This is a genomic window from Lactobacillus sp. A27, assembly GCF_016742815.1.
Lineage (GTDB): Bacteria > Bacillota > Bacilli > Lactobacillales > Lactobacillaceae > Lactobacillus > Lactobacillus gallinarum.
Genome location: NZ_JAEHNT010000103.1, coordinates 1,272 through 41,920, shown reverse-complemented (window position 1 = coordinate 41,920; position 40,649 = coordinate 1,272). Strand labels below are relative to the sequence as shown.

Annotated in this window: 43 protein-coding genes and 1 riboswitch; of the genes, 37 read left to right on the top strand and 6 right to left on the bottom strand. The window is 36.4% G+C overall.

What is annotated here, in order from left to right:
- Positions 1-81: 81 nt before the first annotated feature.
- A complete protein-coding gene (gene trhA / locus JEM49_RS09505; RefSeq protein WP_035434335.1) occupies positions 82-741 on the bottom strand; it encodes a PAQR family membrane homeostasis protein TrhA in 660 nt (219 codons plus the stop codon).
- A 137-nt stretch (positions 742-878) separates the two neighbouring features.
- Between trhA and JEM49_RS09500 the strand changes: the two genes are divergently transcribed.
- The 26 genes from JEM49_RS09500 (at position 879) to JEM49_RS09375 (ending at position 24,189) form a co-directional block, all read left to right on the top strand.
- Complete coding sequence (locus JEM49_RS09500; protein WP_087235574.1) at positions 879-1,727, top strand: DegV family protein; 849 nt, start codon at positions 879-881, stop codon at positions 1,725-1,727.
- A 2-nt stretch (positions 1,728-1,729) separates the two neighbouring features.
- Complete coding sequence (locus tag JEM49_RS09495) at positions 1,730-1,960, top strand: YozE family protein (protein ID WP_025005752.1); 231 nt, start codon at positions 1,730-1,732, stop codon at positions 1,958-1,960.
- Between the two features lie 46 nt (positions 1,961-2,006).
- Positions 2,007-3,602 (top strand): cation:proton antiporter, encoded by a 1,596-nt coding sequence (locus tag JEM49_RS09490; RefSeq protein WP_201874792.1) that lies wholly within the window; start codon positions 2,007-2,009, stop codon positions 3,600-3,602.
- Between the two features lie 22 nt (positions 3,603-3,624).
- Entirely contained in the window at positions 3,625-4,476 is an 852-nt protein-coding gene (gene ylqF / locus JEM49_RS09485; protein WP_201874790.1) for a ribosome biogenesis GTPase YlqF, read from the top strand.
- Positions 4,466-5,221 carry a ribonuclease HII gene (locus tag JEM49_RS09480; RefSeq protein WP_098036278.1) on the top strand — a complete coding sequence of 252 codons (756 nt, stop codon included), beginning with the start codon at positions 4,466-4,468 and terminating at the stop codon, positions 5,219-5,221. Before ylqF ends, JEM49_RS09480 begins: the two co-directional genes overlap by 11 nt.
- Positions 5,222-5,280: 59 nt before the next feature.
- Entirely contained in the window at positions 5,281-6,129 is an 849-nt protein-coding gene (gene dprA, locus JEM49_RS09475) for a DNA-processing protein DprA (protein WP_087176178.1), read from the top strand.
- Positions 6,130-6,200: 71 nt separating this feature from the next.
- Entirely contained in the window at positions 6,201-8,315 is a 2,115-nt protein-coding gene (topA, locus tag JEM49_RS09470; protein WP_201874788.1) for a type I DNA topoisomerase, read from the top strand.
- Positions 8,316-8,336: 21 nt separating this feature from the next.
- The gene (trmFO, locus tag JEM49_RS09465; protein WP_025005758.1) at positions 8,337-9,653 is read left to right on the top strand and encodes a methylenetetrahydrofolate--tRNA-(uracil(54)-C(5))-methyltransferase (FADH(2)-oxidizing) TrmFO; all 1,317 of its coding nucleotides are present in this window, start codon (positions 8,337-8,339) and stop codon (positions 9,651-9,653) included.
- Positions 9,653-10,561, top strand: coding sequence for a site-specific tyrosine recombinase/integron integrase (gene xerA, locus JEM49_RS09460; RefSeq protein WP_098043677.1), 909 nt, complete (start codon positions 9,653-9,655; stop codon positions 10,559-10,561). The genes trmFO and xerA overlap by 1 nt, the downstream gene beginning before the upstream one ends.
- A gap of 8 nt (positions 10,562-10,569) precedes the next feature.
- Entirely contained in the window at positions 10,570-11,094 is a 525-nt protein-coding gene (gene hslV / locus JEM49_RS09455) for an HslVU peptidase proteolytic subunit (RefSeq protein ID WP_014918884.1), read from the top strand.
- A 10-nt stretch (positions 11,095-11,104) separates the two neighbouring features.
- Positions 11,105-12,508, top strand: coding sequence for an ATP-dependent protease ATPase subunit HslU (gene hslU / locus JEM49_RS09450; protein ID WP_098043678.1), 1,404 nt, complete (start codon positions 11,105-11,107; stop codon positions 12,506-12,508).
- A gap of 150 nt (positions 12,509-12,658) precedes the next feature.
- Positions 12,659-13,558, top strand: a complete 900-nt coding sequence (locus tag JEM49_RS09445) for an aldose 1-epimerase family protein (RefSeq protein WP_191335526.1) — start codon at positions 12,659-12,661, stop codon at positions 13,556-13,558.
- Positions 13,559-13,791: 233 nt separating this feature from the next.
- Positions 13,792-14,184, top strand: coding sequence for a 3-hydroxyacyl-ACP dehydratase FabZ (gene fabZ / locus JEM49_RS09440; protein WP_162606872.1), 393 nt, complete (start codon positions 13,792-13,794; stop codon positions 14,182-14,184).
- 61 nt (positions 14,185-14,245) lie between these two features.
- Positions 14,246-14,683 carry a MarR family winged helix-turn-helix transcriptional regulator gene (locus JEM49_RS09435; RefSeq protein ID WP_087176172.1) on the top strand — a complete coding sequence of 146 codons (438 nt, stop codon included), beginning with the start codon at positions 14,246-14,248 and terminating at the stop codon, positions 14,681-14,683.
- Positions 14,684-14,698: 15 nt separating this feature from the next.
- Positions 14,699-15,667, top strand: coding sequence for a beta-ketoacyl-ACP synthase III (locus JEM49_RS09430; protein WP_241146309.1), 969 nt, complete (start codon positions 14,699-14,701; stop codon positions 15,665-15,667).
- A gap of 19 nt (positions 15,668-15,686) precedes the next feature.
- A complete protein-coding gene (locus JEM49_RS09425; protein ID WP_087176170.1) occupies positions 15,687-15,932 on the top strand; it encodes an acyl carrier protein in 246 nt (81 codons plus the stop codon).
- Positions 15,932-16,876, top strand: a complete 945-nt coding sequence (locus JEM49_RS09420) for an ACP S-malonyltransferase (protein WP_201874786.1) — start codon at positions 15,932-15,934, stop codon at positions 16,874-16,876. Before JEM49_RS09425 ends, JEM49_RS09420 begins: the two co-directional genes overlap by 1 nt.
- Positions 16,860-17,591: a 3-oxoacyl-ACP reductase family protein gene (locus JEM49_RS09415; RefSeq protein WP_087176168.1), complete on the top strand. Its 732-nt coding sequence runs from the start codon at positions 16,860-16,862 to the stop codon at positions 17,589-17,591. The genes JEM49_RS09420 and JEM49_RS09415 overlap by 17 nt, the downstream gene beginning before the upstream one ends.
- Before the next feature lie 11 nt (positions 17,592-17,602).
- The gene (fabF, locus tag JEM49_RS09410) at positions 17,603-18,838 is read left to right on the top strand and encodes a beta-ketoacyl-ACP synthase II (protein WP_087176167.1); all 1,236 of its coding nucleotides are present in this window, start codon (positions 17,603-17,605) and stop codon (positions 18,836-18,838) included.
- Positions 18,838-19,296: an acetyl-CoA carboxylase biotin carboxyl carrier protein gene (accB, locus tag JEM49_RS09405; protein WP_201874784.1), complete on the top strand. Its 459-nt coding sequence runs from the start codon at positions 18,838-18,840 to the stop codon at positions 19,294-19,296. Before fabF ends, accB begins: the two co-directional genes overlap by 1 nt.
- A gap of 1 nt (position 19,297) precedes the next feature.
- Complete coding sequence (gene fabZ / locus JEM49_RS09400) at positions 19,298-19,729, top strand: 3-hydroxyacyl-ACP dehydratase FabZ (protein ID WP_191335398.1); 432 nt, start codon at positions 19,298-19,300, stop codon at positions 19,727-19,729.
- A gap of 9 nt (positions 19,730-19,738) precedes the next feature.
- Complete coding sequence (accC, locus tag JEM49_RS09395) at positions 19,739-21,124, top strand: acetyl-CoA carboxylase biotin carboxylase subunit (RefSeq protein WP_201874782.1); 1,386 nt, start codon at positions 19,739-19,741, stop codon at positions 21,122-21,124.
- Positions 21,102-21,953, top strand: a complete 852-nt coding sequence (locus JEM49_RS09390; protein WP_087235563.1) for an acetyl-CoA carboxylase carboxyltransferase subunit beta — start codon at positions 21,102-21,104, stop codon at positions 21,951-21,953. The genes accC and JEM49_RS09390 overlap by 23 nt, the downstream gene beginning before the upstream one ends.
- Positions 21,946-22,716, top strand: a complete 771-nt coding sequence (accA, locus tag JEM49_RS09385) for an acetyl-CoA carboxylase carboxyltransferase subunit alpha (protein WP_201874780.1) — start codon at positions 21,946-21,948, stop codon at positions 22,714-22,716. Before JEM49_RS09390 ends, accA begins: the two co-directional genes overlap by 8 nt.
- Before the next feature lie 8 nt (positions 22,717-22,724).
- Positions 22,725-23,483, top strand: coding sequence for an enoyl-ACP reductase FabI (fabI, locus tag JEM49_RS09380; protein WP_201874778.1), 759 nt, complete (start codon positions 22,725-22,727; stop codon positions 23,481-23,483).
- 1 nt (position 23,484) lies between these two features.
- A complete protein-coding gene (locus tag JEM49_RS09375) occupies positions 23,485-24,189 on the top strand; it encodes a biotin--[acetyl-CoA-carboxylase] ligase (RefSeq protein ID WP_087235560.1) in 705 nt (234 codons plus the stop codon).
- Here JEM49_RS09375 and JEM49_RS09370 read toward each other — a convergent pair.
- Entirely contained in the window at positions 24,170-24,982 is an 813-nt protein-coding gene (locus JEM49_RS09370; RefSeq protein ID WP_201874776.1) for a tyrosine-type recombinase/integrase, read from the bottom strand. The genes JEM49_RS09375 and JEM49_RS09370 overlap by 20 nt on opposite strands.
- Positions 24,983-25,153: 171 nt before the next feature.
- Positions 25,154-25,212: riboswitch (Fluoride riboswitch) on the top strand.
- Positions 25,213-25,256: 44 nt separating this feature from the next.
- Here JEM49_RS09370 and JEM49_RS09365 point away from each other — a divergent pair.
- From JEM49_RS09365 to JEM49_RS09355, 3 genes are all read left to right on the top strand, one after another.
- A complete protein-coding gene (locus tag JEM49_RS09365) occupies positions 25,257-25,640 on the top strand; it encodes a fluoride efflux transporter FluC (protein WP_201874774.1) in 384 nt (127 codons plus the stop codon).
- A gap of 1 nt (position 25,641) precedes the next feature.
- The gene (gene crcB, locus JEM49_RS09360; RefSeq protein ID WP_201874772.1) at positions 25,642-26,019 is read left to right on the top strand and encodes a fluoride efflux transporter CrcB; all 378 of its coding nucleotides are present in this window, start codon (positions 25,642-25,644) and stop codon (positions 26,017-26,019) included.
- 112 nt (positions 26,020-26,131) lie between these two features.
- Positions 26,132-26,626 (top strand): pyridoxamine 5'-phosphate oxidase family protein, encoded by a 495-nt coding sequence (locus JEM49_RS09355; protein ID WP_025005767.1) that lies wholly within the window; start codon positions 26,132-26,134, stop codon positions 26,624-26,626.
- Between the two features lie 17 nt (positions 26,627-26,643).
- Here JEM49_RS09355 and JEM49_RS09350 read toward each other — a convergent pair whose 3' ends face one another.
- Positions 26,644-28,116 (bottom strand): APC family permease, encoded by a 1,473-nt coding sequence (locus tag JEM49_RS09350; protein WP_201874770.1) that lies wholly within the window; start codon positions 28,114-28,116, stop codon positions 26,644-26,646.
- Positions 28,117-28,342: 226 nt separating this feature from the next.
- Here JEM49_RS09350 and JEM49_RS09345 point away from each other — a divergent pair, with 226 nt between their 5' ends.
- Together JEM49_RS09345 and JEM49_RS09340 are read left to right on the top strand one after the other, a co-directional pair.
- Positions 28,343-30,439: a putative ornithine decarboxylase gene (locus JEM49_RS09345; protein ID WP_201874768.1), complete on the top strand. Its 2,097-nt coding sequence runs from the start codon at positions 28,343-28,345 to the stop codon at positions 30,437-30,439.
- 15 nt (positions 30,440-30,454) lie between these two features.
- The gene (locus tag JEM49_RS09340) at positions 30,455-31,714 is read left to right on the top strand and encodes a methionine gamma-lyase family protein (protein ID WP_014918875.1); all 1,260 of its coding nucleotides are present in this window, start codon (positions 30,455-30,457) and stop codon (positions 31,712-31,714) included.
- Between the two features lie 64 nt (positions 31,715-31,778).
- On the opposite strand, the gene JEM49_RS09335 is transcribed toward JEM49_RS09340, so the two are convergent.
- Both JEM49_RS09335 and JEM49_RS09330 read right to left on the bottom strand, forming a co-directional pair.
- A complete protein-coding gene (locus JEM49_RS09335; RefSeq protein WP_087176153.1) occupies positions 31,779-32,462 on the bottom strand; it encodes a potassium channel family protein in 684 nt (227 codons plus the stop codon).
- Positions 32,455-33,795 carry a TrkH family potassium uptake protein gene (locus tag JEM49_RS09330; RefSeq protein ID WP_201874766.1) on the bottom strand — a complete coding sequence of 447 codons (1,341 nt, stop codon included), beginning with the start codon at positions 33,793-33,795 and terminating at the stop codon, positions 32,455-32,457. Before JEM49_RS09330 ends, JEM49_RS09335 begins: the two co-directional genes overlap by 8 nt.
- A gap of 96 nt (positions 33,796-33,891) precedes the next feature.
- Between JEM49_RS09330 and recQ the strand changes: the two genes are divergently transcribed.
- A complete protein-coding gene (gene recQ, locus JEM49_RS09325; protein ID WP_201874764.1) occupies positions 33,892-35,664 on the top strand; it encodes a DNA helicase RecQ in 1,773 nt (590 codons plus the stop codon).
- Between the two features lie 92 nt (positions 35,665-35,756).
- A complete protein-coding gene (locus JEM49_RS09320) occupies positions 35,757-36,206 on the top strand; it encodes a flavodoxin family protein (RefSeq protein ID WP_025005773.1) in 450 nt (149 codons plus the stop codon).
- Positions 36,207-36,435: 229 nt separating this feature from the next.
- On the opposite strand, the gene JEM49_RS09315 is transcribed toward JEM49_RS09320, so the two are convergent.
- Positions 36,436-37,068 carry a phosphatase PAP2 family protein gene (locus JEM49_RS09315; RefSeq protein WP_025005774.1) on the bottom strand — a complete coding sequence of 211 codons (633 nt, stop codon included), beginning with the start codon at positions 37,066-37,068 and terminating at the stop codon, positions 36,436-36,438.
- 100 nt (positions 37,069-37,168) lie between these two features.
- On the opposite strand from JEM49_RS09315, the gene JEM49_RS09310 reads away from it, so the two are divergent.
- The 4 genes from JEM49_RS09310 to JEM49_RS09295 all read left to right on the top strand — a co-directional run bounded on the left by JEM49_RS09310 (position 37,169) and on the right by JEM49_RS09295 (position 40,456).
- Positions 37,169-37,783: a sugar O-acetyltransferase gene (locus JEM49_RS09310; protein WP_201874762.1), complete on the top strand. Its 615-nt coding sequence runs from the start codon at positions 37,169-37,171 to the stop codon at positions 37,781-37,783.
- Positions 37,784-37,907: 124 nt separating this feature from the next.
- On the top strand, positions 37,908-39,005 hold the full coding sequence (locus tag JEM49_RS09305; protein ID WP_098043694.1) for a serine hydrolase domain-containing protein: 1,098 nt from the start codon (positions 37,908-37,910) through the stop codon (positions 39,003-39,005).
- Positions 39,006-39,071: 66 nt separating this feature from the next.
- A complete protein-coding gene (locus JEM49_RS09300; RefSeq protein ID WP_191451601.1) occupies positions 39,072-39,899 on the top strand; it encodes a pyridoxamine kinase in 828 nt (275 codons plus the stop codon).
- Positions 39,899-40,456 (top strand): ECF transporter S component, encoded by a 558-nt coding sequence (locus JEM49_RS09295; protein WP_087176709.1) that lies wholly within the window; start codon positions 39,899-39,901, stop codon positions 40,454-40,456. The genes JEM49_RS09300 and JEM49_RS09295 overlap by 1 nt, the downstream gene beginning before the upstream one ends.
- Positions 40,457-40,649: the final 193 nt, after the last annotated feature.

The window sequence follows — 40,649 nt, the reverse complement described above, 5'->3', positions numbered from 1 at the left end:
TAGAAAAAGAACGATGATTTTCGCGAAGAATTTCATCGTTCTTTTTTCATGGCCTAGGATTTAGTTTTTTCCCAGACACTTTTAAACGTAAAGTAAAACGGAAAAATACATTAAAATTGAACCTAACATGACGAATAAATGCCAAACCGTATGGATAAATGGCACATTACGCATACTGAATAAAATCGCTCCGACCGTATAAGCAATACCACCACTGACTAATAGCCAAAAGCCTGTTGGGCTAAGACGCACATACAAGTATGAACCGGATAAAATTACTAACCAGCCCATAGCAACGTAAAGTACGGTGTCGAGAATTACATGCTTTCCCCGGTTGAAAATATAATAGATGATTCCAAAGATCGTTAATCCCCAGATCAAGCCAAATAATGTCCAACCCCATGCACCGCCAATTGCAACTAAAGAGTATGGGGTATATGAACCTGCAATCAAGAGAAAAATTGAAGAATGGTCGAAAATCTGGAAGACATTTTTAGCTCGCGTAAAAACTAAACTATGATATAAAGTTGAAAACAAATATAACAAGACTAGGCATGAACCATAAATAGTAAAAGTTACTATGCGCATGGGACTGCCAGTATGTGCAGCTTTAACAATTAAAACTACTAAGCCTGCAACAGCTAGACCAAAGCCGATGCCATGTGTAATAGCACTAAAAATGTTATCAAGTAAATAGTATCTTTCCGATCTTAATTTTGGCTCCTGCCAAAGTTTTTTCATTTTTGTGATGCAACAATCCAACAATCCAATCATTCCTTTTTTCTTCTGGAAAATTTTTGATATACTAACTATATGTTACTTGCTCATATTTTATCATAAAAATTAAAGTGAGCATCTTAGAATAGGGGTCGAATACATTGTCAAAAATTAAAATTATGACAGATTCCTCAGTTCAATTAACTGAAGAAGAAATAAAAAAATATGATATTACTGTTGTACCTTTGTCAGTAACTATTGATGGTAAGACATATGTTGACGGTGTAGATATTACTAGACGCGACTTTATTGAAAGAATGGATGAAGGCAGTGATGTGCCTAAGACCAGTCAGCCTCCAATTGGTCGCTTTGTAGAAACAATTAAAAAGTTGACTGCTGATGGCAGTGAAGTGTTAGGAATCTTTTTGGCTAAGTCTCTTAGTGGAACAATCGATGCCGCTAAGCAAGCAGCTCAAATGGTTCCTGATGCTAAGGTTGTATGCCATGATTCTGGTTATACAGATCGAAGCGAAGGCTATGAAGTCCTTGCTGCAGCTAAAGATGCTCAAGCAGGCAAGTCTATTGATGAAATCTTGGATCATCTGAAGAAAATGGAAGACAATATGTATTTGGAAATGATGATTCCTGATTTAACCAATATTGTAAAAGGCGGCCGACTTGGAAAATTGGCTAGTCGTGTAGTCAGCATGTTAAATATTAGAATCTTCTTGCAAATGAAGAATGGGAAAGTCTTAGTACCTAAAAAGGGACGGGGCAAGAAATTCACCGAAAAGTTTAATGATATGTTGGTTGACCAATTGAAGGAATTGGGCGATCAGGTTAAGCAAGTAGGTATTTCATATGTTGATACACTAGATGATATGGAAAAATTAGCTGCTCGTTTTAAGGAAGTAAATCCTAATTTAGATATTTTGATTCGAGAAACTAGTCCAATTATTATTACTCATGCAGGTCATGGTGCCTACGCAGTTATGTTTTATACGGAGTAAAAATGGCTTATCGAGAAAGTTTTTATCGTTATTTGATGACGCAGCGTGATGCGGATTCTTCAGATGAAATAGCACAATTTGCGAATAACGCACAGCATGATCTGACTTTTCCTAAGCAGGAACAAGATTATGAAAAATTGTCAGATTATTTAGAACTTAATGCTAGTTATTTACCAAGTATGTCTATTTTTGATCGTGCATATAGAATGTACGAAGACAAAATGATGTATTAAGCCCAAGCCTCTGTTGCCTGGGCTTTTTCATTGGATGAGAAATAAAATGAAAGTAATGATTTTTATTGGGGTGATCGTCTTTGCTGTTGCCATGGCAACGATGATCCAGCAACGATTTTTACAAAAAATATCAGTTAATTATATTGCCCTAGTTATTGGGATGGCGATTGCGTTAGTGCCGCAGCCCAATCTTTTAATTGAAAATTTTAATTCAGAAGTCTTTTTGGGCTTGATTGTCGCACCGCTCTTATTTTTTGAGGGCCAAAGAACCCGGCTATATAGTATTTTACGTAGCTGGCGTGCAATCGTTGGCTTAACGGTAGTAATGATCGTGTTAGCAACAGTTGTAGCAGGATTGGGAGTTTATGCTATAGGACTTTTTCTGCCACTATCATTTATTTTGGCAGCTGTTTCTACACCAACAGATGCAACGGCAACTGAATCAGTCATTCACGGGCTAAAGCTGCCTAAAAAAATTAGTTTTTATCTTAAAGATGAATCTTTATTTAATGATGCGTCCGGTATTATACTGCTCAATATGGCAGTAGATTGGTATATTCATAAGCAGCTTCATGTTGGTGAAGCGATTATTGATTTCCTTTATTCTGCTGGTGGTGGAATTGTGCTAGGAATTTTAATCGCGGCTATTCTAGTCTTTTTGAGGCAAAAGAGCTTCAGATCAAAATACCATTTGGTATCTGATGTAAAGATGCCCATGGAAGTTTTATTCTTTTTGACACCTTTTATTATTTATTTTGTAGCTGAAGAAATTCATGTTTCAGGGATCATAGCTGTGGTAGCTGCAGGTTTACTTCACAACGTAGAATCTGAGCGTAGTCGTTTAACGAATGCATCGATTTTTTACAGTAATCACCAATTTTCACAATTAATAATTGATATTTTAAATGGTGCTGTCTTTTTGCTTTTAGGAATTATTATTATTCGATCAATGCGCGATGATGTTTTCAATCAACAGACGATTGAGGCAATTTTAATTGGTATAATTTTATATGTTGCGAATTTGGCAGTGCGCTTTTTCTATTGTCGATTTTCACCATCAATTAAAGGAAAAGTCAGTTCAAAGGACGCATTAATCTTTAGTTTAGGTGGAATTCATGGTGCAGTGACTTTTGCCTTGGCTTATACTTTAAGTGAAATGAGCGTTAATATTGCTGATTTTCATTTGATTTTAGTTAGTGAAATTGTATTGATTTTATTAAGTTTAATAGTTCCTACAGTTGTGTTTAGATTTATTTTGGAAAAAGATAAGCCTGATTTAGATCAAAGGAAAGAAGTAAATCGTGTACGCAAGGCGATGGTTCATTATGCACTAAAGCAGATGAATCAGATTTATTTGCCTAAAAAGATTCGCAAGCAGCTAGATTTCGATTTGCGAACACAAATGAATCAAACTTCTATTAAGGATTTTATTAGAGAAGTTAAATATACTGTTAAACAAAAAGAATTAACAGATGATCAAAAAGAATTTAGAGCGGAAGTTTATCGCTATGCTTTTAGACAAGAACGTAATTATTTAGGAAAAATTGCACAGCAAGAACAAGAGTATCGGCATGGCTTTTTGGTATTATATCGAGAAATTTTGATTGCGGAAGTAATTTTCTTAGGTGATGAAGAAGAATAATATTAAAGAAAGAAGAGATAATATGGCAACAATTCAATGGTATCCAGGTCACATGAATAAGGCTCGAAATCAGCTCGAAGACAAATTAGGCTTGATCGATGTTTTAGTTGAAGTTCTTGATGCTAGAATTCCCGAATCATCAAGAAATCCAATGATAGAAGAATTAGTAGGCAATAAGCCTCATATTATTATTTTGAATAAAGCAGATTTAGCTGATCCTGCTTTAACTAAAAAGTGGGCCACTAAATTAAGTGGACCAGGTAAATATGTCTTGGCTATTGATTCACTGCATAATACCAATATGCAAAAGTTAATCTCAATGGTTAAAAAAGCTGCTGCAGAAAAGACTAAAAAACTGGAAGCTAGAGGTGCCTCAAATCCTACGATTAGAATAGCTCTTGCAGGTATTCCTAACTGCGGCAAATCGACCATCATTAATCGCTTAGTAGGACGCAATGTGGCTGAAGTAGGTAATAAGCCGGGCGTTACGAAAGGCCAAAGATGGCTAAAGACCAGTAGTAATATTCAAGTTTTGGATACACCGGGTATCTTATGGCCTAAGTTTTCAGACCAAGAAGTTGGTTATAAGTTGGCTGCCTTTGGTGCAATTAAGGATAGCGTATTTCATGCTGATGATGTGGCTTTATATGTACTTGAGAATTTACGCCAGCACTATTTGAAAGATTTGACTAAGTTTTCTAAGTTAAATAGTGCAGATATTGAGAATTTGTCAGATCCGGATATTCTTTTAGCAATGACTGAAAAATATGGTATGCGTGATGATTATGATAGATTTTCACTATTTATGTTGCAGCGATTACGTAAGGGCGCAATTGGAAGAATTACGTTAGATAGGCCAAGCAATGACAATTAAAGAAGTAAAAGAATTATTATCATCAAATGATGTAACTGAGGCTCAATTAGCGGAATTAGAAAAAGATCCTCGGGTGGGCGTACAGAAATTAATAGTTAGTTATCGAAAAAAGCAAGCTAAGTTATTAGCAAAGAAAGAAGCTTTTTTAGAACGCTTTTCATATGAAAAACAATTTTGGCAAAAAGGAGAATTAGTCGCTGGCGTTGATGAAGTTGGTCGTGGACCTTTGGCTGGGCCAGTAGTCACAGCTGCTGTGATTATTGATCATAATTTTGATTTATTAGAAGTGAATGATTCTAAAAAATTAAGCCCTGAAAAAAGACTGCAACTTTATCCTAAGATTTTGTCAGAAGCTGTCAGCGTCGGAATTGGCGTCAAAAGTGCCGCTGTAATTGATCAGATTAATATCTATGAAGCAGACCGTCAGGCGATGGCTCAAGCAGTAAAAGCTCTTGATGTAAAACCTGATGCACTTTTGGTTGATGCTATGAATGTACCAATAGATATACCCCAAATTGAGTTGATCAAGGGGGATGCTAAATCCAATTCTATTGCAGCTGCGTCTATTGTTGCTAAGGTATTTCGGGATAAATTGATGGATGATTATGATAAAATTTATCCACAATATGGTTTTCCTAGAAATGCGGGTTATGGCACTAAGGAACATATTGAAGCGTTAAAGAAATATGGTCCAACTCCGATTCACCGTAAGACTTTTGCTCCTGTAAGTGATTTTTTTAAATAAAATTCGATTTTAAAAGAAAAAAGCCTCTTTTTTTGCGTAATAAATAGTGGAGGCTTTTTATGAAAAAGAAAGAATTTTTATTAAGACTAAAATTGCAAAAGGGTGTCGGCTACGTAAAATTATTAACGATTGCCAATCAAATGAAGCCGGGATTAGAAATTGAAATTGATGATTTAAACGAGATGGATTTATCAGAAAAATTGATAAATGCATGTCAATTGGCTTTTAATGATGATAAATTAGCCAAACTGACTAGCCAAATTGAGCGGCAATGTATTGTAATTAGTTTCTTTGATGAAGAGTATCCTGAAAAACTCCGGCAGATTTATCGTCCGCCTTTAATTTTATTTGCACAGGGAAATTTGTCTTTATTAAAGAAGGATATCGTAACGATTGTTGGTTCACGTTATCCGACACGATACAGCAGGGATGTAATTAATCGATTAGTTCCAAATTTGCTTGATCAAAATAAAGTAATTGCTAGCGGTTTAGCTAGGGGAGTAGATGCCTTGGCACATGAAGCCACTTTAAAAAATGAAGGTCGTACTATTGCCGTAGTTGGCAATGGCTTGAACCATTCTTATCCTACAGAAAATTATTCCTTGCAAGAGCAAATAAAAAATAATGGTTTAATTATTAGTGAATACCTGCCAGATACGCCGCCGAGGCCCTATAGATTTCCCGAGCGTAACAGGATTCTTGCTGGTTTGAGTGAAAGTATCATTGTTACAGAGGCCAAAGAAAAGTCTGGTTCACTAATTACTGCGAGCTTAGGATTACAAGAAAATAGAGATATTTATGCGGTCCCTGGTCCAATTACTAGTAAGTTGTCGGCAGGTCCTAATCAGTTGATTGAAGCGGGTGCTACACCAATTGTTGATTTTAAATTCAAAAACGAAAAGATTTGACAATTAACAAAGTATTATTTATCTTTGGACTGTATAAAGTAAAAAATAATATTTAAATAAGGAGGCATTTAATGCCTACTAAAGCAAAAAGTAAATCAAAAACTAAAAAACGTAAAAAAACTTTAGTCATTGTGGAATCTCCTGCAAAGGCTAAAACTATTGAAAAATATTTGGGTAGAAATTATCACGTTATTGCCTCAAAAGGCCATATTCGTGATTTACCTAAGTCTCAAATGGGGATTGACTTTGAAGATAACTATAAGCCAAAGTATATTTCCATTCGTGGCAAAGGTGACACAATTAAAGAACTTAAAAGCGAAGCTAAAAAAGCTAAAGAAGTCTACTTGGCATCCGACCCTGATCGTGAAGGGGAAGCTATTGCTTGGCACGTTGCGCATGCTCTTAATTTAGATGAGAATGCCAAAAACCGAGTAACTTTTAACGAAGTTACCAAAGATGCGGTTAAAGAAAGTTTTAAGCATCCACGAACAATCGATATGGATACTGTTGATGCTCAACAAGCTCGTCGTGTTCTTGACCGAATCGTAGGTTACTCACTTTCCCCAATTTTATGGGCTAAAGTAAAAAAAGGTTTGAGTGCTGGTCGTGTTCAATCTGTTGCTTTGAAGCTAGTTATTGATCGTGAAAAAGAGATTAAGAACTTCAAGCCTAAGGAATACTGGACAATTGATGCCGAGTTTGCAAAAGACAAAGAAAAGTTTAAGTCTGCTTTTTATGGTGTTGATGGCAAGAAGACAGAATTGCCAAATATTGATGCAGTTAAAGAAGTTTTAGCAAAGATTGATAAGAAGAAGGACTTTATTGTTGAAAAAGTTGTTTCTCGTCAACGTCGCAGACAGCCTGCTGCACCATTTACTACTTCAACTATGCAACAAGAAGCTAATAAACGCTTAGGCTATAGAACTCGTAGAACTATGAGCATTGCACAGCAATTATATGAAGGAATTAGTCTAGGCAAGCAGGGCACTGTTGGTTTAATCACCTATATGAGAACTGACTCTAAACGAACTTCTCCAGTTGCTCAACAAGAAGCCTCAAAGTTCTTGCATGAAAATTATGGAGCAGAATTTGCTGCTAAGAGTCAAAGACATTTTAAGAATCAGGAAGATGCTCAAGATGCCCACGAAGCAATTCGTCCAACTAGCGTATATAGAACTCCTGAATCATTAAAGGATGTTTTAACTAAAGAGCAATACCGTTTGTATAAACTAATCTGGTCACGTTTCTTAGCTAGTGAAATGACTCCTGCTGTTTATGACACTGTTAGAGCAGATATTGTGCAAAATGGCGTAATTTTTAGAACTACTGGTTCAAAAATGAAATTTGCTGGTTTTACTAAAGTTTATGATAATCAGCAAGAAAAGAATGTTGAATTGCCAGACTTGCAAGAAGGCGATCAAGTTAAAATGACCAAGTCAGATAACAAGCAGCACTTTACTTTGCCCCCTGCTCGTTATACTGAAGCTAGCTTGGTTCACGCTCTAGAAGAAAATGGTGTTGGACGTCCATCAACTTATGCACCTACAATTGATACCATTCAACGTCGCTATTACGTCAAGTTAGATGGTCGTTCAATTGTTCCAACTGAATTAGGTGAAATTGTTGATACATTAGTTGAAGAATTTTTCCCAGACATTGCTAATGTAGACTATACTGCTCATCTTGAGAATGAATTAGATGAAGTCGAAGATGGTAAAAAGCAATGGGTAAGTGTAGTTGACGAATATTACCAACCATTTAAGAAGGAATTGAACAAAGCAGATAGCGAAATTCAAAAGGTACAAATTAAAGACGAACCAGCTGGATTTAACTGCGATATCTGTGGTGCACCGATGGTAATTAAGATGGGACGTTATGGCAAGTTCTATGCATGTTCACGTTTCCCAGATTGTCGTAATACTAAACCAATTGTGAAGAAGATTGGTGTGGTTTGTCCTAAGTGTGGTAAAGGTGAAGTGGTAGAAAAGAAATCACGTAGAAATCGCAAATTCTATGGCTGTTCACGTTATCCAGAATGTGATTTTGTATCATGGGACAAACCAATTGGCAGGAACTGCCCTAACGATGGTCATTTCTTAGTAGAAAAGCATTCGAAGAAAGGACCAGTTATCTTGTGTCCAAATGGTAATTACCGTGAGGAACCACAAGAAAATGAAGATAAATAAAATTAAGAATAAGGTGATTTAATGCCCAAAAATGTAACTGTAATCGGAGCAGGTCTTGCTGGAAGTGAAGCAACCTGGCAATTAGCTAAGCGTGGAATTCACGTTGACCTGTACGAAATGCGTCCTCAAAAAGAGACGCCTGCACATGAAACCGGCGAATTTGCGGAATTAGTCTGCACAAACTCCATGCGTTCTAATCAGTTGTCTAATGCAGTAGGACTTTTAAAAGAAGAAATGCGTCATCTTGATTCATTGATTATGAAAGCCGCTGATAAGACCCAAGTTCCTGCTGGTGGAGCATTAGCAGTGGATCGTGACAGTTTTAGTAAATACGTAACTGATACTTTGCGTGGCTTAGATAATGTCACAGTTCATGAGGAAGAAATTACTGAAATTCCGGCAGAAGGCATCACTATTATTGCCACTGGTCCTTTAACCAGTGACGCATTGGCTGAGCAAATTCAGAAGTTTTCTGGTACAGATAGTCTGCACTTCTTTGATGCCGCTGCTCCAATTGTAGCTGCGGATTCAATTGATATGAATATTGTTTATAAAAAATCACGCTACGACCGCGGAGAAGCTGCTTACTTAAATTGTCCAATGAACAAGGAACAATATGAAAACTTCACTCGTGAATTAATTAAAGCAGAAACTGCTCAATTACATGGTTTTGAAAAGAATGATGTTTTTGAAGGTTGTATGCCAATTGAAGTTATGGCCGCTCGAGGTGCTAAGACGATGTTGTTTGGACCGCTTAAACCAGTAGGTCTGGAAGATCCTCATACCGGTGAAACACCATATGCAGTAGTCCAACTTCGTCAAGATAATGCTGCTGCTTCAATGTATAACATCGTTGGTTTCCAAACTCACTTGAAGTATGGTGAACAAAAGAGGGTCTTTTCTATGATTCCTGGACTTGAAAATGCTCGTTTTGTTCGTTACGGCAAGATGCACAGAAATACTTATATGGCTTCTCCAGACGTGTTGACTGCTAGTTACGAAGCTAAGAAGCGTCCTGGATTGTTCTTTGCAGGACAGATGACAGGTGTTGAAGGCTACGTTGAAAGTGCAGGAAGTGGCTTAGTAGCCGGAATTAACGCTGCACGTGAAGCTTTAGGTGAGGAGCCAATTGCCTTTCCTAAAGACACTGCATTAGGGTCAATGGCAAATTATGTTACTACTACTAGTGCCAAGCATTTTCAACCAATGAATGCTAGTTTTGCGCTTTTACCTGCCTGGGAAGGTAAGAAGATCCGTAAAAAGCGTGAACGTCACGAAAAAATTAGTGAACGTGGTATCGAAAGCATAGATAAATTTAAAGCGGAAGTTTTAGATTAATGTCAGAAAAACAAGATGAATTAACTCATTTTATTTCTTATTTACAAAATGAGCGACATTATAGTGATTTAACTATTTCTTCTTATCAAACCGACTTGTTAGAAGCTAAAAAATTTTGGCAAAATAATGGTGGCTTTGATGGCTGGAAGAATGTGCAAGAACGTGATATTCAGATTTATTTACAAAATTTAGCTGATCGTAAATTAGCACGTAGCAGTCAAGCGCGACAAATGTCGAGTTTACATTCATTTTTCCGCTTTTTAACGCGAAGAAAATTTATCCAGATTGATCCCACACAGGGAATTGCCCTAAGACGTGGGGAGAAAAAATTACCAGAATTTTTTTACGAGAACGAGCTGAAGCAGGTATTTGACTCACTGAAAGGTAATCAGCCTTTGACAGTGCGTAATTTGGCATTATTTGAACTGTTTTACGCTACGGGGATGCGTGTAAGTGAAGTTAGCAATTTAACCTTGCATCAAATAGATCTTAATTTACAAACGATTTTGGTCCATGGTAAAGGAAATAAAGATCGTTACGTTGCTTTTGATGATCATACAAAAAAATCGCTAGTTAAGTATCTTGAAGATGCACGACCTAATTTATTAAAAAATGATGCTGAACAGCATGTTTTTTTAAGTAATTTAGGCAAGCCTTTGAGCAAACGCGGAATTGAATATGTGATGCAAAAAACTTTTAATCAGGCTGGAATAAGTGGAAAAGTTCACCCTCATGAGTTGCGTCATACTTTTGCAACCGCTATGCTTAATAATGGGGCGGATTTACGCAGCGTCCAAGAACTATTAGGACACAGTAGTTTATCTGCTACCCAGATTTATACGCATGTTACAATGGCGCATTTAAAATCAGATTATGAAAAATACTTCCCTCGTAATAAAGAAAGTTGAGGTTTAATATGACAACAATTTGTTCAGTAAGATTTAATGGAAAAACTGCAATTGCAGGTGATGGACAAGTTACTTTAGGTGAAAAGGTAATCGCTAAGGCAACTGCACGTAAGATTCGTCGTATTTACCATGATCGTGTAATTATTGGTTTTGCCGGTGGTGTTGCTGACGCTGTTAGCTTGCAAGATATGCTTGAAGGCAAGCTTGAAGCATATAGTGGTGATCTTCGTCGTGCAGCCGTAGAAATGGCTCAAGCATGGCGTAAGGATCCAACTTTGCAAAAATTAAACGCAATGTTAATCGCATTTAATGATAAAGATTTGTTACTAATTTCAGGTAATGGTGAAGTTCTTGAACCAGATGAAAACGTTGTGGCAATTGGTTCAGGAGGTAACTTTGCACAAGCAGCAGCTATTGCAATGACACGTCATGCAAATGATATGCAAGCTGATGAAATCGCTCATGAAGCTGTAAAAATTGCCTCAGGAATCGATGTCTTTACTGATGATCATATTGTTACCGATGAAATTTAAGGAGTAAAGTATGGCTATTAAAACACCAAAAGAAATAGTTAAGATCTTAAACGAATATATTATCGGTCAAGATGAAGCTAAAAAGTCAGTTGCAATTGCTCTTTATAACCGTTATCGTAGAATGCAATTGTCTAAGCAAATGCAACATGAAATTACACCTAAAAACTTGCTAATGGCAGGTCCTACAGGTGTTGGTAAAACTGAAATTGCTCGTCGTTTAGCTTCAATTGTAGAAGCACCATTTGTTAAGGTAGAAGCTACTAAATTTACTGAAGTAGGTTACGTTGGTCGTGATGTTGAATCAATGGTCCGTGATTTAGTAGGCGAAGCCGTACGTATGGAAGAAAAGGATCAATTTGCGCGTGTAAAGCCTCAAGCTACTAAAGAAGCTAACAAGCAATTGGTTCGTTTGCTTGCTCCTGGTGTTAAGCGTGAAAAGCGTGGAAACCAAATGCAACAAATGCAAGACATGATGTCTATGCTAATGGGCGGTGCAAATCCAAATAATCAAAATGGCGATCAAGAAGAAGTAACTGATGAAGTTAGAAATCAGCGGATGGATGTTGCTGAAAAGCTAAATAAAGGTTTGCTTGAAGATCGTGAAGTAACCATTGAAGTTGAACAAGCTCCTAAAGCTAATCCAATGAGTGACATGATGGGACAAATGGGAATGGACATGGGTTCCATGCTTAATGACATTATGCCAAAGAAGAAGGTTAAGCGTACTTTATCTGTTCGTGACGCACGTGAAGTCTTGATTCAAGAAGAATCACGTAAGATGGTAGATTATGATACTATTTATCAACGCGCTATTGAGAGAAGCCAAAATAATGGTATTATCTTTATCGATGAAATTGACAAAATTATTGCTGGTAACAAGCGTAATTCTGGTGAAGTTTCTCGTGAAGGTGTACAAAGAGATATTTTGCCAATCGTTGAAGGTTCAACCGTAAATACTAAGTATGGTCCTGTTTCAACTGATCATATTTTATTTATTGCTGCTGGTGCCTTTGCAGAAAGCAAGCCAAGTGATTTGATTCCGGAATTGCAAGGTCGTTTTCCAATTAGAGTAGAACTTAATGCATTGACTAAGGAAGACTTTGTCAAGATTTTAAAGGATCCACAAAATTCATTGCTTAAGCAATATATTGCTTTAATGAAGGCTGATGGTATTAAGTTAATCTTTACTCAAGAAGCAGTTGATAAGATTGCTCAAATTGCCTTTGATGTTAACCAGGGGACAGACAATATTGGTGCCAGACGTCTTTCTACTATTCTTGAAAAATTACTTGAAGATGTTCTCTATGAAGGTCCTGATATGGAAATGGGCGAAATTACCATTACTGAAGCATACGTTGAAGAAAAATTACATGACATTATCATGAACAAGGACTTAACTAAGTTCATTTTATAATTTATAAATTAAGTAACAGCTGATTATCCAGCTGTTTTTTGTTAAAAGCATCTGTTTTGTTTAATGATTAATGTTAAAATATAGGTAATCAAAGCGATTACATTATATTTTTGATATTATTAAATAAGCTAAGTAAGGACAAATTAAGTTATGGATTATACTATTGAAAATAATATGATTAAAGTTGTAATCTCAGATCAAGGTGCTGAGATTCAAAGTGTTAAAAGTGTTCATACTGGTGAAGAATTTATGTGGCAAGCTGATCCTAAAGTTTGGGAAAGACATGCACCGGTTCTTTTCCCAATTGTAGGTAGACTTAAGAATGACGAATATACTTATAAGGGTAAGACTTACCATTTAGGACAACATGGTTTTGCAAGAGATTCTAAGTTTGAGGTTGAAAATCATACTCAAGAAAGTATCACATTCTTGTTAAAAGATAACGAAGAAACCCATAAGGTTTATCCTTTCAAATTTGAATTTAGAGTAAATTATAATTTGATGAATAATTTACTTGAAGAAAACTTTAGCGTTTTAAATAAATCTGATGACACTATGATCTTTGGTGTTGGCGGACATCCAGGATTTAACTTGCCAATAAAAGATGATGAAAAGAAGGAAGATTACTTCTTCGATATGCATCCATCTGTAGCTCGTGTGAAAATTCCTTTAAAGAACGCATTCCTTGATTGGAATAACCGCTCATTAGCTTCAACTGATAGTTTTATTTCCTTGAGTGATGAATTATTTAAGAATGATGCTTTAATTTATGAATTACATGGACACGATAATAAAGTATCACTTAGAACTGACAAGAGTAAATTCCATATTAATGTTTGGACCAGAAATGCACCATTTGTTGGTATTTGGTCACAATATCCTAAGACAGCGGATTATGTATGTATTGAGCCATGGTGGGGAATTGCTGACAGAGATGATGCAGATGGTCAATTAGAACATAAATATGGCATGAATCATTTGGAACCTAATAAAGAATTTCAAGCCGGTTTTAGTATGACGTTCCACTCAGATGCAGATCCTGAAGAATAAAAATAATTTGAATATTTGACTTTAAAAGCTTTCCGATTGGAAGGCTTTTTTGTTTTTTGAGAAAAAATAAAAATAAATTTAACGGCTTTCATTGTTTAAATAAAGCAATTTTAAGATTTTCTATACGAAATTGAACTATTGACATTTTAAATGAAAGTAATATGATTTGTTTATCAAATAATTTGAATATCAAACTATTTGATAAACAAAATAAAGAGGTGAACTAAAGGATCTTGAATGCCGTAGAAATAGAACGGCTAACTGGACGTAGTGAGCCGCTTAGTTTAGTAGATTGTGTTCTTGAAAAAAATTCGAATGAATTAACTGCATTGACGAATGTAACGATGAATGAAGAATTTTTTCAAGGGCACTTTCCGGGTAATCCGGTGATGCCAGGAGTATTGATCGTTGAAGCGTTAGCGCAGGGATGTGAAGTATTGCTTGATAATGATCGATCTGCTTTGAAACTGAGTCAAATTAAAAAGGCTCGTTTTAGAGAAATGGTTAAGCCAGGAGATCAGTTAACAATTAAAGTTAAACGTAAGCTTAAAGACGAATTTATTTTTAAAACTGAAGCATATATCCAAGATAAGCTTGTTTGTAGTGCAGAACTTTCTTTCTCTTAAATAATTTAAATGATTTTGTTTTATAATTTAAGTTGAATATAAACGATAAAGGAACTAGATTATGAAACACTTATATCAAGAGATAAATGATGCGCTTTACAACACTTATTACGGTATTAATCGCATTGAAGAAGAAGAACTTAAAAAGAGTCAGTTCAAAGATTTAACTGTTAAAGAGTTACATGCAATCGATGCGATTACGATGTATGATCATCTAACCGTTTCGCAAGTGGCCGATAAGTTGCACTTGTCACGTGCTACAGTTACTTCGACAGTCGATCGGCTTGTCCGTAAGGGATATGCAGAAAGAATTCGTGATGAAAAAGATCGCAGAGTAGTTCGATTAGCTTTAACCAAAAAAGGACGAGTATTATGCCGTGCTTATCATGCTTATCACAACATGATGGTTAAAAGCTTTTTGCAGAATTTAAATGATGATGAATTACAAACGATCTATCACGCTTTTAAAAATTTGGAGAAATTCGTCAATTCACACTAGATGGGATTGAAAAACGTGAAAGATGTTGAGTTTATAGCTACTAGTTTTGCAGTGCCTGAACGAGTTGTTACAAATGATCAATTGGCTTCATTCATGGATACTTCTGATGAATGGATTAGTAAGCGGACTGGAATCAGACGAAGACATATAAGTACAGAGGAAAATACTTCTTCGTTAGCATTTCGTGCGGTAGAGAAGTTACAAGAAAAAAGCAACTTTTCTCCGGACGAAATTGACTTAATTATTGTGGCGACAATGTCACCTGATAATATGACTCCGAGTACCGCGGCGATGGTCCAAGGAATGTTGGGAGCAAAGAATGCCGTTGCCTTTGATTTGTCTGCAGCTTGTTCAGGCTTTTCTTATGCTATTTCTGTAGCTCGTAATATTTTGCTTAGCAATCACTGGCACAAAGCGATTGTAATCGGTGCGGAAGTTTTATCTAAGTTGATTGATTGGCATGATCGTTTGACAGCCGTTTTGTTTGGCGATGGTGCTGGAGCTGCATTACTAAGTGTAAGCAATGATCAGCATTTATTAGGCCAGGATTTAAAAACTTTTGGAAATATGGGTAATAAGTTAACTGCTGGTCATACTAAGCCGAAAAAGGATTTGCTTGAAAATGATCGAAAAATGTCTGCTTTTGAGATGGACGGTCGAGAAGTATATCGTTTCGCAACGCATCAAGTTCCTAAATCTATTTTACTGGCCGCTCAACAAGCTAATGTTAATTTGGATGAAATAGATCATTTTTTATTGCATCAGGCTAATGAACGAATAATTAAGGAAGTCGCTAAAAAATTGGATCAACCACTAAGCAGGTTCCCAATGAATATTGCTGAATACGGCAATACTGCTGCAGCCAGTGAGGCAATTCTCTTAGCAGAATGTGTAGCTAATAAAGTAATTAAGAAAGGCGATTTAGTCGCCATGAGTGGTTTTGGCGGAGGATTAACCGTAGCCACACTAATATTTAAATTTTAGAAAATAAGAGGTAAAAGTAATGACTAAAGAAGAAATTTTAAAAGATGTTCAAGAAATTGCACAAGACGAATTAGATGTTGAACCTGAAAAGATCACTATGGACACTAATATTAAAGAAGATTTAGATGCCGATAGTTTAGATTTATTTGAAATCTTGAATGAACTTGAAGATAAATATGACATTGAACTTGACGCTGATGATAGTATTCAAACTATTAGTCAATTAGTTGATTTTGTTAAGGATCAAATGGACAAGCAAAAATAATGAAGTTCGGTTTACTATTTAGCGGTCAAGGTGCTCAAAGGGCAGGTATGGGAATTAATTTCTTAGCTGATCCGCTTTTTAAAGAAACAGTAGAAATTGCTAGTGAAGCTAGCGGTCAAGATATTGTTGCTGATTTTAAGAGCGAGCATGATGAATTGAAAAAGACAGTTCATGTTCAGCCAGCTTTAGTTGCCTTTGAAGCCGGAATTTATCGGATGTTGCAACGTGATTTGCCAGATTTTAATGCTGCTGGAATGGTGGGTTTATCTTTAGGCGAATATGGGGCAATGATTGCCAGCAAAGCGATTTCTTTAAAAGAGGGAATTAGTTTAGTTAGTGATCGTGCAAAATATATGCAAGAAGATGCTGATCAAGTTTCTAGTAGCATGGCTGCGTTAATCAAGCCAGATGTTGATAAAGTAAATGCAATTTTGACGGCATTGCAAAATACTGACCAACAAGTATATTTTTCTAATTTTAATTCACCTAAGCAAATTGTAATTGGTGGGGAAGAGTCAGCAGTTAAAAAGGCTGTGCAAGAAATTAATGATCAGGAAGCAGCAAAGCGAGCTGTCGAATTAAAACTAAATGGTGCTTTTCATACGCCTTTATTTAACGAGGCAAGCAAAAAAATGCATCAACGACTTGCTAACGTTTCTTTTGCTCAAGTTGAAATCCCAGTAATTTCTAATACTACGGTTAAACCATTTACTGATGACTGGGCTGAAATTATGGAAAGACAATTAGCTGTGCCAACTCATTTTGGTTCTTGTGTGCAATATTTGATAGATCAAGTAGGAATTGACGCTACTCTTGAAATCGGTCCAGGAAAAACTTTATCTAGCTTTGCACGACAAGTTGACCGCAAACTTGAACACTATCATATTGGTAATTTGACAGATTATCAAAAATTTATTGAGGAAGAACATGGAATTAAAAAATAAAGTAGTTTTGATTACTGGTTCAACCCGTGGCATTGGTCAAGCGATGGCTTTAGCGTTCGCTAAGGCGGGTGCAAAGGTCATTATTAATGGACGACATGAACAACTGAGCGACGAATTTAAGGCTATTCTAGATAGTGAAAACGCGGAATATCAGTATTTATCTGCTGATTTAGCACAAACAGATTTAAAAGAGTTTGCTAAAAAAGCATGGGATCTATATGGGAAAATTGACGTGTTAATCAATAACGCTGGTATTAATCGCGATAAAATGTTGATCGGGATGCGTGAAGCGGATTTCGATCAAGTTATTAATCTTGATCTGCGAGTTCCTTTCTTTTTAACTAAGGCAATTATTAAAAAGATGAATAAAGAGCGTAGCGGCGTGGTTATCAACATGTCCAGTATAGTCGGCTTACATGGCAATGCAGGACAAGCTAATTATGCTGCAGCTAAGGCAGGTCTAGTCGGTTTTACCAAAGCAGCAGCACGTGAAGCAGCTATGCGTAATATTCGTGTGAATGCCATTGCACCAGGAATGATTAATACTGATATGACTGCTGAATTATCAGACAGAGTAAAAAAGAATATTTTAGAGCAGATACCATTAACTCGTCTAGGTGAGGCTAACGAAGTGGCAGAGACTGCTATTTTTTTGGCACAAAATGACTATATTACGGGTCAAACTATCGTGGTTGATGGTGGAATGACAATGTAGGAGAAATCTCAATGCAAAGAGTCGTAATTACAGGAATGGGAGTCATCGCTCCTAATGGAAATGGCTATGAAAACTTTGTCAACAATAGTTTGGCAGGTAAAATCGGCATTAAAAAGATTAGTAAATTTGATGCGAGTGAAACTGGGATTACGGTTGCCGGCGAAATAGATGACTTTGATCCTAAAGAATACGTTGGTAAAAAAGAGGCTCGCCGAATGGATCTGTATTCTCAATATGCAGTACAAACTGCATCAGAAGCAGTGAAGATGGCCGGAATCAATGAAGAAAATACTAAGCCTGAAGATTTAGGTGTGATTTTTGGTTCAGGTATCGGTGGATTAACTACAATTGAACAACAAGTTATTCGCATGCATGATAAAGGTCCACGTCGAGTTTCTCCATTTTTTATCCCTATGGCTATTGCTAATATGGCAGCCGGAAATATTTCAATTCGTTTTAATGCACAAAATATTTCTACCTCAATTGTGACTGCTTGTGCTTCGGGTACTAATTCGATCGGTGAAGCTTATCGCCAAATTCGTGAAGGCCGAGCTCAAGCAATGATTACTGGTGGTAGTGAGGCGACTGTCAATGAAACAGCAATCTCCGGTTTTGCTGCTTTGACTGCTTTATCACAAAATACAGATCCTGACCGTGCTTCTTTGCCTTTTGATCAAGATCGAAATGGTTTTGTCTTAGGCGAAGGCAGTGGAGCAATGGTTTTAGAAAGCTTGGAACATGCACAAAAGCGTGGTGCCAAGATTTTAGGAGAAATTGTTGGCTACGGTACAACAAGTGATGCCTACCATATTACATCACCTGATCCAGATGGTAAAGGCGCAGCTCGTGCAATGCAAATGGCAATTGATGAAGCTGGGATTACGCCGGATGAGATAGGTTATATTAATGCACATGGTACAGCAACTCATGCTAATGATAGCGGAGAAAGCAAGGCTATTAATCAGGTATTTGGATCAGATAGCAGCGTGCGCGTTTCTTCAACTAAGGGCATGACAGGACACTTGTTAGGTGCAGCTGGCGCAATTGAAGCCGTAATTACTGTAGCAGGTTTGATGAAAGATAAGTTTCCAATGAATGTGGGATGTTTTAATCAAGATCCTGAGTGTTCAATTAATTTAATTAATCAAGATAATCAAAGCTTTTCTACTGAATATGCGATTTCTAATTCCTTTGGCTTTGGAGGACATAATGCTGTATTAGCATTTAGAAAATGGAGTGAAAATTAATGGATTTGCAAGCAATTTCAAGTTTAATGGATCAGTTTGAAGATTCTGATATTAGAGAATTGAAAATTGACGAGGGTGATTTTCATTTTTACTTGAGTAAAAACAAGATTAATAAGATGCAAAGTAAACCTGCTCCAGTAGTTGAAAATAAAGAACCAGCTTCTAAAACATTAGCTAAATCTGAAGATACTGAAGTGGAAAGTACTTCTGATGCTAAGGATGCGGCAGTTAAGGCTCCAATTGTGGGTATTGTTTATCTGCAAGCAAAACCAGGTCAACCAGCCTTTGTAAAGGTGGGTGAGCACGTAGAAAAAGGTCAAACTGTTTGCATCATTGAAGCCATGAAGATGATGACAGAAATTAAGAGTACTTTAACTGGAACGGTAACAGCAATTAATGTTGAGAACGAAGATTTAGTTGAAGTCGATCAACCCTTGATTTCAGTAAAGGAAGATTAAAATGGCTAAAGAATTAGACATTGCTGCTATAGAAAAAATTATTCCGCACAGATACCCGATGCTTTTGATAGATCGTGTAATTGATCTTGAAGAAGGAAAAAGTGCTACAGCGATTCATAATGTGAGTTTTAGTGAAAAGTTTGTGCAAGCTTCTTCAAAAAGTGATCCAGCTTTCCCCTCGCTGCTAATTGTTGAAGCAATGGCTCAAACTGGAGCGGTAGCTCTTTTGAGTACTTCAGATTTTCAGGGCAAGACTGCATATTTTGGTGGTATTCAAAAAGCTGATTTTATGAGAGAGGCTCGTCCAGGTGATCAAGTAGTGTTAAAAACTGAATTAACCAAGATTCGCAAAAATATTGGTGTAGGTAAAGGCATTGCTACTATAGATGGACACAAGATTGCAGAAGCAGAATTAACATTTATGATTGGCTAGGTGAAATTGATGTTTAAAAAAGTTTTAGTAGCAAATCGAGGCGAAATTGCAGTTCGCATTATTCGTTCGCTAAAAGAGATGAATATTAAGACTGTCGCAATTTACTCAACTGCTGATCGTGATAGTTTGCATGTACAGCTTGCTGATGAAGCAGTCTGTGTAGGAAGACCGCAGCCTACTGATTCATATTTGAATATTAAAAATATTTTAGCAGCAGCTGTAGGGACAGGTGCGGAAGCAATTCATCCAGGTTATGGTTTTTTGTCAGAAAGTGCTGAGTTTGCCCAGATGTGCACTGATTGCGGCTTGATTTTTATCGGACCAAAAGCTGAAACAATTGATCGCATGGGAAATAAGGAACATGCACGTCAAACTATGGTTGCTCACCGTGTACCAGTTACTCCAGGTAGTACTGGTTTTATTACTTCAGCTGATGAAGCTAAGCAAATTGCGGAAAAAATAGGCTATCCAGTTTTGTTAAAGGCAGCAGCTGGCGGTGGCGGTAAAGGCATTCGCCAGGTTACAAAACCCGAAGAAATGGCTGCCGCATTAGCCTCTGCTCAAAGCGAAGCTAAAAATGATTTTGGTGATGATCGCATGTATTTGGAAAAAGTTATGCAAAATGTAAAGCATATTGAGGTCCAAATTTTTAGGGATAGTTTTGGTCATACTGTGTACTTCCCGGAGCGAGACTGTTCATTGCAGAGAAATAAGCAAAAGGTGCTTGAAGAGAGTCCTTGTGAGTTAATTACTCCTGCTGAACGAAAGCATTTGGGTGAAATTGCAGTCAAAGCAGCAGAAGCAGCAGATTATGTAAATACTGGTACCATTGAGTTTTTAATGGATCAAGACCATCATTTTTATTTTATGGAAATGAATACTCGTATTCAGGTTGAACACACTGTTACTGAAATGGTTACGGGTGTTGATCTAGTAAAAGCTCAGATTATGGTTGCTGCAGGTCAAGAGTTGCCTTTTACTCAAGCTGATTTAAAGGTAAAGGGACATGCAATCGAATGCCGCATTAATGCGGAAGATCCGGCCAATAATTTTATGCCTTCAGTAGGGAATATTGATTATCTTTATTTACCAATTGGCAATCCAGGGATGCGAATCGATACTGCACTTTATCAAGGCGGCATGATTTCACCATTCTATGATTCGATGATTGCCAAGGTAGTAGCTTTCGGTCAAACTCGTACAGAAGCAATTGCTAAAATGGAACGGTTGTTAAAAGAAATGGTTATTCGCGGAATTACTACAAACCAAGAATTTCATTTAGCAATTTTAAAGGATCCTGGATTTAAGAGCAGCAAATTTACTAATACTTATTTAGAGAAGGAATTTTTACCTAAATGGAAGGAGCGTGCACATGGTCAAGCTGTTTCCGCATAAAAATACGTTAACTGAAAAGCATGTGAAGGCGAATAAAGTTGCCGATGATCGCGTTCCTGATGGCATACTTAAGAAATGTCCGAAGTGTCATACTGAAATTTTTGCTAATCAGTTAGATTCATATTTGACCTGCCCTAATTGTGATTATGGTTTTAGAATTCCCGCTAAAAAGCGAATTGAATGGTTAGTCGATGATTTTGAGGAATGGGACAGCGAGATTTCGCCTTCAGATCCACTCAAATTTCCCAATTATGATCAAAAGATAGCTAAAGCAAAGAAAAATAGTGGCCTTAATGAAGCTGTTTTGACAGGACAGGCTAAGATTGACGGTCAAAGCTTTGCACTAGGCATCATGGATCCCACCTTTATTATGGGTTCATTAGGTCAAATGACTGGTGAAAAAATTACCCGTTTATTTGAAAAAGCTACAAAAAAAGGATTGCCTGTTGTTTTATTTACTGCATCTGGTGGTGCCCGCATGCAAGAAGGTATCTTATCATTAATGCAAATGGCTAAAGTATCCAATGCCGTTGCTAAGCACAGTCAAGCTGGTCTTTTGTATATTGCTGTTTTAACTGATCCAACTACTGGAGGAGTAACTGCCAGTTTTGCGACAGAAGCAGACATAACTCTAGCTGAACCACATGCAATGGTTGGCTTTGCCGGTCGACGTGTAATTGAGCAAACAATCCACCAAGAGATTGCTCCTGATTTGCAGGATGCGGAGAATGTGCTTAAACACGGCTTTATTGATCATATAGTCAAAAGACAAGATGAAAGAAGCACAATCGAGTGGCTTTTGAAGTTTGGTGGTGAAGCAAATGACTAAGAAAGCAATGGAAGTTGTTCAGGCAGCTAGGGATGAAAAACATATCTCAGGTCATGAATTAAGAAAAGTCCTTTTTCCAGATTTCTTTGAATTGCATGGTGATGGCTTAAGTGGTGATGATCCAGCAATTGTTGGCGGATTAGCAACGTTTCATGGTCAACCGGTAACTGTCATTACTACTAGTCGCGGCCATAGTCTAAATGAACGAATGGAAAAGCACTTTGGCCAACCAGAGCCTAGTGGATATCGCAAAGCTTGTCGCTTAGTAGAAAATGCAGCCAAGTTTCATCGACCAGTATTTTTATTTGTAGATACTGCGGGTGCTTATCCAGGTAAAAGTGCAGAAGAAAATGGCCAAGGTGAAGCAATTGCGCAAAATCTTTTGCGTATTGGCCAAGCTAAAACGCCAATTATTACCATAATATATGGTGAAGGTGGATCAGGCGGTGCTTTAGCTCTTGCCTGTGGTGACGGAGTGTGGATGCTAGAAGATAGTATTTATTCTGTTTTGTCTCCTGAAGGTTTTGCTTCTATTTTATGGAAAGATGCTAAAAAAGCAGCAGAAGCTGCGGAAGTGATGCGGTTAACACCAAAGGATCTGTTACGGCAAAAGGTAATTGAAGGTATTATTGACGAGCCAGCAGACCATCTGCAAGTATGTCAAAATATTGAGCAAGTTTTACAAACTGAATTAGATAAGCTGCAAAATTTATCTGCTGAAGAGCTATTAGTAAGACGTTATGAACGTTTTAGAAAGTTTTAGGTGAAAAAATGAGTGGTATCTTAACAGGAAAGAAAATTTTGGTAATGGGCGTTGCTAATAATCGTTCTATTGCTTGGGGATGTGCACAAGCAATGGAGCAGCAAGGCGCAGAAGTGATTTATACATATCAAAACGAACGCTTAAAGAAATTTATTTCCAAGTTAGTAGCGGATGAAAATCGTTTAATTGAATGTGATGTTGCCAATGATGAAAGTATTGCCAACGCTTTTGATCTTATTAAGAGTCGTTTTGGTAAAATCGATGGAATTGTTCATGCCATTGCTTTTGCTAAAAAAGAAGAACTTGGCGGCTCGATTCTTAATTCAACTCGCGCAGGTTTTAGTCAAGCTCTAGATGTTTCCGCATATTCATTACTCGCTGTTGCCAAAGAAGGAGCTGCTATTTTAAATAATCCTGCCAGCATTGTTACATTAACTTATATGGGTAGCGATCGTGCCTTGCCTAATTACAATACTATGGGCATTGCTAAGGCAGCTCTTGAATCTAGTGTCCGCTATTTGGCACGTGATTTAGGTAAAGCAGGTGTTCGCGTAAATGCTATTTCAGCAGGGGCAATGAAGACTTTAGCGGTTTCTGGTATTAAAGGACATGCTGATTTATTGAAGATCTCTCAAAGCGAAACCGTTGATGGTGTGAATGTCACTAAAGAAGAAGTTGGAAATACTTGTGCCTTCCTAATGAGTGATCTAGCAACTGGTTTAACTGGTGACGTGATTTTTGTTGATAAGGGTGTTCACTTAAGATAAAATGCAAGTTTATCAATATGATCAGGTTGAATCTACACAAGATTTGGCTAAAGATTATTTGAAAAATAAAAACAAGAAAAAAGCGGCTTTTGTTGCCCAAAGCCAAACTAATGGTTATGGCAAACGAGGTCGCTTTTTCTATTCGCCCGCTCAAACAGGAATTTATTTTAGTATGGCTTTTCCTAATTTTGAAATTGTACGGGAAAAAATCAATTTATTAACGCCATGTATAGCCACCAATGTAGTTGATGTGCTCAGAAAATTTTATCCTCAAAAAGACTTCCGTTTGAAATGGGTTAATGATATTTATTTAAAAAATAAAAAGGTAGCAGGTATTTTAACGGAATATGAGAATAGTGGCTTAATAATTGGTGTCGGCATCAATATCGCAACGCACGATTTTCCAGAGCAGATAAGATTCAAAGCAGGGTACATTTCGGATACTCTTTTTGAGCATAAAAAAATGACCAATGAACTTTTACAAGCAGTTGATTTAGCAAGTAAAAATTATGGTCAAAATCAGTTTATGGAGCAATATCGCAAACTATCTTGGCTCATAGGTAAAAGAGTAAATCTTAAGCTGGGTAAAAAAGAAGTGACAGGACTAGTTAAGACTATTGATGATGCAGGAAAGTTGGTTATTTTAACAAATAATGAAGCTCATAGCTTTTCGAGTGGAGAAGTGACTAAGGTTGAGTTAACTTAAATTCCGTAGTTTCAACATAGAGCATCATATTTTTGCGGTAGTAGTTCAGAGATTTAAGAGGGATGCGCAATGTTTTGAGGATTTTTTCGTCTGAGAGCTTAGGATTAGATAGAATTGAGTAAACAAAGCTCATGCGTAATTTATGACTAGTTAGTTGCATACCAATTAGATCACGATCTGGTGCGATTTTTTGATTGATATTAAAATCTGAAGCATAGTGATCGCCATTTTTGGTTGCAAAAATATATGGGTTAGCATCTTGTGAAAAGTCAGTATAGGCTTGTAGATACTTCTTTAATTGTGAATCAGAAACTTGATCAAGCAGAGTGTTAATGCGCATAGTTAATATTTCAGCTGGCTTGTAGCCGAGTGAAATAGCTGTCATCATCTTAATAGTTTCTGGATGTAATTTAGTCATTTTAGTCAATTCTGACAAATGATCTATCCAGTTGATAACGTACTTTTGTTTACGATCAAATTTATTTCCACGTAATGTGAAAAGTGGGTAGGAATTTATAAAGCCATATTCGGCCAAAAAGACAAAATACATTTTTAAGTGACTGAGATACTTGTTAACTGTATTGCTCTTGAAGTGCATCTTTTGTTCAAGAGAATCTAAAAAGTTGCGAATGTCGCTCGTGGTAACTTCATTGATAGAAGCACTGGGGCCGATATTAGTGGCGTAATAATTCCAAAAAGTAGTGATTGATTTAGCAGCAAGTGCAATGGTAGAAGGCGCTAACTGCTTTTTTTGTTTGCAATATGTTTGAAATTTATCTGCATAGGGAAACATTGCAAAATCCTTTCTTGAATTTTTTATTTTATTATATCATATCATTCTTAAGTAGGTTGTTACTAAATTCTACTTTAAAAATAAAAAGCTAGGTTTCACTTCGTTCAACCTAGCAAATCAAAAAATAGTAACTTGCGAAACCTGAAATTAAGTTGTATCATCATATTTGTTAACTAAATAGGTGATGACGTTCACCATTAACCGAGAAATCTAATGACGTCTACTTTGCCTTAAGGGGCGGAGTGGACGTTTTTCGTTTGGGGGAATGTTTTTAATGAAAATTAGCAATTATATTAGTATAGCCTGTTTTGCCTTTTTTGGTGGCATGGCGCGCTATAGCTTAAATGCTCAATGGAGTTTTTATGGTACCTTCTGGGGAAATATCATAGGTTGTTTTTTATTAGCCTTTTTCACTTACTTTTTTATGGAATTTAAAGATTTCCGTCAATGGTTAACTGTAGGAATTGGTACGGGCTTTGTGGGGGCTTTTACAACGTTTTCTACTTTTAATTTAGATATTTTAAAAAATATTCAAGTCGGTTTACCATTGACTGCTTTAATTTATTTTTTGAGTTCAATTATTTTTGGCTTTATTTTTGCCTTTTTAGGTATGAGAATCGGCAAAAATGTGGGAATGTTGCTTAGAAAGGAAGATTAAAGTGGAGATTCTATTAGCAGGACTTGGTGCGTCAATTGGTGCGATGATTAGATATGCAATAACTAATTATGGTAAAAAACATTGGGAATGGATAGGTAAACAGTTTTCTAATTTGCCAACTCCCACATTGTTTATTAACTCAACGGGGGCACTTATTTTAGGCATTATATTTGGTCTTGGAACCAATGTCTTTTTCTATTCCTTAGTTGGAACCGGTGTATTAGGCGGTTATACAACTTTTTCGACAATGAATACTGAATTAGTTGAATTATATAAAAGTAGAAATTACCATGGCTTGATTCTTTATGCAGTGACCTCATATCTGGGGGGAGTAATTTTAGTTTTCATAGGCTTTTGGATAGGACAACTGTGTAAATAGATTCAATAATTAAGTTATTCTAAATATGTAGTATATTCATTAATAATATGTCACTTAAGAAATAAAATCTTTATTAAAGATGTAATAGAGTGATATAGAAATGGAAAAAACAATGAGACAACACGTTCCTGAATTAACTGATGATATTGGTAATGATGAATTTTTGGATTTAATTGTAGATTGCTTTCATTCAGCAATTTTTGGTACAGTAGATGAAAACGGAGAGCCACATACCAATGTTATAGACATCGATTTTAATGAAAATGGTCGCTTAATTTTCGCTACTACGAATCAAAAAAGTTTTTACCGTAATCTAAAAAGACATAATCGTGTATCTATCACAGCATTACGTGGTCGAAAAACTTTAACTAGCGTAGGTTTTACTTTGCAAGGATATGTTGATGAAATTAGTCCGTCTTATTTGAATAAAATTTTTGAAATTAAGCCGGAAATGCATCATATCTATGCAAATAAGACAGAAGACTTTGATACATTAAGAGCTTTTGCATTAACACCTGTGATTGGATCAGTGTATGATTTACGTGATAAAAAAGTTTTTCAAAAGCAATTCGATTTTATCAACCAAAACAAAGAGGAGATGGCTTAGAGCCATCTCCTTTTTTATTATATATTCATTTCACGTTTTTCTTCGCGCTTACGTAGCCATGGAAGCAAGAATCCTAAACCGAAGAGAACAATTACCGTAATGATATTCATAAGTAATTGGTGGTTAAATGCAGCACTACCAAATGTTGCCTCAGCTTCTTGAGGAATGAATCCTAAAGTTGCACAGATGAAAGTGAAGATCAAGCACCACCAGCCCATAATTAGAGCACCAGTCTTGTTTTTGATAAAGACATAATCTGAATGGAACTTTTCTTGGTGCATGCGAAGCATAACAAAGGCGAAGAATACCCAGCAGGTCTTGTATGGTGAAATAATACCGTTAATATTTAACAACCAGTTATAAATTGAGTTGATGTTTGGCAAAGTACCAGTAAGTAAAAGCAAGAATAAAGCCAAGCCACAGGTCAAAGTGTAAGAGTGAACTGGACGACCAGTCTTGTCCTTTTTACCAGTAAGCCATTTAGGCATGTATCTGTCGGCAACGTCACCAGCAAATACACGACTTGAAGCATCAAGTAAAACAGCAAGTTGGGCCATCATGAAGATAGCTTGAACGACTGCAAAGATGTACATTAAGACCTTGCCCCAGCCTAAACTTTCACCTAAAAGTTGGAAAGCGTAGTAAGGACCATTCATCTTGAAGTCATGTGGGATGTGGTGTGCGTTAAAGAACATTGCTAAAGCTAGGGTACCAAAGATAGTTAAGAAACCAGTCATTAATGCCAACATCCACATTGCTTTAGGAAATTCGTGCTTAGGATTACGCATTTGCACAATGTAAGGAGCAGCAAGTTCAGCACCGGACATAGCAAAAATTAATAATCCGGTGGTAGAGAAGTAACGCAAACTAAATGATGGTTTGAATGCACCCCAGTTAAATGGTTGCGTGGCAATATGATGACCATGCATTACTGCCCAAACAGCAAGTAAAACAAAGAGCATGGACATGATGAACATTGCACCACCACCGATTAATGAGAGCAGTTCAAGTGAATTCTTAATGGCATTTTCAATCAAGATAAAGACTAAAATGATTACGAAAGTAAGAATTCCAAACCAGAAAGTAGACATATGCTTGTCTAGCGTGTTGTTTCCTAGAATAATCCAGGAGAATGACACGATGACTGAGTTAGAAACGTCAACTAAGTATGGTACAGTTTGAACCCAATACATCCAAGAAGTCCAGTAACCGAGAGTGTCATTAGATGAATGACGTACCCATGATGCTAAACCTCCGGCCTGATCTGTAAACGTTAATCCCATTTGACTGGACATAAGAGCATAAGGAATAACGTAGGCAAATAAAAGGAAAATCCAAGATACAACTACAGATAACCCTTGGTTTTGAAATGGATAGAAGATGTTTTCAAAACTGATGATAGTAACAAAGTCGATTAATGCGATGACCGGCCAGCTCATATAATGTTTTTTGCCGGGCTCAAAATTAATGGTTTCTATTTCCTCTGACATAAAAATATTTTCCTCCAAGTATTTATTCAATTACATTTAAATATCTTTATGTTCAGGGGGCGAACAGGGCAAGTGCACTTGTTTAAAACCTCCAATATTTATATAATATGTACCGTAATTTGTGAAGTGATTCAGAAACTACATAATACTGTAAAAAGATTATAAAGAATTATTTAAGTTTTGCAACTTGAATTCGTAATTTGTAATAAAAATGGAAAGGAAAAGCATGGATTTTTTGAAAATAGCGTTCGGAAGCGGCGTTAATTTAAGCAAAATAAAAAATTGGGAATCAGTTCCTATTGATCGAGTTAAAAATAGTGCAGAAATAGCTGCAATTGTAATTCAAAATAAAGATCCTAATGCGCAAAAGCAAGCCCAAGCGTTAAGAGATCAATCTGGCTTTTCTATTCCAATAATTGAAGTTGATAGGCAAGTTTCAACAGCTGATCGAGAAAAAATTGTTGATCTGGCAAAAAATTATGAACAGAAAATGGTGCCAGGTTTTTTGACTGATCTAATTAATTTTGCGCAGGCAAAACCGATTAGTTTTACTACCCCAGGTCACCATAATGGTCAGTATTATGATAAGCATCCAGCAGGTGTTGTTTTCAATAAGTTCTTTGGTAAGAATTTAATGTTTGCTGATACTAGTGATACTGTGCCTCAGCTGGGTGATACTATGACTCATGCAGGTACACCACTTGATGCTGAAAAATTAGCTGCAAAAACTTATCATGCAGATAAGGTTTACTTCTGTACTAACGGTACAACTAGTGCTAATTCAATTTGTGCCAGCGCACTTTTATCTGAAGGGGATTTGGTTTTATTTGATCGTAATAACCACAAGTCCTTGTATAACAGCGCATTGGTCATGAGCGGTGCTAAGCCGGTTTACATTTCAACTGATCGTAATGCTTTGGGGCTGATTGGTGAGATGGATCCTGACTTTTTGACTGAAGACAAAATTAGAGCTGAAGTAGCAAAAGTTGATCCAGAAAAAGCCAAGGCTAAGCGTCCATTTAGATTAGCAATAGTGCAGGCAGAAACCTATGATGGCGTATTCTATGATGCAAAATGGATTGTAGATCGAATTGGTAAACTTTGCGATTATATTTTGTTTGACTGTGCTTGGGGCGGGTTTGAAGAATTTGTACCAATTATGAGACACTTGTCACCGCTTCTTTTAAATCTGGGACCGGATGATCCGGGAATTTTAGTAACTCAATCCTTGCATAAGCAACAAGCAGGGATGGCTCAAGCTTCACAAATTTTGAAAAAGGATTCGCATATTAAAGGGCAAAAGCGTTATGTGGACCACAAACATTTCAATCATGCTTATTTGAAGTTTGTTACTTCTTCATATGCATATCCGTTATATGCATCCCTTACAGTAAATTCCTATGTCACTGCTGGTGAAGGAAACAAAAAGTGGTGGGCAGACACCCTACGCATGGGCATTGAATGGCGCCACAAGTTATTAAAGCAATCTAAATTGTTTAAGCCATTAGTACCTGACAATTTTGCTGAAATTCCTACTGCTGATTTAATGAATGAAGCTAAATACTGGAACATGAGTCAAGATGACGATTGGCATGGCTTTAGAAAAATGGACAGTGGTGAAGCTATGATCGATCCACTCAAGATTACAGTTAAAACTCCGGGCATTGATGTCAAAAATGCTAAGTATGAAGAAACCGGTATTCCTGGTGCGGTAGTTGCAGAATTTTTAATGGAAAATCATATTATTCGTGCCAAAAATGATTTGAATTCTTTGCTGTTTCTTCTAACACCTGGTGATTCACAAGAAGAATTAGATACTTTGCTGGATGCCTTCTTAAAATTTGAAAAGTATTATGATGAAGATGCTTTGGTAAAGGATGTTTTACCATTTTTATATCAAGAATATCCTGAGCGTTATCATGGTTATACGTTGAAGCAGCTCTGCCAGGAAATGCATGAGTATTATAAAGAAAATAAAACTTTTGTCCTGCAGCAAGAGTTGTTTGCTAAGCCTAATATGCAAAATTACCAAATGACACCGGCTGAAGCTGACCAACTCTTTAAGAAAGATCAAACAGAATTAGTTGATCTTGAAGATGTAGTGGGCAGAACGGCAGCTGAGGGTGCCTTGCCATATCCACCAGGGGTCTTTATCGTTGCACCAGGTGAAAAGTGGGGAGAGATCGATCAAAAATACTTTGAAGTTTTGGCTCATGCGATTGAAAAATTCCCAGGCTTTGTACCAGAAATTCAGGGCGTTTACTTAGAACCACAAGAAGATGGCAGCATAAAAGTGCAAGCTGAAGTTATCAAGGATAGATAAATTAAGGAGTAAGAAATGAGTTTTTCATGGAAAGAAAATTTACCACAAGAATTAAGTGATAAAGTTACTAAAGTAGAAAAAATGATCCAACCTCGCATTGATGAGATTGATGAACAAGTTTTATATAATCAACAACGTGTACTTGATTTGTTTAGAAAGCATCATGTTGGTGAAGAAGATCTCGTGCCTTCAACTGGTTATGGTTACGACGACATTGGCCGTGACAAGATCGAAGATATTTATGCCGATTATTTCAAGACTGATGATGCCTTAGTTAGACCACAATTCGGTTCAGGTACTCATGCCATCACTGTCGGTCTCTTTAGTATGTTGCGCCCAGGCGATACTCTTTACTATTTGACAGGTACCCCGTACGACACAATCCAAGAAGTAATTGGTCTTGCTGGTAATAAACCAGGCAACATGAAGGAATGGGGCATCAATTTCAAGACAACTGAATTAAAGAATGGCGAAGTTGACTATGAAAATGCTAAAAAAGATTTGCAAGACAAGTCAATTAAAGTAGTAGCCATTCAAAGATCTTTGGGTTATGCAACTCGTAAAACTTTTACTATGGACAAAATCAAAAAGATGCTTAAGTTCATCAAGGAAGTTCGTCCTGATGTTAACATCTTTATTGATAACTGCTATGGTGAATTTTCTGAATGTGAAGAACCAACTTTCTACGGCGCAGATATGATGGCAGGTTCACTTTACAAAAATGCGGGTGCTGGTTTAGTAAAGGGTGGCGCATTCTTAGTTGGTCGTCAAGACTTAATCGATGGAGCAGGTTCGCGTTTAACTGTTCCTGGTGCTGGTAAAGGTGAAGGCGCAACTTGGGGCTATTTACGTGATATCTACCAAGGATTCTTCATGGCACCACATACAACTGGTGAGGCACAAAAAGGAATGGTCTTTACAGCTGCATTGTTAGAAGAAATGGGGATGCAAGTATCACCAAAGTGGAGTGATCCACGAAGCGACATTGTGCAAACCGTAACCTTTGGTAAACCAGACCCAATGGTTAAATTCTGTGCGGCTATTCAACACTACTCACCAATGAACTCATTTGTTGATCCAATTCCATATCACCAAGATGGTTATGAAGATGAAGTTGTCATGGCATCAGGTTCATTTGTCGAAGGTTCAACTATTGAACTTTCTTCAGATGGTCCACTTCGTGATCCATACATGCTTTATATTCAAGGCGGTTTGTCTTATGCACATGATAAAATTGCGATTACGCATGCCGTTGAAGAAACCTTTTATAAGTAAATAAAGTTTTGACCAAATTAAAAGGCCTTGAGAAATTCTCAAGGCTTTTTGTAATGCTCTATATTTATTTATCTTCTTGTAAAATTTCATTAATCTTCTGCACGGCTTCATTTGACCCTATCAAAGTGATCCGATCATGCGGATTAATAATGTCAGTAGCAAGAGGAACTTGATTCAATTTACCATTATGAGTGATGCCGATGATGTTCACATCGTAATTTTTACGGAAGTCCAAGTCACCTAATGATTTGTTAAAAAAGCTAGGGTTTTCAACGCTAACTTCGACTAAAGATACGTTTTTAGAAAGATTGAAATAGTTGACGACATTAGGATGAAGCTGATGAAAAATCAATTGTCTGGCCATATCTTGTTCAGGTTCAATAACGTGATCAGCTCCGATCTTTTCTAGAACTAAACGGTGATTATGATTATTAGCTCGGGTAGTAACATCTGGTGCGCCAATCTTTTTAGCTAACATAGTAGTGATAATACTACCTTCCACGTTTTCGCCCATAGTAACGAAAACGTGATCAAAAGAACCGATATCAAGATCACGTAATTCCTCTTCATCAGTGGCGTCAGCAATTACAGCATGTGTAACCAAATGAGCGACATCATTAACGACCTCTTCATTTGAATCTACTACTAAAACATCTTGATCAGCTTGTAAAAGCGCCATGGTCAGTGCCATGCCAAACTTTCCTAAACCAAAAACTGCAAAACTTTGTTGTTGATGTAAATTAGCCAATGATAATTTCCTCCTCTGGGTAACGATAACTTTGTTTAGCAGGATGAGATTTGAAAATAGAATACATAAAAGTATAAATGCCAACTCGTCCGATAAACATTAAAGCAATAATAATAATTTTTCCAAATAAATTAAGGTGTGGAGTAAGACCGAGAGTTAATCCAACGGTACCAAATGCAGAAACTGCTTCAAAAACTGCTTCGATAATGCCATTATGAGGTGAGAGTGGTTGCGTCATAGTTAGCAATAGTGTCGCAAAAATAATTAATAAAATTGCAGAGCAAAATAGGGTTAGGGCACGATTAATATTATTACGAGTGAAGCGACGATGAGAAAATGATGCTTCTTTTCCAGTAAAGGTTGCTAAACTCTGTAAGAATAAAATCCCTATTGTTGACGTTTTAACACCACCCGCAGTAGATCCAGGAGCTCCACCAATGAACATTAAGATAATAGTAATTACAATGCCAGCTGCACTAAGCTTAGTATAAGGAATTAAAGCAAAACCAGCTGTTCTTGGCGTTACTGCTAAAAATAATGTGTTGAAAAATCTCTGAACGGCGTTGAGATTGCCATCAAATTGTTTAAGATTTTGTTCACTAATTAAGAAACCGATTATTGATAATATTAAAATAATTATGCCAACTGTTAATACCAATCGAGTATGTAAGGTAAGCTTATGATGAATGTGATATGTTAACAAGTCACGCCATACTAAGAAACCAAATGAACCAGCACCGATTAAAAGCATAATAATAGTTAGAAAATAGGGATTATTATTAAACTGTTCAAGAGATGGTCCGAATAAATCAAATCCTGCATTACAGTAAGCTGTTATCGAATGAAAGATGCTATACCAAATACCTTTTCCTATCCCTAATCGCGGCTTTAAAGCGATAAAGAGTAATATTGCCCCTATCAGTTGAACGACCAAGGAAAGTTTAATAATCAATTGTACTATTCGAAGTTGAGAAGGACGATTAAGGTTTAATGCTTCTCCAGTTAGCATTCTTGCGCCTAAACTCATTCGTTGATGAGCAAAATTACTGAGCATAACTGCAAAAGTCATGAACCCTAAACCGCCCACTTCGACCAGAATCATGATAATTAATTGACCAAAGAATGACCATTGTGTTGCTGTTGTAACTGTACTCAATCCTGTAACACAAACCGCTGAAGTAGCAGTAAAAAGTGCATCAGAATAATTAGTTGTTTGTCCCGCTTTATTTGCAAAAGGTAGTGATAATAAAATGCTTCCGATAATTATCAGAGTTAAAAAACCAATAGTTAAAGCGAGTGAGAATGTGATACGTCGATGAAAAAGATGTATCAATTTTTTTCCTTCTTTCTTACATATAGTACTTCAATTATAATCCTTAATGGACTCTGCTAAAATAAAGAAAATGTTTCAAATAAGTTAGGAAAATTTATGAATCCAGAACAAATTTTAAAACAAACTTTTGGCTATTCTAGTTTTCGTCCCGGTCAAAAGAAAGTAATTGATTTAATTTTAAATAGAAAAAATGTCTTGGCAGTTATGCCAACAGGTGCAGGTAAATCGCTTTGCTATCAAGTTCCTGCTTTAATGAATCCTGGTATTACGCTGGTTATTTCACCGTTAATTTCTTTAATGAAAGATCAAATTGATTCTCTAAAACAAAATGGTATTAACGCCGCGGCATTGAATTCAACCACCCCGCAAGAAGAAGTAAATCCTATTTTACGTCAGGCATATGAGGGAAAAATCAAACTAATTTATATTACGCCTGAGCGTTTGACGATGGATTATTTTAGATATCAGCTTAACTTCTTGGATGTTGATTTGGTCGCAGTGGATGAAGCGCACTGTATTTCACAGTGGGGCCACGATTTTCGTCCGGCTTATAGACAAATTTTTGAAGGAATTAATTCTCTTAAAAGTAAGCCGAATATTTTAGCATTGACGGCAACCGCTACTCCAGCGGTTCAAGATGATATTGGACAACAGTTAAATATCCAACGAGAGAACTTTATTATTACTTCATTTGCTCGTCCCAATATCAGTTTTAAGGTGGTTAATTCTCCGCAAAATACTCAGCTTTACATTGCGCAATACATTAAGGCTCATCCTGATGAAGCCGGGATTATTTATACTAATACTCGTAAAAAAGTTGAATCTTTAACGGATTATCTTGCTAAAAAAGAAATTTCAGTAGGCGCTTATCATGGCGGGATGAATGCAAAAGAAAGATCACAAGTGCAAGAGGCGTTTCAATTTGATGAATTTCAAGTAATTGTGGCGACCAACGCTTTTGGTATGGGAATTGATAAAAGTAATGTCCGCTTTGTAGTTCATGCATCAAGTGCTCGCAACATTGAAAGCTATTATCAAGAAGCTGGTCGAGCCGGCCGAGATGGTGAAGAAAGTGAAGCAGTGATGATTTACCATCCAGGGGATTTGCACCAGTATCGCTATTTTATTGAAGAATCAGATGCAGATCAAAAATATAAGGAATTACAATATCAAAAATTCCAGGCGATTACTGATTACGTAAATACCGGTGAATGTCTGCAACAATTTATTGTGCGCTATTTCGGTCAAGATTGTCCGCCTTGTGGTAAATGTTCAAATTGTCTTAATCAAGGTGATTTGAAAGATATCACTACTGATGCCCAAAAGGTTATTGCGTTAGTTTATGAACTTGATGGACGTTTTGGTAAAAATGTCGTAGCTCAATGTTTAGTTGGTTCGACTAATCAGCGGATGCGGGAAATGCATGCGGAGCAATACGAACATTTTAATAGCTTAAAAGTCAGTCAAAAAGAGGCTGTAAGTTTGATTGACTATTTAATTGCCTCTGGATATTTAAAAATTGAAGGGACAAAATACCCTTTGCTCCATGTAACTAACCGCGGCTGGGATGTTTTAGATGGAAAAGCTATAGTAAAACGGCGGATCAGTAAGATTCAAAAGAAGAAGCAAATTTTTGATGAAGATGAAAATGTGAGTCTATTTGACGCTTTGAGAGAAAAACGCAAAGAACTAGCTAAAAAACAAAGAGTTCCTGCATTTATGATCTTTTCGGATCGTAGTTTACATGATATGGCCAAAATTAAGCCACAAAATGAAAATGATTTTTTAGAGGTAAGTGGTGTTGGTCAAGCTAAATTGAAAAAATATGGTCACACAATGCTTAATGTAATTAGACAATTTATAAATTAATAGGTTATTCTTTTTACATTGGCGGCTATAATTGGTAAATTATGATTATAAGGCTATTTATATCTATAAAATAATTAAAGGAAGGGCTAATTATGGCTAAGAAAACGTTAATTTTGTATTATTCATGGTCGGGCAATACTAAGAAATTAGCAGAAAAGATTCATACTCAAATTTCAGATAGTGATCTTAAGGAAGTCGATGCTGTTGACGGCACTTTTGATGCGGATCAATATAAAACCAATGATATCGCTTTAGATCAAATCCAAGCCAATAGTTTTCCAGATATTAAGCTAGATAATATTGATTTTAATAATTATGATTTAATTTTAATTGGTAGTCCTGTTTGGTCAGGCTATCCAGCAACTCCAATCAAGACCTTATTAGATCAAATGAAGGGATATCAAGGAGAAGTAGCCTCATTCTTTACTTCCGCAGGAGCTAATCGCAAGGCATATGTTAACCACTTTAAAAAATGGGCTAAAGATTTAAATGTGATTGGCGTAGCTGAAAATGACAGTAAAATCACTGAATGGGTAAATTAATTTTAGTTTCAATAAAATCAAAACAAACCACTTTATATTTCTTATTTAATCTGTTATCATAATAGCGGAGCGTGTGATGAGCGCTCCGAGGATGAAAAGGCTAGGCAAGATGTCTCTTATGGCATTTGCTGATAGGAAGAATTTGAAGGTGTAGAAAAGCCACTAAGGACATTTTCCTTAGTGACTTTTTTTGTGCATAAAAAAACGCTAGAAAACTAGCGTTTTGGTTTTAAAAGTTATTTTTAGAAGTTCTAGGAGTAACTTTATCCCAGATAGCATCGATAATGCCAACCCACATTGCTCCAAGAGCAACAGAGCCACAAACATCTGATGGGAAGTGAGCATAAAGATATACTCTTGAAATCATGACTAAAATCAGCCAAACGATTAATAAAACATTCAACCAAATCTTGGCAGTTCTATTTCTTACTAATGCTGGGATTAAAATCATCATTAACCAAAAGACGATAATTGCCATTCCTAATGTGTGACCACTAGGAAAACTGAAGCCATCATCTACGGCCAAGTGTTGCACAGGGCGGGCACGTTGAATAATGTGTTTTACCACCCATCCAAAAGCATCTGCAGTAATTAAAGTAATTACGATACTAAGCGAAAGAGGGCGTTGCTTTTTAATCCATAAAATAATGGCGATTAAAATCATCCATACTAAATCAACTTTAGTATCTGCTAAAAAAGTAATCTTTTTCATAATGCCTTGTAGATTAGGAATGGTATGAACAATTTGTTCAAAGAAGTTGTCAAAACCATTAATCCAGCTGGCATGAATCATGATTGAGATTGCCAAGATCAAAAAGACAGGCAATCCAATACAAATAGCTGTAATATTTTTCTTTTGCATTTTTTCCTCTTTAATATATTATTTTTTAACAACAGTAACGAGTTTATCATATAATTATTATTAATGATCAAAAAATTAAAAAGAATGCGGAAAAATAATTATGGAAGAAAATACTAAGAACATGCTCGCTGGTAAACCATATCGCCCTGATACCAAAAAATTGGGACATTTTTCTAGTTTGGCACATCGTTTATCACGAGATTATAATTTGACAACTGATGAAGATAAGTTAGAAAGAAAAGCTATTATTGATCGGCTTTTTCCGGATCACGGAGAAGGTGTTTATTTGCAAGGACCGATCGAGGTAGATTATGGTCGCTTTACTAAATTAGGTGATCATTTTTATGCTAATTTTAATTTAACGATTCTGGATACTTGTCCAATTACCATTGGTGATAATGTGATGTGTGGCCCTAATGTTACTTTTGCTACACCTTTGCATCCCTTACTACCTGAACAAAGAAATCCTAGAATGCAAGCAGATGGCAAAATGGCAGATATTGAATATGGTGCACCTATTAAGGTAGGGAATAATTGCTGGTTGGCCAGCAACGTTACTGTTTGTGCAGGAGTGACGATTGGCGACAACTGTGTAATTGGAGCAGGTGCTGTAGTTACGCATGATATTCCAGATAATTCCTTAGCAGTGGGAGTTCCAGCTAAAGTTATCCGCAAAATTACGGAAAAAGATCATTTAGATGACTATCCATATTAAGTATGAATAATTTTTATCTAATCTGTAACTTCACTTAAAAAAATAAATGCTAATATATTTTATAAAGAACTGATCGATTCTGGAGGGAATTAAAACGAAAAAAATTAATTTAAGAAAGGCATTAATTAAAACAGCCGCTTCACTTACTGTGGCTGCCTCTTTACCAATAGGTGGGTTAGCAGCCGCTAATCAAGTAAATGCCGCAAGTTATAATCAAACTGAAATGCGTAGTTTTGTTAGAAGTACACTGGCTAATTATTATGCACGAGGTACTACCGTAATTATTAAAGATGGTCATCCACAACAAATTAGTTATGGCTATGGCTATTATGGCAAGCGTCTTGGTGCTGGAAATAGAAAGGTTGTTTATCCTGTTTGTTCATTGCAAAAGGTAATTACGGCTGCAATGATTACACAATTAATCTATGCCGGAAAGTTTAATCAAGATACTAAAATTTCAACTTGGTATCCCAACTTAAAGGGCTCATCAGATATTACCGTTGGTAATTTGATGACGCACACTTCAGGACTTAAGGCTAGTGACACGGAAGTTAACCGTGGGTCCGTAGTTTCTGAAGCTAGTGCCATCAATTGGGTGGTTGATAAGTTAAATTCTACTAGTCAAAATAAACCAGGCAATTTTTCTTATAATAATACCAACTATATTTTGTTAGCAGGAATTATTCGTCAAGTTACAGGCAAATCATATAAAGATAATGTTAAAGAACGAATTATTAATCCACTTAATTTAAAGAGAACTTACTTCTTGGAAGATGTTCCAGCTGGTATGACTGATGGTATTTCTTATACCTGGAATCGGAAAAATTATCAATGGGCACAATATGTTAAAAAACAACAAGCTTCTCAATTAGTTGGTGCAGGTAATTTGTTCTCTACACCAATGGATTACTACCGTATTCAAGTTGGACTTACAAATGGAAAGATTTTGAATAAAACCGAGTATAATTACATGACTAACTTGAGTTCTAAATCTCCAAATGGTTATTCAGGTGGTATGTATATCAAGAATAACGGAGCCTTGAAGTCAGCATATGGTAACTTATACAACACTCACTTTGGTAATTGGATTCAAATGACATCTGATAATCAAAATGGCTTAATCATGTTTTTAAATCAAACTCAAAATGACGAAAATAGAAACAAAGCAATTGGTTACCAAATTTTAAATCATATCAAACCAAATACATTTAATGCACGTTAAATTTTAATGTTTCCTGCTATTAACTATGTTAAGCTAATAGCAGGATTTTTTGATTGGAGTGAAAAAATGATTGATGGGGGAGTATTAATCAGTCAAGATTTATCATGTATGGGGCAAGTTTCATTGAGTGTTGCCCTGCCAATTTTGGGTGCATGTGGGTTGAAGCCCACTGTATTACCGACTGCAATTTTATCAACGCATACTGGTGGTTTTGGCAATAATACATATTTAGATTTAAGTCATGAAATGACTCAAATCACTAAACATTGGCAAGAATTAGATATAAGTTTTAAAGCAGCGTATTTAGGTTATTTAGGTGAAAATGCATTAGATTTTTGGCTGCAAAATAAAGAGTTACTTAGTCAAAAAATTATTTTAATAGATCCGGCGATGGCGGATCATGGCAAAATGTATCGTGGCTTAAGCCAGCAGTATATTGAAAAAATGCGGCAATTGGTTACTAAGGCTACAATTTTAACGCCAAATATTACTGAAGCTGCATTTTTATTAGGAAAAAAAGCTGAAGAGAATTCCATTCAAACGGCTACAAGTTTAGCGCAAGAATTATCGACTAAATTTGATATTCCTAATGTAATTATCACTGGAATAGATTTGTCAGATGAAAAAATCGGAGAAGTGGGCATTACTGAAGGAAAAGAATGGTCACTAACCCAGAGAAGATTGCCAGGAAGCTTCTTTGGTACCGGCGACATTTTTACAAGTGTCTTTTTAGCGGCATTTATGCATCAATATAGTTTAAAAGAAAGTTGTTCTATTGCGGCTGATTTTGTGGAACGAGCTATTTTGAATACTCCTAAGCAAGATCCGCGTTTAGGGCCGAATTATGCGGCAGGATTAAGTTGGCTATTAGAAAAGGTGGGGAATAGAAAATAATGAAAACAGATAAAAATTCTTTACAAGCATTGATTTTTACCGGATTATTTGCAGCAATTATTTATATTGGTATCTGGGTCTTACGAATTCCTGTACCTGCTATGGTAGGTCGACCATTTATTCATTTTGGCAATACTTTGACGGCAGTAGCTATTCTTTATTTGGGTTATCGCAATGGGATGATTGCCGGAATTATTGGTTTAGGTGGTTTTGATTTATTAAATGGTTATGCTGCTACATCATGGCTCACTATGCTTGAAGTTGTTGTGGTTGCGACAGTTTTGAGCTTAATTTTTAAAGGGATGAATTATCAAGATAGTAAGAAGAATATTATCATTTTAGGTATTGTTGCCGGTGTGACTAAAATTTTTACTACATATTGCGTTTCAATTGTTGAAGCATTAATGGTAGGAACGAGCTTGCAAGTAGCATATATTGGTGCATTTGTAAGTTTGCCTGCAACCGTAATTAACTCAATTTCAACTGCAATTTGTACGCCAATATTATATTTTGCATTGAAGGATGCGACGAGAGTTATCATGAAAAAGGCCAAATAAAAACATAAGATTTTACACATATGTTCTTGGGTGCTATATTTAAACTATTAGCTTACTTATGGGAATAAAGGTAGAATAGTATGAACGAGGATCTAAAAAGAAAAAATAAACGAAGCAATCTAATCATATTAATAGTTGGTATTTTAGTTGTGGTCGGCATTATTGCAGGTTTTGGTATTCACAATCATCGTGT

Coding starts and splice junctions, on each gene's coding strand:
- topA (WP_201874788.1), top strand. CDS start 6,201: ATGCCTACTAAAGCAAAAAGTAAATCAAAAACTAAAAAACGTAAAAAA.
- fabZ (WP_191335398.1), top strand. CDS start 19,298: ATGGCTAAAGAATTAGACATTGCTGCTATAGAAAAAATTATTCCGCAC.
- JEM49_RS09490 (WP_201874792.1), top strand. CDS start 2,007: ATGAAAGTAATGATTTTTATTGGGGTGATCGTCTTTGCTGTTGCCATG.
- JEM49_RS09345 (WP_201874768.1), top strand. CDS start 28,343: ATGGATTTTTTGAAAATAGCGTTCGGAAGCGGCGTTAATTTAAGCAAA.
- JEM49_RS09425 (WP_087176170.1), top strand. CDS start 15,687: ATGACTAAAGAAGAAATTTTAAAAGATGTTCAAGAAATTGCACAAGAC.
- JEM49_RS09340 (WP_014918875.1), top strand. CDS start 30,455: ATGAGTTTTTCATGGAAAGAAAATTTACCACAAGAATTAAGTGATAAA.
- accC (WP_201874782.1), top strand. CDS start 19,739: ATGTTTAAAAAAGTTTTAGTAGCAAATCGAGGCGAAATTGCAGTTCGC.
- JEM49_RS09320 (WP_025005773.1), top strand. CDS start 35,757: ATGGCTAAGAAAACGTTAATTTTGTATTATTCATGGTCGGGCAATACT.
- JEM49_RS09350 (WP_201874770.1), bottom strand. CDS start 28,116: ATGTCAGAGGAAATAGAAACCATTAATTTTGAGCCCGGCAAAAAACAT.
- JEM49_RS09295 (WP_087176709.1), top strand. CDS start 39,899: ATGAAAACAGATAAAAATTCTTTACAAGCATTGATTTTTACCGGATTA.
- accB (WP_201874784.1), top strand. CDS start 18,838: ATGGATTTGCAAGCAATTTCAAGTTTAATGGATCAGTTTGAAGATTCT.
- JEM49_RS09310 (WP_201874762.1), top strand. CDS start 37,169: ATGGAAGAAAATACTAAGAACATGCTCGCTGGTAAACCATATCGCCCT.
- hslV (WP_014918884.1), top strand. CDS start 10,570: ATGACAACAATTTGTTCAGTAAGATTTAATGGAAAAACTGCAATTGCA.
- ylqF (WP_201874790.1), top strand. CDS start 3,625: ATGGCAACAATTCAATGGTATCCAGGTCACATGAATAAGGCTCGAAAT.
- JEM49_RS09355 (WP_025005767.1), top strand. CDS start 26,132: ATGAGACAACACGTTCCTGAATTAACTGATGATATTGGTAATGATGAA.
- trhA (WP_035434335.1), bottom strand. CDS start 741: ATGAAAAAACTTTGGCAGGAGCCAAAATTAAGATCGGAAAGATACTAT.
- JEM49_RS09315 (WP_025005774.1), bottom strand. CDS start 37,068: ATGCAAAAGAAAAATATTACAGCTATTTGTATTGGATTGCCTGTCTTT.
- JEM49_RS09495 (WP_025005752.1), top strand. CDS start 1,730: ATGGCTTATCGAGAAAGTTTTTATCGTTATTTGATGACGCAGCGTGAT.
- xerA (WP_098043677.1), top strand. CDS start 9,653: ATGTCAGAAAAACAAGATGAATTAACTCATTTTATTTCTTATTTACAA.
- JEM49_RS09390 (WP_087235563.1), top strand. CDS start 21,102: ATGGTCAAGCTGTTTCCGCATAAAAATACGTTAACTGAAAAGCATGTG.
- JEM49_RS09435 (WP_087176172.1), top strand. CDS start 14,246: ATGAAACACTTATATCAAGAGATAAATGATGCGCTTTACAACACTTAT.
- trmFO (WP_025005758.1), top strand. CDS start 8,337: ATGCCCAAAAATGTAACTGTAATCGGAGCAGGTCTTGCTGGAAGTGAA.
- fabI (WP_201874778.1), top strand. CDS start 22,725: ATGAGTGGTATCTTAACAGGAAAGAAAATTTTGGTAATGGGCGTTGCT.
- JEM49_RS09420 (WP_201874786.1), top strand. CDS start 15,932: ATGAAGTTCGGTTTACTATTTAGCGGTCAAGGTGCTCAAAGGGCAGGT.
- fabF (WP_087176167.1), top strand. CDS start 17,603: ATGCAAAGAGTCGTAATTACAGGAATGGGAGTCATCGCTCCTAATGGA.
- JEM49_RS09480 (WP_098036278.1), top strand. CDS start 4,466: ATGACAATTAAAGAAGTAAAAGAATTATTATCATCAAATGATGTAACT.
- JEM49_RS09300 (WP_191451601.1), top strand. CDS start 39,072: ATGATTGATGGGGGAGTATTAATCAGTCAAGATTTATCATGTATGGGG.
- JEM49_RS09370 (WP_201874776.1), bottom strand. CDS start 24,982: ATGTTTCCCTATGCAGATAAATTTCAAACATATTGCAAACAAAAAAAG.
- JEM49_RS09445 (WP_191335526.1), top strand. CDS start 12,659: ATGGATTATACTATTGAAAATAATATGATTAAAGTTGTAATCTCAGAT.
- dprA (WP_087176178.1), top strand. CDS start 5,281: ATGAAAAAGAAAGAATTTTTATTAAGACTAAAATTGCAAAAGGGTGTC.
- hslU (WP_098043678.1), top strand. CDS start 11,105: ATGGCTATTAAAACACCAAAAGAAATAGTTAAGATCTTAAACGAATAT.
- JEM49_RS09415 (WP_087176168.1), top strand. CDS start 16,860: ATGGAATTAAAAAATAAAGTAGTTTTGATTACTGGTTCAACCCGTGGC.
- recQ (WP_201874764.1), top strand. CDS start 33,892: ATGAATCCAGAACAAATTTTAAAACAAACTTTTGGCTATTCTAGTTTT.
- accA (WP_201874780.1), top strand. CDS start 21,946: ATGACTAAGAAAGCAATGGAAGTTGTTCAGGCAGCTAGGGATGAAAAA.
- JEM49_RS09375 (WP_087235560.1), top strand. CDS start 23,485: ATGCAAGTTTATCAATATGATCAGGTTGAATCTACACAAGATTTGGCT.
- JEM49_RS09365 (WP_201874774.1), top strand. CDS start 25,257: ATGAAAATTAGCAATTATATTAGTATAGCCTGTTTTGCCTTTTTTGGT.